The organism is Enterococcus sp. DIV0187 (genome assembly GCF_051713785.1).
Taxonomy (GTDB): Bacteria; Bacillota; Bacilli; order Lactobacillales; family Enterococcaceae; genus Enterococcus_A; species Enterococcus_A avium.
The window spans coordinates 230,387-288,057 of record NZ_JBIOQO010000001.1; the positions used below are offsets into that span (position 1 = coordinate 230,387).

At 38.3% G+C, this 57,671-nt stretch carries 60 protein-coding genes (2 of these 60 running past the window's edge); 52 read left to right on the forward strand and 8 right to left on the reverse strand.

The window, feature by feature from the left end; translation table 11 throughout:
- The 11 genes from IGI52_RS01165 to IGI52_RS01215 all read left to right on the forward strand — a co-directional run.
- On the forward strand, window positions 1–262 hold the end of the coding sequence (locus tag IGI52_RS01165; protein ID WP_016180674.1) for an ABC transporter ATP-binding protein. Its footprint begins 527 nt before the window's first position; 262 of the gene's 789 nt are visible here — the last part of the coding sequence; its start codon lies off the left edge, out of view; the stop codon is at window positions 260–262.
- A gap of 2 nt (window positions 263–264) precedes the next feature.
- The gene (locus tag IGI52_RS01170) at window positions 265–1,248 is read left to right on the forward strand and encodes a FecCD family ABC transporter permease (protein ID WP_137440041.1); all 984 of its coding nucleotides are present in this window, start codon (window positions 265–267) and stop codon (window positions 1,246–1,248) included.
- A gap of 3 nt (window positions 1,249–1,251) precedes the next feature.
- On the forward strand, window positions 1,252–2,241 hold the full coding sequence (locus tag IGI52_RS01175) for a FecCD family ABC transporter permease (RefSeq protein WP_438780173.1): 990 nt from the start codon (window positions 1,252–1,254) through the stop codon (window positions 2,239–2,241).
- Window positions 2,242–2,252: 11 nt separating this feature from the next.
- Window positions 2,253–3,248, forward strand: a complete 996-nt coding sequence (locus IGI52_RS01180) for a GDSL-type esterase/lipase family protein (protein ID WP_438780174.1) — start codon at window positions 2,253–2,255, stop codon at window positions 3,246–3,248.
- A gap of 58 nt (window positions 3,249–3,306) precedes the next feature.
- Window positions 3,307–3,846 (forward strand): 5-formyltetrahydrofolate cyclo-ligase, encoded by a 540-nt coding sequence (locus IGI52_RS01185; RefSeq protein WP_438780175.1) that lies wholly within the window; start codon window positions 3,307–3,309, stop codon window positions 3,844–3,846.
- 35 nt (window positions 3,847–3,881) lie between these two features.
- On the forward strand, window positions 3,882–4,550 hold the full coding sequence (locus IGI52_RS01190; RefSeq protein ID WP_016180679.1) for a rhomboid family intramembrane serine protease: 669 nt from the start codon (window positions 3,882–3,884) through the stop codon (window positions 4,548–4,550).
- A gap of 260 nt (window positions 4,551–4,810) precedes the next feature.
- On the forward strand, window positions 4,811–5,017 hold the full coding sequence (locus IGI52_RS01195; RefSeq protein ID WP_438780176.1) for a YqgQ family protein: 207 nt from the start codon (window positions 4,811–4,813) through the stop codon (window positions 5,015–5,017).
- 1 nt (window position 5,018) lies between these two features.
- Window positions 5,019–5,975 (forward strand): ROK family glucokinase, encoded by a 957-nt coding sequence (locus IGI52_RS01200; RefSeq protein ID WP_016180683.1) that lies wholly within the window; start codon window positions 5,019–5,021, stop codon window positions 5,973–5,975.
- 26 nt (window positions 5,976–6,001) lie between these two features.
- Complete coding sequence (locus tag IGI52_RS01205; protein WP_016180684.1) at window positions 6,002–6,403, forward strand: rhodanese-like domain-containing protein; 402 nt, start codon at window positions 6,002–6,004, stop codon at window positions 6,401–6,403.
- Window positions 6,404–6,707: 304 nt separating this feature from the next.
- Window positions 6,708–7,523 (forward strand): sugar-phosphatase, encoded by an 816-nt coding sequence (yidA, locus tag IGI52_RS01210; protein WP_016180685.1) that lies wholly within the window; start codon window positions 6,708–6,710, stop codon window positions 7,521–7,523.
- 105 nt (window positions 7,524–7,628) lie between these two features.
- Window positions 7,629–9,395, forward strand: coding sequence for an FAD/NAD(P)-binding protein (locus IGI52_RS01215; protein WP_438780177.1), 1,767 nt, complete (start codon window positions 7,629–7,631; stop codon window positions 9,393–9,395).
- 26 nt (window positions 9,396–9,421) lie between these two features.
- Here the strand turns inward: IGI52_RS01215 and IGI52_RS01220 are convergent, their stop codons facing one another.
- Window positions 9,422–9,589, reverse strand: coding sequence for a DUF3042 family protein (locus IGI52_RS01220; protein ID WP_088932938.1), 168 nt, complete (start codon window positions 9,587–9,589; stop codon window positions 9,422–9,424).
- A 150-nt stretch (window positions 9,590–9,739) separates the two neighbouring features.
- Between IGI52_RS01220 and galE the strand changes: the two genes are divergently transcribed.
- From galE to IGI52_RS01280, 12 genes are all read left to right on the forward strand, one after another.
- Window positions 9,740–10,729 carry a UDP-glucose 4-epimerase GalE gene (gene galE / locus IGI52_RS01225; protein ID WP_438780178.1) on the forward strand — a complete coding sequence of 330 codons (990 nt, stop codon included), beginning with the start codon at window positions 9,740–9,742 and terminating at the stop codon, window positions 10,727–10,729.
- An 11-nt stretch (window positions 10,730–10,740) separates the two neighbouring features.
- Complete coding sequence (gene galT, locus IGI52_RS01230) at window positions 10,741–12,222, forward strand: UDP-glucose--hexose-1-phosphate uridylyltransferase (protein WP_368756968.1); 1,482 nt, start codon at window positions 10,741–10,743, stop codon at window positions 12,220–12,222.
- A gap of 12 nt (window positions 12,223–12,234) precedes the next feature.
- Entirely contained in the window at window positions 12,235–13,218 is a 984-nt protein-coding gene (locus IGI52_RS01235) for a LacI family DNA-binding transcriptional regulator (protein ID WP_438780179.1), read from the forward strand.
- Window positions 13,219–13,420: 202 nt separating this feature from the next.
- Entirely contained in the window at window positions 13,421–14,128 is a 708-nt protein-coding gene (tsaB, locus tag IGI52_RS01240) for a tRNA (adenosine(37)-N6)-threonylcarbamoyltransferase complex dimerization subunit type 1 TsaB (protein WP_438780180.1), read from the forward strand.
- Window positions 14,112–14,660, forward strand: a complete 549-nt coding sequence (gene rimI, locus IGI52_RS01245; protein ID WP_438780181.1) for a ribosomal protein S18-alanine N-acetyltransferase — start codon at window positions 14,112–14,114, stop codon at window positions 14,658–14,660. The genes tsaB and rimI (IGI52_RS01245) overlap by 17 nt, the downstream gene beginning before the upstream one ends.
- Complete coding sequence (gene rimI / locus IGI52_RS01250; RefSeq protein ID WP_102872642.1) at window positions 14,661–15,086, forward strand: ribosomal protein S18-alanine N-acetyltransferase; 426 nt, start codon at window positions 14,661–14,663, stop codon at window positions 15,084–15,086.
- The gene (tsaD, locus tag IGI52_RS01255; RefSeq protein ID WP_438780182.1) at window positions 15,079–16,101 is read left to right on the forward strand and encodes a tRNA (adenosine(37)-N6)-threonylcarbamoyltransferase complex transferase subunit TsaD; all 1,023 of its coding nucleotides are present in this window, start codon (window positions 15,079–15,081) and stop codon (window positions 16,099–16,101) included. The genes rimI (IGI52_RS01250) and tsaD overlap by 8 nt, the downstream gene beginning before the upstream one ends.
- A gap of 34 nt (window positions 16,102–16,135) precedes the next feature.
- Window positions 16,136–16,339, forward strand: coding sequence for a DUF3788 family protein (locus tag IGI52_RS01260; protein WP_438780183.1), 204 nt, complete (start codon window positions 16,136–16,138; stop codon window positions 16,337–16,339).
- Between the two features lie 10 nt (window positions 16,340–16,349).
- Entirely contained in the window at window positions 16,350–16,580 is a 231-nt protein-coding gene (locus IGI52_RS01265; RefSeq protein WP_438782206.1) for a DUF3788 family protein, read from the forward strand.
- 402 nt (window positions 16,581–16,982) lie between these two features.
- Window positions 16,983–17,996 (forward strand): ornithine carbamoyltransferase, encoded by a 1,014-nt coding sequence (gene argF / locus IGI52_RS01270; protein ID WP_102872645.1) that lies wholly within the window; start codon window positions 16,983–16,985, stop codon window positions 17,994–17,996.
- A gap of 352 nt (window positions 17,997–18,348) precedes the next feature.
- Complete coding sequence (gene argS, locus IGI52_RS01275) at window positions 18,349–20,040, forward strand: arginine--tRNA ligase (RefSeq protein ID WP_311894734.1); 1,692 nt, start codon at window positions 18,349–18,351, stop codon at window positions 20,038–20,040.
- A 143-nt stretch (window positions 20,041–20,183) separates the two neighbouring features.
- Complete coding sequence (locus IGI52_RS01280; protein WP_438780184.1) at window positions 20,184–21,242, forward strand: BMP family lipoprotein; 1,059 nt, start codon at window positions 20,184–20,186, stop codon at window positions 21,240–21,242.
- Window positions 21,243–21,418: 176 nt separating this feature from the next.
- Here the strand turns inward: IGI52_RS01280 and IGI52_RS01285 are convergent, their stop codons facing one another.
- Window positions 21,419–21,898: an arginine repressor gene (locus IGI52_RS01285; RefSeq protein WP_438780185.1), complete on the reverse strand. Its 480-nt coding sequence runs from the start codon at window positions 21,896–21,898 to the stop codon at window positions 21,419–21,421.
- 374 nt (window positions 21,899–22,272) lie between these two features.
- Here IGI52_RS01285 and rpsB point away from each other — a divergent pair, with 374 nt between their 5' ends.
- The 24 genes from rpsB to IGI52_RS01405 all read left to right on the forward strand — a co-directional run bounded on the left by rpsB (window position 22,273) and on the right by IGI52_RS01405 (window position 48,471).
- Window positions 22,273–23,070: a 30S ribosomal protein S2 gene (gene rpsB, locus IGI52_RS01290; RefSeq protein ID WP_102872648.1), complete on the forward strand. Its 798-nt coding sequence runs from the start codon at window positions 22,273–22,275 to the stop codon at window positions 23,068–23,070.
- Window positions 23,071–23,149: 79 nt separating this feature from the next.
- Complete coding sequence (tsf, locus tag IGI52_RS01295; protein WP_016180701.1) at window positions 23,150–24,034, forward strand: translation elongation factor Ts; 885 nt, start codon at window positions 23,150–23,152, stop codon at window positions 24,032–24,034.
- A gap of 128 nt (window positions 24,035–24,162) precedes the next feature.
- Window positions 24,163–24,885 (forward strand): UMP kinase, encoded by a 723-nt coding sequence (gene pyrH, locus IGI52_RS01300; protein ID WP_048721031.1) that lies wholly within the window; start codon window positions 24,163–24,165, stop codon window positions 24,883–24,885.
- Between the two features lies 1 nt (window position 24,886).
- A complete protein-coding gene (gene frr / locus IGI52_RS01305) occupies window positions 24,887–25,444 on the forward strand; it encodes a ribosome recycling factor (RefSeq protein ID WP_102872649.1) in 558 nt (185 codons plus the stop codon).
- A 176-nt stretch (window positions 25,445–25,620) separates the two neighbouring features.
- On the forward strand, window positions 25,621–26,421 hold the full coding sequence (locus tag IGI52_RS01310; RefSeq protein ID WP_311862344.1) for an isoprenyl transferase: 801 nt from the start codon (window positions 25,621–25,623) through the stop codon (window positions 26,419–26,421).
- Between the two features lie 81 nt (window positions 26,422–26,502).
- Window positions 26,503–27,297, forward strand: a complete 795-nt coding sequence (locus IGI52_RS01315) for a phosphatidate cytidylyltransferase (RefSeq protein ID WP_438780186.1) — start codon at window positions 26,503–26,505, stop codon at window positions 27,295–27,297.
- Between the two features lie 299 nt (window positions 27,298–27,596).
- The gene (rseP, locus tag IGI52_RS01320; protein ID WP_438780187.1) at window positions 27,597–28,865 is read left to right on the forward strand and encodes an RIP metalloprotease RseP; all 1,269 of its coding nucleotides are present in this window, start codon (window positions 27,597–27,599) and stop codon (window positions 28,863–28,865) included.
- Between the two features lie 99 nt (window positions 28,866–28,964).
- The gene (locus IGI52_RS01325; protein WP_438780188.1) at window positions 28,965–33,308 is read left to right on the forward strand and encodes a PolC-type DNA polymerase III; all 4,344 of its coding nucleotides are present in this window, start codon (window positions 28,965–28,967) and stop codon (window positions 33,306–33,308) included.
- Window positions 33,309–33,475: 167 nt separating this feature from the next.
- Entirely contained in the window at window positions 33,476–33,949 is a 474-nt protein-coding gene (rimP, locus tag IGI52_RS01330; RefSeq protein ID WP_016180708.1) for a ribosome maturation factor RimP, read from the forward strand.
- A gap of 157 nt (window positions 33,950–34,106) precedes the next feature.
- The gene (gene nusA, locus IGI52_RS01335) at window positions 34,107–35,324 is read left to right on the forward strand and encodes a transcription termination factor NusA (protein ID WP_016180709.1); all 1,218 of its coding nucleotides are present in this window, start codon (window positions 34,107–34,109) and stop codon (window positions 35,322–35,324) included.
- 19 nt (window positions 35,325–35,343) lie between these two features.
- Window positions 35,344–35,640 (forward strand): RNase P modulator RnpM, encoded by a 297-nt coding sequence (gene rnpM, locus IGI52_RS01340; RefSeq protein WP_311862336.1) that lies wholly within the window; start codon window positions 35,344–35,346, stop codon window positions 35,638–35,640.
- Window positions 35,633–35,935, forward strand: a complete 303-nt coding sequence (locus IGI52_RS01345; protein WP_034876266.1) for a L7Ae/L30e/S12e/Gadd45 family ribosomal protein — start codon at window positions 35,633–35,635, stop codon at window positions 35,933–35,935. The genes rnpM and IGI52_RS01345 overlap by 8 nt, the downstream gene beginning before the upstream one ends.
- Window positions 35,936–35,947: 12 nt before the next feature.
- Window positions 35,948–38,704 (forward strand): translation initiation factor IF-2, encoded by a 2,757-nt coding sequence (gene infB, locus IGI52_RS01350; RefSeq protein ID WP_438780189.1) that lies wholly within the window; start codon window positions 35,948–35,950, stop codon window positions 38,702–38,704.
- A 119-nt stretch (window positions 38,705–38,823) separates the two neighbouring features.
- Entirely contained in the window at window positions 38,824–39,171 is a 348-nt protein-coding gene (gene rbfA, locus IGI52_RS01355; protein ID WP_016180713.1) for a 30S ribosome-binding factor RbfA, read from the forward strand.
- A gap of 122 nt (window positions 39,172–39,293) precedes the next feature.
- A complete protein-coding gene (locus IGI52_RS01360) occupies window positions 39,294–39,584 on the forward strand; it encodes a hypothetical protein (protein ID WP_438780190.1) in 291 nt (96 codons plus the stop codon).
- Window positions 39,585–39,588: 4 nt separating this feature from the next.
- The gene (locus IGI52_RS01365) at window positions 39,589–41,670 is read left to right on the forward strand and encodes a cation:proton antiporter (protein WP_438780191.1); all 2,082 of its coding nucleotides are present in this window, start codon (window positions 39,589–39,591) and stop codon (window positions 41,668–41,670) included.
- A gap of 135 nt (window positions 41,671–41,805) precedes the next feature.
- Window positions 41,806–42,747, forward strand: a complete 942-nt coding sequence (gene truB, locus IGI52_RS01370; protein ID WP_438782207.1) for a tRNA pseudouridine(55) synthase TruB — start codon at window positions 41,806–41,808, stop codon at window positions 42,745–42,747.
- A 344-nt stretch (window positions 42,748–43,091) separates the two neighbouring features.
- On the forward strand, window positions 43,092–44,036 hold the full coding sequence (ribF, locus tag IGI52_RS01375; RefSeq protein WP_102872657.1) for a riboflavin biosynthesis protein RibF: 945 nt from the start codon (window positions 43,092–43,094) through the stop codon (window positions 44,034–44,036).
- 152 nt (window positions 44,037–44,188) lie between these two features.
- Window positions 44,189–44,587, forward strand: a complete 399-nt coding sequence (locus IGI52_RS01380) for a GNAT family N-acetyltransferase (RefSeq protein ID WP_438780192.1) — start codon at window positions 44,189–44,191, stop codon at window positions 44,585–44,587.
- 70 nt (window positions 44,588–44,657) lie between these two features.
- Entirely contained in the window at window positions 44,658–45,380 is a 723-nt protein-coding gene (locus IGI52_RS01385) for an ABC transporter ATP-binding protein (protein WP_438780193.1), read from the forward strand.
- Window positions 45,373–46,113, forward strand: coding sequence for an ABC transporter permease (locus IGI52_RS01390; RefSeq protein ID WP_438780194.1), 741 nt, complete (start codon window positions 45,373–45,375; stop codon window positions 46,111–46,113). The genes IGI52_RS01385 and IGI52_RS01390 overlap by 8 nt, the downstream gene beginning before the upstream one ends.
- Before the next feature lie 22 nt (window positions 46,114–46,135).
- A complete protein-coding gene (locus IGI52_RS01395; protein ID WP_102872659.1) occupies window positions 46,136–46,978 on the forward strand; it encodes a MerR family transcriptional regulator in 843 nt (280 codons plus the stop codon).
- 291 nt (window positions 46,979–47,269) lie between these two features.
- Window positions 47,270–47,455, forward strand: coding sequence for a DUF6440 family protein (locus IGI52_RS01400; RefSeq protein ID WP_438780195.1), 186 nt, complete (start codon window positions 47,270–47,272; stop codon window positions 47,453–47,455).
- A 107-nt stretch (window positions 47,456–47,562) separates the two neighbouring features.
- Window positions 47,563–48,471, forward strand: a complete 909-nt coding sequence (locus IGI52_RS01405) for a helix-turn-helix domain-containing protein (protein ID WP_438780196.1) — start codon at window positions 47,563–47,565, stop codon at window positions 48,469–48,471.
- A gap of 41 nt (window positions 48,472–48,512) precedes the next feature.
- Here IGI52_RS01405 and IGI52_RS01410 read toward each other — a convergent pair whose 3' ends face one another.
- Window positions 48,513–48,896: a hypothetical protein gene (locus IGI52_RS01410; protein WP_127978820.1), complete on the reverse strand. Its 384-nt coding sequence runs from the start codon at window positions 48,894–48,896 to the stop codon at window positions 48,513–48,515.
- Between the two features lie 343 nt (window positions 48,897–49,239).
- On the opposite strand from IGI52_RS01410, the gene IGI52_RS01415 reads away from it, so the two are divergent.
- Window positions 49,240–50,406, forward strand: coding sequence for a pyridoxal phosphate-dependent aminotransferase (locus IGI52_RS01415; protein WP_438780197.1), 1,167 nt, complete (start codon window positions 49,240–49,242; stop codon window positions 50,404–50,406).
- A gap of 54 nt (window positions 50,407–50,460) precedes the next feature.
- Here IGI52_RS01415 and IGI52_RS01420 read toward each other — a convergent pair whose 3' ends face one another.
- On the reverse strand, window positions 50,461–50,661 hold the full coding sequence (locus tag IGI52_RS01420; protein ID WP_270267839.1) for a hypothetical protein: 201 nt from the start codon (window positions 50,659–50,661) through the stop codon (window positions 50,461–50,463).
- A 246-nt stretch (window positions 50,662–50,907) separates the two neighbouring features.
- On the opposite strand from IGI52_RS01420, the gene IGI52_RS01425 reads away from it, so the two are divergent.
- Window positions 50,908–51,780, forward strand: a complete 873-nt coding sequence (locus tag IGI52_RS01425) for a phosphate ABC transporter substrate-binding protein PstS family protein (RefSeq protein ID WP_034876272.1) — start codon at window positions 50,908–50,910, stop codon at window positions 51,778–51,780.
- 76 nt (window positions 51,781–51,856) lie between these two features.
- Here the strand turns inward: IGI52_RS01425 and IGI52_RS01430 are convergent, their stop codons facing one another.
- Together IGI52_RS01430 and IGI52_RS01435 are read right to left on the reverse strand one after the other, a co-directional pair.
- Window positions 51,857–53,593: an ATP-binding protein gene (locus tag IGI52_RS01430; RefSeq protein WP_438780198.1), complete on the reverse strand. Its 1,737-nt coding sequence runs from the start codon at window positions 53,591–53,593 to the stop codon at window positions 51,857–51,859.
- Window positions 53,590–54,285, reverse strand: coding sequence for a response regulator transcription factor (locus tag IGI52_RS01435; RefSeq protein ID WP_016180729.1), 696 nt, complete (start codon window positions 54,283–54,285; stop codon window positions 53,590–53,592). Before IGI52_RS01435 ends, IGI52_RS01430 begins: the two co-directional genes overlap by 4 nt.
- Before the next feature lie 118 nt (window positions 54,286–54,403).
- Here IGI52_RS01435 and IGI52_RS01440 point away from each other — a divergent pair, with 118 nt between their 5' ends.
- The 3 genes from IGI52_RS01440 to ffh are packed head-to-tail and all read left to right on the forward strand — an operon-like array spanning window position 54,404 to window position 56,634.
- On the forward strand, window positions 54,404–54,865 hold the full coding sequence (locus IGI52_RS01440; protein ID WP_438780199.1) for a DUF523 domain-containing protein: 462 nt from the start codon (window positions 54,404–54,406) through the stop codon (window positions 54,863–54,865).
- Window positions 54,865–55,203, forward strand: a complete 339-nt coding sequence (locus tag IGI52_RS01445; RefSeq protein WP_016180731.1) for a putative DNA-binding protein — start codon at window positions 54,865–54,867, stop codon at window positions 55,201–55,203. Before IGI52_RS01440 ends, IGI52_RS01445 begins: the two co-directional genes overlap by 1 nt.
- 15 nt (window positions 55,204–55,218) lie before the next feature.
- Window positions 55,219–56,634 (forward strand): signal recognition particle protein, encoded by a 1,416-nt coding sequence (gene ffh, locus IGI52_RS01450; RefSeq protein ID WP_144324996.1) that lies wholly within the window; start codon window positions 55,219–55,221, stop codon window positions 56,632–56,634.
- 109 nt (window positions 56,635–56,743) lie between these two features.
- Here ffh and IGI52_RS01455 read toward each other — a convergent pair whose 3' ends face one another.
- Both IGI52_RS01455 and IGI52_RS01460 read right to left on the reverse strand, forming a co-directional pair.
- A complete protein-coding gene (locus tag IGI52_RS01455) occupies window positions 56,744–57,364 on the reverse strand; it encodes a VanZ family protein (protein ID WP_438780200.1) in 621 nt (206 codons plus the stop codon).
- Window positions 57,365–57,369: 5 nt separating this feature from the next.
- Window positions 57,370–57,671: the end of an ABC transporter permease gene (locus tag IGI52_RS01460; protein WP_438780201.1), read on the reverse strand. 910 nt of this gene lie beyond the right edge of the window; 302 of the gene's 1,212 nt are visible here — the last part of the coding sequence; its start codon lies beyond the right edge, outside the window — the gene reads right to left on this strand; it ends in the stop codon at window positions 57,370–57,372.

Below are 57,671 nucleotides of genomic sequence, written 5' to 3' on the forward strand. Positions count from 1 at the left end.
AGAAATATTGGAGTTGTTACAAGGAATCAATCGTCAGGGAAAAACAATCTTAATGACAATTCATGATTTGAATCATGCTTCGCGTTTCTCCGATTACTTGTTAGGAATGAAAAATGGTGAGTTGATTTTTCAAGGTACACCAAAGGAGATTTTTACTGCAGAAAAATTATTGAATCTTTTTGACATTCAAGCAACCTTTGCAACGATGCCTAATAGCGATAAACCGTTAGTTCTTGCTTATGATTTAGTAAAGGAGCACTAGAAATGGCAAAACGAAAATACTTTTTTCCGATTGTTTTTCTGTTACTATTAGTAGCTATGTTTTTTTCCTTGCGCTATGGAGCGGTTACAAGCAAGTGGTCAGATGTCACTCAGGCTTTACTGCACTTTGATTCGAATAATCAGGAGGAACAATTGATTCGATATCTGCGTCTGCCGCGTATGTTAGGAGCTATTTCGGTTGGAGCGGCCTTTGCTATTTCTGGAGCATTGATCCAAGGAATCACTTCAAATCCAATCGCTGACTCTGGGTTATTAGGAATCAATTCAGGAGCAGGTCTAGGTCTTGCCTTGGTTTTTGCTTTCAATACAAATCCTTCACCAACTATGGGAGTGCTAGGTTCATTTATCGGAGCCTCGGTCTCGCTGTTTTTGATTTATCTAGTTTCAACTAAAATCTCATTTGGATTATCTCCAGTCCGAATTATTTTATTGGGTGCTGCTTTGAGTTCCTTTTTTACAGCTATAAGCCAAAGTATCAGTTTGCTTTTTGATCTGAATCAAGATATGACTTTTTGGTTTGTGGGAGGAACGTCTAATCTTACTTGGAATCAATTACAGGTGATCACTCCAGTAATTATAGTAGGTGTTATTGGTACATGTTTAATCAGCCCACAAATTACGTTACTGAGTTTAGGAGATGAAACAGCAATTTCGTTGGGGAAAAATCCCATTCGGATTCGACAACTAAGCATGTTACTTGTTTTACTATTAGCAGGGAGTTCTGTAGCTTTAGTTGGAACAATCAGTTTTATTGGGTTGATCGTTCCTCATATCGTTCGTTTTTTTGTTGGACATGATTATCGTTATGTCATTCCTGCTTCCGGCTTATTTGGTGCCCTATTTTTCGTTATAGCTGATATTGCTTCCCGTTTAATCGCACCACCTTTAGAAACACCGGCTGGAGTAATTATTACGATTATTGGAGTACCGTTTTTACTTTTACAAATTAGGAAGGGAAGCTTATAGCTTATGAAGAAAAAAATTAGTTGGCTGATAGTGCTTCTTTTACTGATTATTGGGATGATACTCAGTCTTACGGTAGGGACGATTCCATTAACAATATCCGAACTGTTGCAAGTTTTTCATCGAACTGCTACGACTGCACAACAATTGATTGTTTTTGATTTTAGATTTCCTCGAATGCTAGTGTCGATATTAGCAGGTATGGGTTTAGCAGTATCGGGTTATTTATTTCAAACAATCACACACAATGATTTGGCTGACCCAGGAACTTTGGGAATTAATGCTGGTGCGGGTTTAACAGTTCTCATTTATTTAGGCTTTTTTGCTTCAGGGGAAACCAGCTGGTTATTACCACTGATTGCTTGTGCTGGTAGTTTTGCAGCGACAGGATTGGTTTATTATTTTGGGCGTCAATCAAAGCGTATTACTCCCAATCGACTGCTTTTAGCGGGTGTTGCAGTAAATGCTGGTATTTCGGCCTTAACATTGATAGGCACTATACGAGTTTCTAAAGATAATTATCAATTCGTAACAGCTTGGCTGGCAGGAACGATTTGGGGAACGACTTGGCGGCATGTTTTACTTCTGATTCCTTGGATCATTTTTATAGTGCCTTTGCTATTATTAAAGGGACGTTCTTTGGAGGTTTTGGAGTTAGGAGATGAGATAGCCGTTGGACTGGGAGTGAAATTGAAACGAACACAGTTGTTCTTTTTAATTTGTGCAGTTTGTTTAGCAGCTGTTAGTGTTTCGATTGCTGGCAGTATCAGTTTTATTGGATTAATCGCCTCTCATATTGCTCAACAGTCCGTTAAACGAAAAAATAATCAAACGTTGCTGATGACTGCTATGATTGGTGGTATTTTGTTACTATTTAGCGATGTTTTGGCTAGGATTATTCTCCCAGATGGTGAAATGGCGGCGGGAATTATTGTGTCTTTGATTGGCGCTCCATACTTCATTTTAAAGCTTCTAAAAAAAAGTAATGAAAGATGAGGAGAGATTGGATGGTTTGGACTACGATATGGAGTCATGCACAACGAGGAATCGCTCAGCACAGTATAGCAGAAGGAGTGATCAATCTAACGTTGAAGCAAATTGCTCCAGTTAATAAAATTCGTTTGGTATTTGCAAATGAATATGGTCAGCAAACACAGAAGGTTCAACATTTAACAGTAAAATCGGATAAATGTTGTCAGTTTATTTCTGACTTTTCGCTTGCTCCAAATGAACTTTTCAAGACAAAATCTATTTTGATTGATCCTAGAGCGAGAACATGGCAGCTCACTTTTCATATTACTTCAATTGAAAGCGGCTTTGCCTATAATGATGCTGATTTTCTGCCAGAATCGAAAAAAATCGATTTTTGTTCAGGATTATTAGCGATTGAAGCAGAGCTCGATGGAAAATGTATTATTGCTTTGGGGGATTCCTTAACTGAAGGCGCTACTTGGACAACGCCATTGCAAAGAAACCTGCGGAAGCAAAATACTTATTTAGTTAATCAAGGGATAAATGGTAGCTGCTTATTGAAGCCAAGCAGTGATAACGCGAACACTGAGAAACAAAATCTTTTTTATGGTTTTGGTGGATTACGTCGATTGGAAGAGTGTTTGCTTAGCCATAGCAATGTTAGCAAAGTTCTTTTATCTCTTGGTGTGAATGACCTAATCAACGGTGAACTTACACTGGAGACTTTCAAAACAGGAATCAGAGAAATGATTCATCTTTGCAACGTCAGTGGGGTAGACTACCAATTGTGTACATTAACACCGTGTTTGGGCTATCCTGGAATGAATCAAACAAAAGAGAACCTGCGTAAAGAAATAAATCAGTGGTTGCTCGATAATTATCGACAAGTTTGGGATTTTTCTAAGATTGTGGGGGAAGCTTCTGGACATTTACATTCATTATTTGACAGCGGTGATCATTTGCACTTCAATGCAGTCGCTGGATTAGCTATCGCGCGTCAAATTTCTAGTGATTTTGTTAAAGGGGAGTAATCCTCTTTTTATTTTGGTTCGATTTTGTTAGTATTTTTAGATAAGAAGGTGAATATGTATGGAGAAAGAGAAACTCAGAAAACGTGCGATTGCTCGTTTGCAAAAATTGGCTGATAGCAAAGAGCGAATGAATCAAGTTGAATGCGTTCTTGAGAAATTATTTCAAAGTAATGCTTGGAAAGAAGCTACTAGCATTGGTGTTACAAAGTCAACTCAGTTTGAGTTTCCAACTTCATCGGTGATTCAACGTGCTTTTGAGACGGGAAAAAAAGTCGCTGTTCCTAAGTCGCTGCCTAAAGGAGAGATGATTTTCCATTGGGTAGACACGGATACGGTATTTTACACAACAAGATTTGGCGTGCCTGAACCTGAAACGGAAGACATTGCAAGATTTAATGAGTTAGATTTATTGATTGTTCCAGGATTAGCATTTAATCGTGCAGGATATCGTGTCGGTTTTGGTGGTGGCTACTATGATCGCTATTTGGCAAATTACAAAGGAAAAACCTGCAGTCTGGTTTTTGTTGAACAATTAATTGAAGATTGGCAGGTAGAAGAGTTTGATCAACCGATCCAGCAACTGTTTCTTCCAATGTAACTATGAAAAAAAAGAGAAATGAGAGAGGTAGATATATGAGAAAAGATAGACCATATGTGATGTATACGTTTTTTGCGATTAATACGATCGTATTTCTGATGCAGTATTTACTACCGGGACTATCGATCGAGAATCAATTAGGAATGTTTGCACCATCAATCATTTGGCAGCAACAATATTGGCGTTTTATCACGCCTATGTTTATTCATTTTGGGTTGATGCATTTTGCCTTGAATGGCGTGGTTCTGTATTATATGGGACAACAATGTGAAGCTATTTTTGGTCATTGGCGTTTTGCAATAATTTACTTATTAAGCGGCATCATGGGAAATTTTGCTAGTTTTGCATTCAATCAGCCTACGACATTATCCGGCGGGGCAAGTACAGCAATTTTTGGGTTGTTCGGAGCCTTTTTAGTAGTCGGGTTGCATTATCGTGATAATGGAGCGATTCAGGCCTTGACACGCCAATTTGCCCTTTTCATTTTGATGAATCTTGCTTTTGGTCTGTTTGATTCAACGATTGATATCTGGGGGCACTTAGGCGGTATTATCGGTGGGGCGTTATCTGGTTGGGCACTAGCAGTTCCATATTCACAGGATCGTTTTTCAACTCGTGGACGAGTTACCTCCATTTTATTTTTCATTTTTGCGGTGGTCATTTTTGTATTTTTTGGATTAAGAAAATTTAGTATGTATCAATAAATGCGGACGAATGTAGTTCGCTTTTTTTAATGGACGTTATGAAGAAAAGCTTGTCTACAATTAAAGAACAATTTTTTTGCATGGTGTTTTTTTAAAGTTTGCACAGGTCTGGTGAAATCCTCATGACTGATTTGCGACTATTAAGAGAATGCTATAAAATGAATGGTGGGCTAGATGACTTATTAAAAAATAAGCTAGGAAATAGAAATTAGGCTATAAAAAGAGCTCTTTTTTCTGTATAATACTAGGGATGTGTTTTTATGGAAAGTTTATATGATGTGCAGCAACTGCTAAAACAATTTGGTATTTATGTTTACGTTGGTAAACGAATTTACGATATCGAATTGATGCAAATCGAATTGAAAAATTTGTATGAGAGTCGTGTAATTGATCGGGACACTTATTTGCGGGCTTGGGGCATTTTAAAACGGGAACATCACATTGAAGAAAGTCGAGAAGGTGACTAGAGTGGATAAAAAATTATTAGGTATTGACTTAGGCGGAACAACAGTAAAATTTGCGATTTTGACAGAAGCCGGGGAGATACAGCAAAAATGGAGTATTGAAACAAATATTTTAGATGATGGTTCACATATCGTTCCAGATATTATTGATTCTATTAATCATCATTTATCATTATATGGTATGACACCAGAACAGTTTATCGGAATTGGCATGGGAACTCCCGGCAGTGTCGATATCGAGGCGGGAACAGTAATTGGCGCCTACAATTTGAACTGGACGACTTTGCAACATGTTAAAAGTGAGATCGAAAAAGGAACAAAAATCAAATTTAGTATCGATAACGATGCCAATGTCGCTGCTTTAGGCGAACGCTGGAAGGGTGCTGGCGACAACGAACCAGATGTGGTCTTTATGACACTAGGAACTGGCGTTGGCGGCGGTATCGTGATGAACGGTCAGCTACTTCACGGAATTGCTGGCTGTGCTGGTGAGATCGGACATGTTACCGTTGATCCTAATGGTTTTGAATGTACCTGCGGTAAGCGTGGCTGTTTAGAAACAGTTGCAAGTGCGACGGGTGTTGTGCGCGTTGCTCGTCAATTGGCTGAGGAATATGCAGGCGGCTCACAATTAAAAGCGCGTTTGGATAACGGTGAAGATATCACAAGTAAAGATGTTTTTGAATTGGCCGAAAAAGAAAATGATGATCTTGCCTTAATGGTAGTTGATAAAGTAACTTTCTATTTAGGATTAGCTTGTGGAAATCTTGGGAATACGTTAAATCCTTCAACAATTATCATTGGTGGCGGTGTTTCTGCTGCGGGAGAATTTCTCCGCAGCCGTATTGAGAACTATTTCAAAGAATTTACATTCCCACAAGTACGAGAAAGTACTACAATCAAATTAGCAGAATTAGGAAATGAAGCTGGTGTTATTGGGGCGGCTTCATTAGCAAAATAGAGAAAAGGTAAGAGGGGAATCAAGGTATGTCAATTTGGTGGAAGATAAATATTGTATTAATTTCGGTGATTGTTTTATTTGGTCTATATGAATTATTTGTTCGGATCATGATGAGACGTTCTGCGAAAATTATTTCGCAAGAAGAGTTTCAAGCAGGAATGCGGAAAGCTCAAGTCATCGATGTTCGTGAACGCGATGAGTTCAACGCAAAGCATATTTTGGGAGCTCGTAGTTTTCCGTTTAGCATGTTAAAAGAAACCTTTAGTTCTTTGCGGAAAGATCAACCAATTTATATTTATGATCATAATAAGGCAGTCAGCGCTCGTGCAGCCAATCTGCTTCGTAAAAAAGGGTACAAGGATTTATATATTCTTAAAGGCGGCATGCAGGAATGGACTGGAAAAGTTAAACAGAAAAAGAATGATTAATAAAAAAGCGGCTGGATAAATATCTGGCCGTTTTTTTGTGTGTGAGAATAGAAATGATTAATTAACATAGTTATATCCATTCAGATTATGAATAAGGGCGACAAAACTTGCAATGTCTCTTTAACAAAATTGACTGAAAAGCGAATTACGCTTATTATGAAGGCTGGAACTTTTTACGTTGTCTGTTAAAATCAAAACACTGTTGAGTCACTTGAGTTTATAAGTGAAAGAAATATGTCCACAGTTAGACAGCCTAAACAAGTTAATTTACAGCAATAAATTTAGAAGTAGTTAGGAGAAATATATGAGTATCAAATTAGTTGCCATTGATTTGGACGGCACATTATTAAACGATCATCATGAAATCAATCAGCCTGTAGTTGACGCTATCAAGAAGGCGCGCGAAGCGGGTGTCTATGTAGTTTTGTCCACTGGGCGGCCATTATCAGGAACAAGAGCGCAATTAGATGTTTTGGGACTAAACAATATAGATGATTATATTATTACTTATAACGGTGCTTTAGTTCTGAATACAAATACTTGGGATATCGTAGCTGAACATGGCTTGACTCGCGAAAATTATTTGGAGATTGATCATTTAGCACGCTTGCTGAACGTTCACTTACATTTAGCAGATAAGAAGGAGATGTACACATCTAATCGTGACATTAGTCCTTACACGATTTTAGAATCCTATTTGGTAAATATGCCTTTACATTATCGAACACCGGAAGAAATTGCTGCAGAAAATGTATTGCCGATTAAGATGATGATGATTGACGATCCCGAGGTTTTAAACAAAGCTTTCAAAAAAATCCCAGCTGACTACTTTGAAAGATACACACTTGTTCGCAGTACGCCATATTTTCTTGAAGTATTGAATCCTAATGCTAGTAAGGGGATAGCGCTGAAAGAGTTGAGTGAACATTTGGGAATCAAGCAATCTGAAGTGATGGCCATTGGTGATGCAGAAAATGATCTTTCAATGATTGAATTTGCTGGAACTGGAATAGCGATGGGCAATGCCAGTGAAACGATTAAAGCAGCTGCAGATTATACTGTTGCAACCAATCTAGAAGACGGTGTAAAAGAAGCTTTTGATCGCTGGGTGTTAAAATAGTTCTACAAGCTTTTGATGAAATATTCGTCAGAAGCTTTTTTTTATTGCTTATTCCTCAAATTTTCTCTACTCTTAAAGAAATGAATGAAAAAATGGGGAATATGTATGAAAAAAATTGCAGTTATTGGAGCAGGCCCATATGGATTGATTGCTTTGGATCGCTTAATCAAACAAGCTCCTCAAAATGAAAAGATTGAACTTTTACTTTTTGATCCAGATGGACCGGGAGGTAATATTTGGCGTGAAAATCAAAGCGATCAGGTTATCATGAACACTGTAATGCAACATGTGACTCTATTTTCTGAAGATGAAGGACCGAATTTAGCAGAATGGAATCAAGACGAAGCATTAAAGTATTTAACTGATTTTGATCTAGAAAAAACGTTTCTCTCAGAGACCAAATTAGGTGAAAACGATTATTGTCAGCGCCGCTATTACGGTGTCTATCAATGCTGGTTTTTCGATGAATTAAAAAAAGGATTGCCAGAAAACATCACTGTCGAATTAATGAAAGAAAAAGTAGTAGATCTGACTATAGAAGAAAATAATATAGTGCTTGAGGCTTCCCATATCTATCAAGTGACCGATGTGATTTTAGCAACAGGACATTCACGAAACTATCTGAGTGAAAAAGAAGCAGAAAATCAAAGCTATGCAAAAGAAAATAATCTTTTTTATCAAGGACCGGGAAATCCTTCTGATACTCAGCTGGATCATTTAGTAGAAGGCGATGTAATTCTTAGAGGATTGGGGTTGAGCTTTTTTGATTATATAGCATTGTTCGTTGCTAAATGGAGTGGCCGCTTCATTGATAAAAAGGGTTGCTTGGAGTATGAAGCTTCTGGCAGGGAACGGCATTTGATAGTCGGTTCGGGCAGAGGATTACCCTACCATGCTCGACCTAATAATCAGAAGAAAGCCGGAGAGGACGCGCAGCCAAAGATTCTGACCCAAGCTTTTATGGAGCGGTTTTCTGGCAGTGCGCAAGAATTGTTTGATTTATTAAAAAAGGAAGCTGAGTTAGTTTTCTATCAAAAGAAATTGACTGAGTCCGAAGTAGCTTTAGAGATTTTTTTAGAAGAATATCGCGATGGCGATCGGGAAACCGTTTTGCAAAAATACCGAATTTCTACTGAAGACCGCTTAAATTGGGAGACGCTTTTCGATCCCGCAAAAAATGTTTTGCCAAGAGAGTTTCCTGAATTTATTCAAAACTATTTAAAAAACGATATTAACGAGGCAGAATTAGGAAATTTGACCGGTGCTTTGGCTGCAGCAATTGATACCTATAAAGAAATCCAGAACCCCTTTAACTATATGTTGGATCATGATAAATTTTCGCCGAAGGAATATTTTGAAGATTTTTTTGGAAGCTTCAATCGTAACTATAGTTTTCTGACGATTGGTGCACCAGTGATTCGACAAAAGCAGTTGTTAGCCTTGGTCAAGGCTGGCTTTATTGAGTTTCTTGCACCTGAAATGACTGTTGAAAGAAAAGATGGTACCTTCTTAGCTTTTAGCAAAAAGGCACCCGAACAGTCATATAGCTGTAAAAACTTAATTGAAGCTCGTTTGCCAGCAACTAGTTTCGAACGCACAACGAATACCTTGTTGATTCAGATGCGTAAAAAAGGTTATATAACTCCGCATCAAGTAGAAATTGAAGGGAAAGAATATCCTACTGGAGCATTGCAAGTCAGTCGTAAAACACATCAGGTGATTGACCAAGAGGGAAATATATTATCGAACATATTCTGCTATGGGATTCCACTTGAAGGCTTGGATTGGTTAAATGCTACTTCACCACGTCCGAAAAGTGATGATCGGGTATTTTATTTAGCAAATCAAATTGTTAATGCACTTTATCAATAAAAAAAGAAAGCCGCGGCTTTCTTTTTTTATCGTGCAATTCGTTTTCTACGAGCTTTTTTACGATTTTCATCGATTTTTGATTCTTTTTCTTCAATTGGGTCGATGACTTTCTTTTTTACGCCCATTACTACACCAGCAACTACTGCTGCAGCAGTTAAAGTACCAGTAACGAATCCTGAAGCAAATTTACGCATCGTTTCATCACTCCTTCTCTTTATATCTTCATTATGAAGCAAAAACGTAAAAATAGAAAGTTTAACGAACGGAAAATTCACTTGCTTTTATTTAGTAAACAAACTATAATTTGTTTACTAAATAAAATAGAAAAGACGGGAGTCGATTAAATGGCAATTTTAGTTCTAGGCGGGGCAGGATATATTGGATCACATACGGTTGATAAATTAATTTCAAAAAATTACGATGTCGTCGTAGTTGATAATTTATTGACGGGTCATCGTGAAGCCGTAGATCCAGAAGCGAAATTTTATGAAGGGGATTGTCGCGATAAGGCATTTATGCGGGATGTCTTCAAGAAAGAATCGATCGAAGGAGTTGTGCATTTTGCAGCCAGCTCATTAGTTGGTGAATCGGTTGAAAAACCGTTAAAATATTTCAACAATAATGTTGTTGGAATGGAAAGCCTATTAGAAGTCATGGAAGAGTTTGACGTGAAGAACATTGTCTTTTCTTCTACTGCGGCTACATATGGTGAGCCAGGAGTTTCACCAATTACGGAAAAGGTTCAAACAAATCCAACCAATCCATATGGTGAAAGTAAATTAATGATGGAAAAAATGATGAAGTGGTGCGATAACGCCTATGGTATGCGATACGTTGCGTTGCGTTATTTTAATGTTGCTGGCGCAAAAGCGGATGCGACGATCGGCGAAGACCATGATCCTGAGACCCATTTAGTTCCGATTATTTTACAAGTAGCACTAGGTCAAAGAGATCATCTAACCATTTTTGGTGATGACTATGATACACCAGATGGTACATGCATTCGTGATTACGTTCAAGTAGAGGATTTAGCTGCTGCGCATATCCTTGCTCTAGAGTATTTGAAAGCTGGAAATCCAAGTAATTTCTTCAATCTTGGTTCAAACAATGGGTACTCAGTCAAAGAAATGCTGGACGCGGCACGTGAAGTTACAGGAAAAGAAATCGCTGCAAAAATTGGTCCGCGCCGCGCTGGTGACCCAAGCCGTTTGGTAGCCTCCAGTGATAAAGTGAAAGCGACGTTAGGCTGGGAACCAGAATATACGGATATTAAGACAATTATCAAAACAGCGTGGAACTGGCACGTAAGCCATCCGCATGGATATGAGGATTAGGAGGAAGTAGCGTGTCAGTCAGTCAAACGGTAAAAGATTTTGTTACTTTAGCTATTCAATCAGGCGGTTGGATGGAGATGGATCGTTTATATTTAGAAAATCGGGTTATCGCGATGATTGGGGAGAACTCCTTATCAAAAGCCGAAAATCGCATGGTATCAGAGAGTGCAGTTGAATTAGTCGATCAACTTTTAGTTCAAGCAGAAAAGAATCAAGTAATTAAGGATTTACAGGCTGAAAGAGATATGTTAGAAGCTCAATTGATGGATTTGATGACTCCACCACCCTCTGTTGTAAATGCTTATTTCGCTCAGTACTATTCAAAGGATCCTGTCCAAGCGACAGATTATTTCTTCAAGTTAAGCAAAGACAATGATTATATCAAAACTCGAGAAATTGCTCGTAATATTATTTTTCCTGCTAAAACAGAATACGGTGAGTTGGAAATTACAATTAATTTATCAAAACCAGAAAAGGATCCGAAGCAAATTGCCGCAGAAAGACAACTGAAGCAAGTCAATTATCCAGATTGCATGTTGTGTATGGAAAACGAAGGATACAAAGGACGAATGAATTATCCTGCACGGACCAATCATCGTATTATTCGAATGAATCTTGATGGCGAAAGCTGGGGCTTCCAATATTCACCGTACGCTTATTACAATGAGCACTGTATTATTTTATCGGAAGAACATCGCCCAATGAAGATAACAAAAGCAACTTTTCGACGTCTGTTAAAAATCATAGAAGTCCTGCCGCATTATTTTGTTGGCTCAAATGCGGACTTGCCAATTGTTGGTGGGTCTATTCTTTCTCATGATCATTACCAAGGTGGGCGACATACTTTTCCGATGGCTGTGGCCGAGATTGAACGAAATTTTGAGCTGAAAGATTTTCCAAATGTTAAAGCCGGTATTGTTAAGTGGCCAATGTCTGTGATTCGTTTACAAGGAAAAAATCAAGAAGATTTGATTGAAGCATCACAATTAATTTTTGAAAAATGGCAAAATTATTCGGACGAGGCATTGCAAATCGTAGCTCAAACTGCAGATGGCACACCTCATCATACAATTACGCCAATTGCTCGCCGAAAAGACGATTTATTTGAAATGGATCTAGTTTTACGAGATAACAATGTCTCTGAAGAGTTTCCTGATGGTATTTTTCACCCTCATCCGGATGTTCAACATATTAAGAAGGAAAATATTGGACTGATTGAAGTGATGGGATTGGCTGTTTTACCTCCACGTCTAGAATCAGAGTTAAAAGAAGTTGAAAAATACTTATTAGCTGAAAAAAATGATATTGCTGATTATCACCTAAAATGGGCAGAGGAATTAAAAGCCGATGCTCAAATTACACAAGAAAATGTAACTCAAGTTGTTCAAAAAGCAGTAGGAGCAGTTTTTGCTCGCGTTTTGGAAGATGCAGGAGTTTTTAAACGGGATGTCGAAGGGCAAGAAGGATTTACACGCTTTATTAAAACTTTGTAGAAAGGGGCAGCGATGGCAACTATTCGAGATATTGCAAAATTAGCAGGTGTTTCACCTGCCACAGTTTCTCGTGTGCTGAATTACGATCAAGAATTATCCGTCGCCCAAGAAACAAAGCAGCGCATTTTTGAAGTGGCGGAGGAATTAAATTACACGAAACATAAGCGTGCTAACAAGGCGGTGAAATCTGTGATCCGTCTTGTACAATGGTACAACGAAGCGGAGGAATTAGCAGATTTATATTATTTATCAATTCGTTTAGGGATTGAGAAAAAAGCTGAAGAGTTAAACATCCAAATTCGCCGAGAAACCCTAAATGATTTGTCAGATACTCAAGTCAGCGGAACAATCGCATTAGGTAAATTCGATGCTGAACAAATACGACAGTTAAGAAAAGTTGATGATAATTTATTATTTGTTGATTTTGACGGGATGAATATGGGCTTAAATTCAATAGTCGTGGATTTTGATCAAAGTCTGAATTTGGTGATTGACTACTTTATTCAACAGGGTCATCAAAAAATTGGGATACTTTCTGGCAAAGAGACAACTAAACACAACTTGCAGCCAATCGAAGATCCACGATTGCATGCATTTAAAACGAAGCTGGAACAAATCAATCTCTATCGACCGGAATTCACTTTGACGGCTGCTTTTTCAATGGAAGCTGGAAAAACAGCGATGACAAAATTTTTAGTGGAAACGAAAGAGTATCCAAATGCATTGTTCGCCTCCAGTGATGCATTGGCTGTGGGGGCGATGCAAGCGATTCAAGAAGCAGGATTGAAAATTCCCGAAGATATTTCTGTGATTGGCTTCAATGACGTCAGTGTGGCGAAATATGTATCTCCATCTTTATCAACTGTTAAAGTTGAAACTGAATGGATGGGTGAACTAGCTGTCTCAACAATTTTGGAGTTAGCAAAAGAAGTTTCTCCAATACCGCGAAAAATTACGTTGGGAACTAAATTGATTCAACGAGATTCTACAAAATAATTTTCAATAATTGTGAAATTTTCATGGAAAAAATTCAATTAGCAACCGAATGATCATTTTCCTATCAAATATGATAGTGGATGATTGTTCGGCTTTTTTTCTGTCAATTTAAGGAAAGCAGAAATCTTTGAACAGTTAGTAGGAAAGCAAATATAGTTTGTGTTAAAATATTGCTATCTTAAATGCGAGGAAATGAAATTTCATGAAATTATTAGCGATGGATACATCCAATCAAACATTAGCTGTGGCAGTTTTAGAAAATGAAAAGCTGTTAGCTCACTTTCAATTAAATCGAAAAATGAATCATAGTTTGACCTTAATGCCGGCGATCGAGTCGGTGATGCAGGCAAGCGGATTAGAGCCTGCTGATTTGGACCGGATTGTCGTAGCCAAGGGTCCAGGATCGTACACGGGTATCCGAATCGCTGTAACAACCGCGAAAACTTTAGCAGAAACACTGAAAATTGAATTGACCACAGTTTCTAGTTTGGCGGTGATTGCTGGAAACATACATACAGATAAATTAATTATCCCAATGATGGATGCTCGTCGTAACAATGTCTACGCGAGTGCATATCGCTGGGAAGATCATAGACTAGTTAATATTTTAGCTGATCAGCATATCGCGCTAATTGATTTGTTGGAGCAGATTAAAGAACCAGCGTATTTTGTTGGTGAGGCCTATAAGTTTAATGAGCAAATCATGTCTGCGATACCAACCGCGGAAGTTTCTGAAGCGGATGAGTTGAACTTGCCTAATGGTATTGTTTTAGGAAATCTAGGTTTTCTTGCGCAACCTATTGAAAATGTTCATGGATTGGTACCAGAATATTTGAAGCGAGTGGAGGCAGAAGAAAAATGGTTGGAGAATCATCAGCCAGAGGACGAAAACTATGTTGAAAAAATTTAGCGGATTAGTAAGAACGATCCTTTATGGGAAACAATACCCTTTCAATGCTAAAAGCGTGATTTTAGGCGATGAAGAATTTTTATTGAGAGAAATCATTGACCAAGATATCAAAGAATTGATTGCTCTAGAGCGTGATGTTTATTTTGGTGAAACCCCTTGGACTAAAAGTGCATTTCTTTCAGAAGTTCATTCGCCGATCCCTCATTTGTATATCTGCATGGTAACGAGACAATCAACTATTGCGGGGTTTATTGGTAGTCGTTTGATTGGTAACGATACCCACATTACCAATATAGCAGTAGCAACTGCATTTCAAAATCGTGGGATTGGTAAGCTATTGATTGACGAAGTCGAAAATTTCGCTATAATGAACGATTGTGAAACACTCTCCTTAGAAGTACGTCTCAGTAATACCGATGCTCAGCGTTTATATCGGCGATTGGGATTTTCTGCACGGAATATTAGAAAAAATTATTACACTGAGAATAACGAGGATGCTTTGGACATGATTAAACGTTTGGAAGTGGGATAGTTGGAAGAGTTAGCAAGAAGATTTTGGGAGATCAGCCAAACTGCGTATGCTTTTGACTCTCCGTGGACGATCAGTCAATTTGTCAGCGATATGAGACAACCTCATAGCCATTATTTCTCAGAAGAAACAGAGATTATCGCTTTTCTGGGATTTCATCAAGTATGTGATGAAATCGAAATTACGAATATCGCTTCTGAAATAAAGGGTCAAGGACATGGCAAAAAGCTAATGAAACGCTTGATTCGTTATGCAGAGTCACAGAAAATAGCGAGTATTTTTCTAGAAGTACGTGCTTCGAATCAAGAGGCGCGTCTTTTTTATGAGAAGTTCGGCTTTCAAGAAATTGGAATTCGAAAAAAATATTATCAGCACCCTCAAGAAGATGCGGTACTGATGTCTTTGAAAGTAGGAAATGCAGATGAATGAAAAAGAACTTATTTTGGCAATCGAAAGCAGCTGTGATGAAACGAGTGTGGCAGTAATCGAAAATGGCGAAAAAATTCTATCCAATATTGTTGCTTCGCAAATTAAAAGTCATAAACGTTTTGGCGGGGTTGTTCCAGAAGTGGCTAGCCGCCATCATGTGGAACAAATTACTATTTGTATCGAAGAAGCATTGATTGAAGCAAATGTAACAGCAAAAGATCTCAGTGCTGTAGCAGTTACCTATGGACCAGGGCTTGTGGGAGCTCTATTGATTGGTTTGAGTGCAGCCAAAGCTTTTGCCTGGGCCAATGGACTTCCATTATTACCAATCAACCATATGGCAGGACATATTTATGCAGCGCGTCTGGTTGAACCATTAGAGTTTCCCTTGATGGCTTTGTTAGTTAGTGGCGGACATACTGAATTGGTTTATATGGAAAAAGATGGCTCGTTTGAGATTATCGGTGAGACTCGTGATGATGCAGCTGGTGAAGCCTATGATAAAGTTGGGCGTGTATTGGGATTAAGTTATCCCAGTGGTAAAGAAATCGATGAATTGGCACACCAAGGAGAAGATACGTATGATTTTCCTCGTGCCATGATCAAAGAAGATAATTTTGATTTTAGTTTTAGTGGGTTGAAGAGTGCTTTTATAAACTTGACTCATAACGCTGAACAACGCGGAGAAAAATTAGATAAGAAAAATTTAGCAGCAAGCTTTCAAGCAAGTGTCGTTGAGGTTTTAGTGAAAAAGACAATTAAGGCGTGCAAAACGTATCCAGTTAAACAATTGATCGTTGCTGGCGGTGTTGCGGCTAATAAAGGGCTACGGGAGAAAATGTCCTTTGCAATTAGCGAGGAATTACCTACCATGAAACTGATTGTACCGCCACTACGCTTATGCGGCGATAATGCAGCAATGATTGGAGCCGCGGCTCATATTGAGCTGCAAAAACATCATTTTGCAGAAATGAACTTAAATGCTAATCCAAGTTTAGCATTCCAACACATCTAACGCCTTGCTATAATGAGGTCAAGGAGGCGATTAGATGAAAAATTCTTGGCAAGAGCAATTTCCAATCGATCTACAGCCAACCATGGAACAGATGAAAGAATATGTAACTGACACTTATTTTGAAAAATTATTGGATTATTTGACAGTAAAATATCATCCTAAATTTTCCATCGAATATTCGAAGGAGAAAGGGTCGTTTTGGAGGCTGGCATGTAAAAGCGAAAAAGTACGGCGGTAATATAGGCACGATTTATTTTCTAGATGACAACGCTAGAATGATGGTTGTTGTATCTGATCTCTATCAGGAAGAATTAGCAGAGAACATTGCTTCAATGTCACAATCAGTTCAGCAAACGTTTAAAGAGGACAAACCAGTTATGGGCGGTCACTGGTTTGTTGTTGAACTTACTTCCGAGCAAGCATTTACTGATCTTAAATATCTAATTACATTGCGTATTCGAAAATTGCAAAAAAAGTAGTCACTTAAGCAGCTGTTTTTCAGCTGTTTTTTTGGGAAAAGAGAATAAGAATGTTCTCTTTTGGTTATGTTGGTTCTAGGCTTTAAAATTTCTTGTTTACTTTAGGCTTATCTGTCGAACTAATTGATGCTTTCATTGCAGTGAAACCTTTGATTTCTAGATGACATACGGTCTTCAACTTGAAAGCGAGCTTGTCGCGCAAGAGTATTCATCTGTAAGCTGAATCTCATCAAAACTCGTTAAACGAACAAATAGATGGCTTCCTTGAAATTCTTCTAAGGAAGCTTTTTATATAAATATTTCAAAATTGAGGTTGATACTTTCATTTTATTCAGTTATTATGAATAAAAATGAAATAATTTTGGATGTAACGAATGAATATTCAAAAATGGAGGCGTTATGATGATGAATATCTTTCAAGGGAAAAGTTTTTTAAAGGAAATGGATTTTACTAAAGATGAGTTGCTTTATTTGATTGATTTTGCAGCACATTTAAAAGAATTAAAGAAACAAAATATTCCGCATAAATATTTAGCGGGGAAAAATATTGCGTTACTTTTTGAAAAGACCTCTACGCGTACGAGGGCGGCTTTTACGACAGCCGCTAATGATTTAGGTGCTCATCCCGAATATTTAGGTAAAAATGATATTCAATTGGGAAAGAAAGAGTCTGTAGAGGATACAGCAAAAGTGTTAGGCAGTATGTTTGATGGTATTGAATATCGTGGATTTTCACAAACGGCAGTTGAAGCTTTGGCAGAACATTCTGGGGTACCCGTTTGGAATGGCCTCACTGACGCATGGCACCCAACTCAAATGTTGGCAGATTTTTTAACGATCAAGGAGCACTTTGGAAAGTTGGAGGATCTGACTTTGGCTTATGTGGGTGATGGACGAAACAATGTAGCAAACTCACTGCTAATTACCAGTGCCATTTTGGGCGTAAATATCTCAATCGTAACTCCAGAAAAACTATCTCCAGAACAAAATTTGATTACGATCGCTGAAAAATACGCTGAAGAATCCGAGTCAAAGGTTTTAGTGACAGATGACATTGACAAGGGAGTAGCGCAGGCTGATATTATTTATACCGATGTATGGGTATCGATGGGCGAAGAGGCGGCTTTCAAAGAGCGAATTGATTTATTGTTACCTTATCAGGTCAATCAAACACTAATGGAAAAAACTCAGAAAGCGGAAACGATTTTCTTACATTGCTTACCAGCATTTCATGATCTTGAAACAAAAGTTGCCGAAGAAATCAAAGAAAAATATAATTTAGCTGAAATGGAAGTGACAGATGATGTTTTTCGTGCCGAGAATGCATTACAATTCCAACAAGCTGAAAACCGTATGCATACGATCAAGGCGGTGATGGCAGCAACATTAGGAAATTTGTTCATTCCGAAAGCATAAAGTATTTTTCCCGACTAGTCAGATGAAGTTTTTTCTGTTAATATAAATGCCAGATAATTATTTCATCGATGAAAAAGAGAAGTCTATTGTGCAGTTTTTTAGCGAGTTCGGGCAGGTGGGAGCCGAATAAACAAAAATAGAGGGCGCACTTTTGAGATGAAGCGGCAGCTACCGTTATAGCCTAAGCTGGTCATTTATGACAATAAGAGTGGTACCGCGGGAATTCTCGTCTCTGATGTATTTATACATCAGAGATTTTTTTGTTTTATTTTGACTCTTCAATTCATCAACGAAGCGTTGAGGACTGGTCACTTTTTTATCTTTAGAAAAGTATTTATAAGGAGGAATTTGGATGAATAATAAAGATATCGTTGCACAAGCTGTTTTTGAAGCAGTTAAGGAAAACCTAACATTGCCAGAAGTTGAACGTTTACTAGAAAATCCTAAATCAGTTGATCATGGGGATGTTGCTTTTCCCACATTTGCTTTAGCAAAAGTTTTTCGTAAAGCGCCACAGCAAATTGCTGCAGAATTAGTAGAACAAATCAATCCAGAAGCGTTTGAAAAAATTGAAGTGGTCGGCCCATATTTAAACTTCTTTATGAAAAAAGAAGTTATTTCAAGTATGGTCTTAAAACAAATTCTGAAGGAAGAAAATCATTTTGGTGATAGTAATATTGGAAATGAAGGCAATGTGACGATTGATATGTCTTCACCAAATATTGCAAAACCTATTTCAATGGGGCATTTACGCTCGACCGTTATTGGGAATTCTATCAGCTTGATTCTAAGCAAAATTGGTTATAATCCAATCAAAATCAATCACCTAGGAGACTGGGGAACCCAATTCGGGAAACTGATTGTTGCTTATAAAAAATGGGGATCAGAAGAGAAGGTTAAAGCTGAACCAATCAATGAACTACTACGTCTATATGTAGAATTTCATGAAAAAGCCGAAGATGAACCGGAGTTGAACGATGAAGCGCGAGCTTGGTTCAAAAAACTGGAAGAAAATGATCAAGAGGCTTTGGACTTATGGAAGTGGTTCCGTAGTGAATCATTAAAAGAGTTCAATAAAATTTACGGTATGCTGGAAGTAGAATTTGATTCCTATAATGGCGAAGCTTTTTATAATGATAAGATGGATGAAGTTGTCACAATGTTGGAAGAAAAACATTTATTACAAACCAACGAGGGAGCCGAAATCGTCGATCTTGAAAAATACGATTTGAATCCCGCATTGATTAAAAAATCCGACGGGGCAACCTTATACATTACACGTGATTTAGCAGCGGCACTTTATCGCAAGCGTGAGTATAATTTTGTTAAATCACTATATGTTGTTGGAAATGAACAGAGTGGGCACTTCAAACAATTGAAAGCTGTTTTGAAGGAAATGGATTTTGATTGGTCAGACGAAATGGTTCATATCCCATTTGGCTTGATTACAAAAGATGGGAAGAAATTGTCTACTCGTAAAGGGAAAATCGTTTTGTTAGAAGAAGTTCTAAATGAAGCAAAAGATTCCGCACTTGCACAAATCCAAGAAAAAAATCCCGATTTGCCAAATAAAGAAGAAGTAGCTCATCAAGTGGGCGTTGGTGCGGTAGTCTTCCATGATTTAAAAAATGATCGTTTAAATAACTTCGATTTTAGTTTAGAAGAAGTAGTACGCTTTGAAGGAGAAACAGGCCCCTACGTTCAATATACTCATGCACGTGCTATGACTGTTTTGGAAAAAGGAAATTTTGCTGTTGATTCAGAAGCAATGTATGCTTTAAACGATTCTGACAGTTGGGAAATCATTAAGTTATTGCAAAGCTATCCAGAAGTAGTGATGCAAGCGGCTGATCAATATGAACCATCTGTGATTGCAAAGCATTCGATTAAACTGGCTCAAGCGTTCAATAAATATTATGCTCATACGAAAATTTTAGTTGAAGATGAACAAAAAGAAGCTCGCTTGGCATTGGTTTATGCTGTAACAATAATTTTGAAAGAGGATCTGCGTTTGTTAGGAGTTCACGCACCTAATAAAATGTAGTGTCATAGAATTTGGAAAAGAAGTTGTGAGGATAACCTTGCAACTTCTTTTTGTATTTCAATTTTTTTTGCTGAAACAACACAAACTGTGGTATACTTTGACAAAATAAAAAAGGTGTCAAGACACCTAGGAAGGCGCGTTGCATGAAAAAATTTCTTTTTGGATTAGGTTGTCTCGGAATGGTAGGATTATTAGCAGCTTGCGGTCGAGGTCAAGCTGAAAATAAGTCGGAAAAAGAAGAACCTGATCAGAAGATAGCTTTGATCTTAGGTTTTGGTGGCGTAGATGATCATTCTTTTAATCAGGCTGGTTGGGAAGGCCTTGAAAAATGGGGAGAAGAAAAGGATTTAAAAGCCAAGAAGGATTTCACTTATCTTGAAACGAACGATCCGCAGGAAAACAGTACGAATATTAGTCAGGCAGTTGAAAATGGCTTTACGACAATTATTAGTCTAAGTTATTTACAAGCGGATGCGATTAAAGAAGCGGCTGAACAAAATCCAAAATTAAATTTTGCATTGATTGATGGTGAGATTTCAAATGAAAAGAACATTGTTTCTGCAACATTTAAGGATCAGGAAAGTGCTTATTTAGCTGGATTAGCAGCTGCTTACAGCACTAAAAAGAATCATGTTGGTTTTATTGGTGGAATGGAAGGTCCAGTAATCCAACGGTTTCAGAGCGGGTTTGAGGAGGGAGTCAAAGCCGGGGCTAAGAATCTAGGAAAAAAGATTTCAATTGACGCACAATACGCAGCTTCTTATGACGCTCCAGATAGAGGTAAAGCTATTGCTGCTTCTATGTATAAAGAAGGAGCAGATATTATATATCAAGCTGCAGGAAGCACTGGAGCTGGCGTTTTTCAAGAAGCGAAAGCTCGAAATGAAAACGATAAAACTCAGAAGGTTTGGGTCATTGGAGTAGATCGAGATCAAACAGATGAGGGTGATTACCATATGACTGAAGATAAAATTGGAAATTTTACCTTAACTTCAACTAAAAAGAATGTTGGAGCAGCAGTTAGAAAAATTGCAGCAGCCTCGTATGAAAAAGATTTTCCTGGTGGTGAGCATTTAGAGTTTGGATTAAAGGAAGGCGGAGTAAACCTAACCAAGGGCCAGTTATCTAAAGAAGCCTACGAAGCTGTAACAACGGCTAAAAAACAAATTATAGATGGAAAAATCAAAGTACCTGAAAATTAGTGAAACGCGCTCCTATGAATTAGGGGCGCGTTGTTTTGGAACTGTAAGGAAAGTATAAAATTGAATAAATCGCTTTACAGCAGATACATGCATGTCTGAAATCCTCAGCTTTTTCTTATTGCTCAAAAGCTGAGGGATTTCGCGCAGCCTTTTATAGATATAGAGCTTCCTTACTTTTAAGAGAAAATTGACCGCTGTGAAGGATCTTGCAGAAAAGCAGTGACTTGTTGTGCGTCTGCAGGTGTCCTTGAGATAATAATAATAGTATCAAAACTTGCCATTGTTGCAACAATCAATTCACTCGAAAGATCATCTAGGACAGCAGCCAATAAATGCGCATTATCAGGAAGTGTACTGACGATAGTCATAAATTGAACAGTATCAACCTTGACGATAACATTGTTTGTCATACGTATAAGTCGCTTAATATCATCATCCTCAGTCGGTTCTTGCTGATCTTGGAACAATTCAAAACGTGGCTTGCCGGATTCATCAATTGTTTTTACGATTTTTAGGTCACGAATATCACGTGAAATCGTAGCTTGAGTCGCCGAGACTTGATATTGTTGTAAATAATCCATCAATTCATTTTGATTTCGGATTGCATTTTCTGAAATGATTTTTTTAATTAGTTCGTGTCGATCTTTTTTTCGCATAAAAAAACTCCTTGCCTGTGTAATAGTAGAGCGGTTAAACTCTAAAAAATGATTTAAGGGATAAAGTGAATATCATTCACTTATTTTGGGATTCTTTTTCTGGGATAGGAACGGTATAAATGATAATTATGCACTCAGTATAGCAGAAAAAGATTTTTTAAACAGTATTCCTAACTAAATAATAATTAACAGAAAGCTAAATAAAAAAGATTGATTTATTAAAAAGAGTCTTGTATAATTACTAATTGTGTGTAGGCGACTATATACAAAAAAATCCACATTCTGACTTGATTTATAAGGCGGTGCTGCTTGTCAGTTCCTTATAAAGAAGAGAGCAGGAGAGGAAAACAAAAACCAAATTGGAGGAAACACAAATGTCAGTATTGTCTATGAAACAATTACTAGAAGCCGGCGTACACTTTGGTCACCAAACTCGTCGCTGGAACCCAAAAATGAAGAAATACATCTTCACAGAAAGAAACGGAATCTACATCATTGACTTACAAAAAACAGTTAAATTAGTAGATGCTGCTTACGATTACATGAAAGATATTGCTGAAGATGGCGGCGTTGCATTGTTCGTAGGTACTAAAAAACAAGCACAAGAAGCAATCAAAGAAGAAGCAGTTCGCGCTGGACAATTCTATGTTAACCACCGTTGGTTAGGTGGAACTTTAACTAACTGGGATACAATTCAAAAACGTATCGCTCGTTTGAAACAAATCAACGCTATGGAACAAGACGGTACTTTTGAAGTATTGCCTAAAAAAGAAGTTGTTGGTTTGAACAAAGAACGTGAACGTTTAGAAAAATTCTTAGGCGGTATCGCTGATATGCCTCGCATCCCTGATGTTATGTATATCGTTGACCCTCGTAAAGAACGTATCGCTGTTCAAGAAGCTCAAAAATTAAACATTCCAATCGTTGCTATGGTTGATACAAATTGCGACCCAGATGAAATTGACGTAGTTATCCCTTCAAACGATGATGCTATTCGCGCCGTGAAATTAATCACTGCTAAAATGGCTGATGCTTTCATCGAAGGAAACCAAGGGGAAGATCAAGTAGCAGAAGAAGACTTCGTTGCTGAAGATGGCGGACAAGCAACTTCAATCGAAGAAATCGTTGATGTAGTGGAAGGCGACAATGCTTCTACTGAATCAGCTGAATAATTTCGTAGCATATGCTGCTTCAAAGTAAATATTTTCCTTTGAAGCAGCTTTTTTAGAAAATCTAAGGAGGCCCTTAAAAATGGCAGACGTAACAGCTAAAATGGTAAAAGAACTACGCGATATGACTGGCGTAGGAATGATGGATGCAAAACGCGCATTAGTAGAAGTAGAAGGCGATATTGAAAAAGCTGTGGATCTTTTACGCGAAAAAGGTATGGCTAAAGCAGCTAAGAAAAATGACCGTATTGCTGCTGAAGGTTTAGCTTCAGTTGCGATTCATGGAAACACTGCAGCAATCGTGGAAGTGAATTCTGAAACGGACTTCGTTTCTAAAAACGAAATGTTCCAAGACTTAGTGAAAGAAATTGCATCTTTAGTTGCTGAACATAAACCTGCTGACATGGAAGCAGCAATGAAATTAACAAACGCTAAAGGTGAAACTTTAGAAGCAGCTTTGATCGAAGCAACACAAGTTATTGGTGAAAAAATCAACTTCCGTCGTTTTGAAGTTGTTGAAAAAGAAGACAATGCAGCATTTGGCGGATATCTGCACATGGGCGGACGTATCGCTGTTTTAGCTCTATTGAACGGCACAACTGACGAGTCAGTTGCAAAAGATGTTGCTATGCATGTGGCAGCAATCAACCCTCGTTACGTAAATGAAAGTCAAATTCCAGAATCAGAATTAGAACATGAAAAAGCTGTTCTTACTGAGCAAGCATTAAACGAAGGTAAACCAGCTAATATTGTTGAGAAAATGGTGGTTGGTCGTTTGAATAAATTTAAAGCAGAAATCGCTTTGGTTGACCAACCATTCGTTAAAGATCCAGACATGACTGTTGAAAAATATGTATCTTCTAAAGGTGCGACAGTTGCAAGCTTCGTTCGTTTTGAAGTAGGCGAAGGGATCGAAAAACGCGAAGACAACTTTGTAGAAGAAGTTATGAGTCAAATTAAAAAATAATTCTGTTTTTAAACAGTTGGGAACGCACGACAAATGTGCGCTCCCTTTTTTTAAGCAAATTCAAATTTGGCTGGCTTCAAAGACAGAGTATGCTAAAATATCATTAGAGTGACAGTGGAGGTATTGTGATGAATGAACCAAAGTATAAACGTGTAGTATTGAAACTCAGCGGAGAAGCATTGGCAGGTGATGAAAAATTCGGTATCAAACCGCCGGTGATCCAAGAAATCGTGGAGGAAATAAAAGAAGTTCACGATCTAGGGATTGAAATGGCAATTATTGTTGGCGGTGGAAACATTTGGCGTGGACAAATTGGTGCTGAAATGGGGATGGAACGTGCACAAGCGGATTATATGGGCATGTTGGCAACAGTAATGAATGCTTTAGCGTTGCAAGATGCGTTGGAAAATATCGACGTACCCACTCGTGTTCAAACATCAATTGAAATGCGTCAAATTGCTGAACCTTATATTCGGCGTAAAGCAGAGCGTCATCTTGAAAAGGGACGTATTGTCATTTTTGCTGGTGGTACAGGAAATCCTTATTTTTCAACTGATACGACAGCGGCATTAAGAGCAGCAGAGGTAAATGCTGATGTGATCTTGATGGCTAAGAATAACGTCGACGGTGTTTATTCAGCTGATCCAAAACTTGATGAAAATGCAGTGAAATATGAAGAACTAACTCATTTAGATGTCATCGCTAAAGGATTGCAAGTGATGGATTCAACGGCGAGCTCATTAAGTATGGACAATGATATTCCACTTGTTGTCTTTAATTTAAATGAACCAGGAAATATCAAACGTGTTGTACTCGGTGAAAACATCGGGACGACGGTAAGGGGGAAATAACATGGCAGATGCAGTAATGAATGAAGCAAGAGACAAAATGAAGAAGGCCCAAGAAGCGTTGCAACGTCAACTAGGTCAAATTCGTGCAGGACGTGCGAATGCGAGTTTACTTGACCGCATCACAGTTGATTATTATGGGGTGCCCACACCTGTTAATCAGATGGCATCAATTACGATTCCTGAAGCCCGTGTGTTAATGGTTACACCATTTGATAAAAATATGATCAATGACGTAGAAAAAGCTATTTTGGCTAGTGATATTGGGTTGAATCCGGCTAACGACGGGAATGTGATTCGTTTAGTAATCCCTCAATTAACAGAAGAACGCCGAAAAGAACTAGCTAAAGAAGTAAAGAAAGAATCAGAAGGTGCAAAAATTGCTGTCCGTAACATTCGTCGTGATGCAATGGACGAGTACAAAAAACAACAAAAAAATGGCGATTTGACAGAAGACGATTTGCGTAATGCCGAAAAAGATATTCAAACATTGACAGATGATAATATCAAAGCGATTGATTCCATCGTTGCTGAAAAAGAAAAAGAATTACTAGAAGTTTAATTCAAAAAAAGCCTGAAGAATCGTTCTTCAGGCTTTTTTGTTGCTAAGAAAAATCATTGAAAAAGGCTAAAGGTATTTATTTTTCGTAGGAATAACTGCATTTTATTGTTATAATGGCAGATGACTTTTTAAAAGTATTTTTAAGTTGTTGACTTAATAAAGGAGGGAAAAACATGGTGTTACGATTTTTTCCACAAAAGCAAAAATATACACCAGAAGAATCGTCCTTTTCTTTCGATCCTAATAATGCAATTCCGAAACACATTGCAATCATTATGGATGGAAATGGCCGGTGGGCACAAAATCGTCGTTTGCCAAGGATCGCTGGGCACAAAGAGGGCATGGAAACAGTAAAAAAAATTACGAAGCATGCCAATCGACTTGGGGTAAAAGTGTTAACGCTGTATGCTTTCTCAACTGAGAATTGGAAACGTCCAGAAGAGGAAGTAAATTTTTTAATGCAGCTGCCAGTAGATTTTTTTGATACTTTTGTTCCAGAATTAATTGAAGAAAATGTACAGGTTCACGTGATGGGATATGAGGAGTATTTGCCTGCCCACACACAAGACGCAGTGAAACGGGCGATTGAGCAAACAGCACAAAATGATGGGTTGGTTTTAAACTTTGCTCTTAATTATGGTAGTCGCGCTGAGATCATTACGGCGATCCAACAAATCGCTGAAGAAGTTAAAAATGAAGAACTTGCAGTTCAAGAGATTAACGATGATATTGTTGGAGATCACTTGATGACAGGATTTCTACCTAAAGAACTTCGAGACCCTGAGCTAGTCGTACGTACGAGTGGTGAAGAACGGATTAGTAATTTCTTACTTTGGCAATTGGCCTATAGCGAATTATATTTTACGAAAGCCTTATGGCCAGATTTTGACGGGGATCATTTAGAAGCGGCGATTGCTTCCTTCCAACAAAGAAATCGGCGTTTTGGTGGATTGAATAAGGATACAAGTTCCACCTAAGTTTTGGGTCATCAGTAAAATAGTTGATACTTTAACTTAATTATAGAATGAATACTTTGAGTTTAACAAGGAGGATAAGAAATGAGACAACGAGTCATTACCGCAGTTGTCGCCCTAGCGATTTTTATTCCAATTCTGTATGTCGGAGGTATTGCAGTCGAATTAGCGGCAGCAGTTTTGGCAGGAATAGGAGTGTATGAGCTTTTTCGCATGAAAGGACTTGCAATTTTGAGCTTTGAAGGAGTTCTTGCAATTTTGGGAGCAATCTTTTTGGTCTTACCAGCGGAGCGTTGGCTGCCATTTTTAAGTGGCAACAATAGTAATTTTCTTTTATTTTATTTAACAGTAATGATTATTTTAGGTTTTTCAGTTGTTTCTAAAAATACTTACACTATAGATGAAGCTGGTTTTCCCGTCGTAGCAAGTCTATATGTCGGTGTTGGGTTTCAAAATTTAGTTACAGCACGAGCAGAGGGATTATCTATTTTACTTTTTGCGTTCTTTGTTGTTTGGGCAACAGATATCGGTGCATATATGGTGGGACGCCAATTTGGCAAACATAAATTATGGCCAGAAATTTCTCCCAATAAAACGATTGAAGGCGCTCTAGGAGGAATTGCTAGTGCGGTTGCAGTAGCTGTAGTGTTTTTCTTAGTGCAACCAGAGATTTTTCAGCATAATTTATTGACAATGATTCTCTTCACAATAGTATTTTCAGTTGTTGGACAATTTGGAGATTTAGTGGAATCAGCAATCAAGCGTCACTATGATGTAAAAGACTCAGGGACTATTTTACCTGGTCATGGTGGAATCTTGGATCGTTTCGACAGTATGCTGTTTGTTTTTCCCATGATGCATTTACTAGGAGTATTTTAAAAAGAGTGGCAACACTCTTTTTTTTTTGAGTAAATTTAAATACCTGCGACAAACAAAAATTTTTCTGAGAAAATTTATTATAAAACTATTTTCAAGCAGCGTCTCTTTCTGATTTACAATTAATAGCTTTGCTTGAACTGAAAACTAGTAAAATATATTGTTTTGTTGCAGCAACTCAAAGAAACTATTTTTTACCGAAGTTCTTTTTTTAAATTTTCTATGAATTGATCAGTTAATGAATATCTTATTGTCAGATTGTGATAAACTGTCTCTAAGAAACTAATGAAGGTAGGAAAATTATGCGTACGATTATTACGTTTTTAATCGTTTTTGGTGTTCTAGTGATCGTTCATGAATTCGGGCATTTTTTCTTTGCGAAACGCTCAGGGATTCTAGTCCGAGAATTTTCGATCGGAATGGGGCCAAAATTGATTGCTCACATGGGCAAGGATGGAACAACTTATACACTACGTCTATTGCCAATTGGCGGATATGTAAGAATGGCTGGTCTTGAAGATGAAGAAACTGAATTAAGTCCGGGAATGCCATTATCGGTTGAATTGACTCCTAAAAATGAAGTGCAGCGAATTAACGTCAGCAAGAAAGTTCAATTGCCTAACAGTATCCCGATGGAACTGATTTCAGCTGATCTTGTTGATGATTTAGTAATTAAAGGATATGTAAATGGTGATGAAAGTCAAGAGATGACTTACAAGGTTCAACATGATGCGACTGTGATTGAAGAGAACGGCACAGAAGTTCGAATTGCACCACGAGACGTTCAGTTTCAATCAGCGAAGCTGGGTTCACGTATTTTGACCAATTTCGCTGGACCGATGAATAACTTTATTTTAACCGTGGTATTATTTATTGCGCTAGCGTTTTTGCAAGGTGGTGTAGCGGTTTATAACACTAATCAAATTGGTGAGGTTCAGGAAAATAGTCCAGCTGCTACGGCTGGCTTAGAGGATAATGATACGATTTTGGCGGTTGACGGGAAGAAGATTTCTTCATGGGATGATCTAACAAACACAGTTACAAAAAAACCGGGGAAAGAATTAACTGTGTTGATTGAGCAAGATGGCAAAGAAAAGACTGTTCAAATGACACCTAAGACAGTAAAAAGCAATGGTGAAAAGGTCGGGCAAATTGGCGTCGGACCTTATATGAAAACGGGCTTTGGCGATAAAGTCATTGGAGGATTGACTCAATCATGGGACATGGTCAAGAGAATCTTTAGTGCTTTAGGGTCTTTGTTCACAGGATTTAGTTTAGATAAACTAGGTGGTCCAGTAATGATGTACCAGATGTCGGCAGAAGCCTCTCGAGCAGGGATCAAAACGGTTATTTATTTGATGGCTTTATTATCGGTTAACTTGGGAATTGTCAATCTGTTACCTATACCAGCCTTTGATGGCGGAAAAATTCTTCTAAATCTAATTGAGGGGATACGCGGCAAACCACTTGATCCAGATAAGGAAGGCATGATTACTATGATCGGTTTTGGTTTTATTATGCTTCTGATGATTCTGGTTACGTGGAACGATATTCAGCGTTTCTTCTTTTAAAATGAAAGGATCGAAATTTTTTCGGTCCTTTTTCTAATGCAATCATAAAAAAAAACAGGTATACTGAAACATACTTGAAAAAGTGAAGGAGATGTCATTTTGTCTAAGAATCGTGAACTATTTGAAAATTTATTACGACAAATTGAATTGGCCGAGACGGAACAACAACATCCGATGATCCAGGGATCAGAGATCAAAGAAGTGATTGTTCATGAGAAATCACGTGTGTGGGAATTTTTTATTCAAACACCACAAATTTTGCCAGCAAAATTATTTTATGCATTCCATCAAAAGCTGCAAATAGCATTTCAATCAATCGCGTCAGTGAAATTACATATTATTCCAGAAGACAATCAGTTTGAGGAAGAGCTTCTGCAAAACTATTGGCAAATGGCTTTAACTGAACAGGATTGCGATACACCGTTAGTTAAGCAGGTTTTGAGTAAACCCTTGCCTTTGATTCAAGGAAAACGAATTGTTTTGCTAATTGATAATGAAACAGTCATTCCATTTTTGAAACAGCAGTATTTACCATTGATTGAAGAAAATTTAGTTTCTTATGGATTTCCACATTTGCGAATCGATCCTGAAGTTGATAAGGAACAGGCAGATAAAAAATTACAGGAATTTGAAATACGAAAACAAGAGCAGGCGCAAGCAATGCAAGAACAAGCTGCTGCTAGCTTAGCTCAATATGAATCGAAGAAAAAAGAGCAGAAAGAAAGTGCTGCTCATTTTGATGGACCTATCCAAATGGGTCGGAATATTCCAGCAGATGAAGCCATTACTCCGATGGGAAATATCATTGAAGAGGAACGACGTATTACGATTGAAGGGTTTATCTTTGATAAAGAAGTCCGCGAGTTACGTTCTAAACGAAAGATTCTGATCTTAAAGATGACTGATTATACCTCCTCATTTGTAGTAAAGAAATTTTCTAACGGCGAAAAAGATGAAGCAATTTTTGAAGCTATCGCAAATAAAAGCTGGATTCGTGTAAGAGGAAGTGTTCAGGAAGATACCTTTATGCGTGACCTTGTCATGAATGCTCAAGACATTCAAGAGGTTAAGCACCCAGAGCGTCAGGATACTGCGACAGAAAAACGTTCTGAGCTGCATTTGCATACGAATATGAGTACGATGGATGCTATCAACAGTGCTAGTGACTTAGTCGCTCAAGCTGGAAAATGGGGACATAAAGCTATTGCTATAACAGATCATGGGGGTGCGCAATCATTTCCCGAAGCTCATGCGGCAGGGAAAAAGGCTGGTGTGAAGATTCTTTATGGCGTAGAAGCAAATGTTGTTTCTGACGGGGTACCAATTGCTTACAATGATGCGCATGAATCACTAACAGACGCTACTTATGTTGTGTTTGACGTGGAAACAACTGGGCTATCTGCGGTATACGACACAATCATTGAATTGGCCGCGGTTAAGATGCATAAAGGAAACGTGATTGATACGTTTGAAGAATTCATTGATCCAGGTCACCCATTATCAGAAACAACGATCAATTTAACTGGAATCACCGACGAAATGGTGCGTGGATCAAAACCAGAAAAAGAAGTTATGGAGCTGTTTGAAAAATTTTGCGAAGGAGCGATTTTAGTCGCCCATAATGCAACATTCGATATTGGCTTTATTAATACAACATATGTCCGACATGATATGCCCGAAACTCCAAATCCGGTAATTGATACATTGGAATTGGCACGTTTCTTATACCCTGAGTTTAAGCGATTTGGTTTAGGTGTCTTAACTAAGAAATTCGGTGTTAATCTGGAACAACATCACCGAGCAGTATATGATGCAGAAGCAACTGGCCATTTAGCTTGGATTTTTGTTAAAGAGGCAATCGAAAAACACGGGATGAATTACCATGATCAGCTGAACGATCACGTTGGTGAAGGGGATTCGTATAAACGAGCGCGCCCATTCCATGCAACGATTTTGGCGAAGAATCAGGCAGGTTTAAAAGATCTATTCAAACTAATTTCTATGTCTAATGTGGAATACTTTGAACGAGTTCCTCGAATTCCGCGTTCACAATTAAATAAATTGCGAGAAAATCTTTTGATAGGTTCGGCTTGTTCACAAGGTGAAATCTTTGAAGCGATGATGCAAAAAGGGGTAGAAGAAGCTAAAAATCGTGCCGCCTTTTATGATTATATTGAAGTGATGCCTAAGGCTGTTTATGCCCCTTTGATTGAACAAGAGCTAGTGAAGAATGAGGCGGATTTAGAAGATATTTTACGTAATCTAATTCAAATTGGTAAAGATTTAAATAAAACAGTTGTTGCTACAGGAGATGTTCATTATTTAAATAAGGAAGATGCAATCTATCGGAAAATTTTGATCAGTTCAATGGGTGGGGCTAATCCGTTGAACCGTCACAGTCTACCAGATGTTCACTTCCGTACGACAGATGAAATGCTACAAGCATTCAGTTTCTTAGGTCCAGAACTAGCAAAAGAAGTTGTTGTTGATGGTCCTGATAAAATTGTTGAGAGCTGTGAAGAAATCATTCCGGTCAAGGATGACTTGTATACTCCTAAAATTCCTGGCTCTGAAGAAGAGATCAAGGATCTAAGTTATAATCGGGCACGGGAGCTTTATGGCGATCCATTACCAGATATTATTGAGAAACGTTTAGAAAAAGAACTTACTTCGATCATCGGGAATGGCTTCTCGGTTATCTATTTGATTGCTCAAAAGTTGGTGCATAAAAGTAATGCTGATGGTTATTTGGTTGGTTCGCGTGGGTCTGTAGGTTCAAGCTTTGTGGCTACAATGACAGGGATTACCGAAGTGAATCCATTGCCGCCGCACTATTATTGTCCTGAATGTCAGTATTCTGAGTTTTTTGAAGATGGTTCCTATGGTTCGGGCTTTGATATGCCGGAGAAAGCTTGTCCAAAATGTGGCGCTCGATTGAATAAAGATGGACATGATATTCCATTCGAAACTTTCCTAGGATTCCATGGTGATAAAGTACCCGATATTGATTTGAATTTTTCGGGTGATTATCAGGCTGAGGCTCATAATTATACGAAGGTTCTGTTTGGCGAGGACTATGTTTATCGTGCTGGTACGATCGGTACAGTGGCGGATAAGACGGCGTACGGATTCGTCAAGGGTTATGAACGAGATCATAATTTGCATTTTAGGAATGCTGAAGTCGATCGTCTTGCCAAAGGTGCTACTGGGGTTAAGCGAACAACAGGACAGCATCCAGGTGGGATCATCGTAATTCCAGACTATATGGATGTTTATGATTTTACACCGATTCAGTATCCAGCAGACGATCAAAATTCTGAATGGAAAACAACGCATTTTGATTTTCACTCGATTCATGATAATGTTTTAAAACTCGATATTCTGGGACACGATGACCCAACAGTGATTCGAATGTTGCAAGAATTATCTGGAGTCGATCCTAAAACGATTCCGACGGATGATCCAGAAGTTATGAAGATTTTTGCTGGGCCACAGGTTTTAGGTGTGGAAGCTGATCAAATTTATTCGAAGACTGGTACGTTGGGAATTCCTGAGTTTGGAACACGATTTGTTCGCGGGATGTTGGAAGAAACGAGCCCGACGACTTTTGCCGAATTATTGCAAATCTCTGGGTTGTCTCATGGTACTGACGTTTGGCTAGGAAATGCGGAAGAATTGATCAGCCGCGGGGAAGCAAACTTAGCTGAGGTTATCGGTTGTCGGGATGATATCATGGTATATTTAATTCATGCAGGATTAGATAGCGGAATGGCCTTCAAGATTATGGAAACTGTGCGTAAAGGCCAGTGGAATAAAATTGATGATGGGTTACGTGAAACGTATTTAACTGCAATGAAAGAAAACAACGTTCCAGATTGGTATATTGATTCTTGTTCGAAAATCAAGTACATGTTCCCAAAAGCCCATGCGGCAGCTTATGTGTTGATGGCATTACGGGTAGCGTACTTTAAAGTGTATTTCCCAATTCTTTATTATTGTGCCTATTTCTCTGTTCGTGCGGATGATTTTGATTTGGTTGCGATGGCTAAAGGAAAAGATGCGGTGAAGGCCGCAATGAAGGCAATCACAGATAAAGGTATGGACGCATCCACGAAGGAAAAAAATCAGCTGACTGTTTTGGAATTGTGTAATGAAATGTTGGAGCGAGATTTTCATTTTGGCATGATCGATTTATACAAGTCAGATGCTCAAGATTTTGTGATTGACGGGGACACATTGATTGCGCCATTTCGTGCCGTACCTGGACTTGGTTTGAACGTGGCCAAACAAATTGTTGAAGCACGTAAAGACGGTATTTTCTTATCGAAGGAAGATTTGGCCTCACGTGGTAAAGTTTCGAAGACCTTGATTGAGTATATGGATACTCATGGTGTTTTGAAAGATTTGCCAGATGAAAACCAACTGTCACTCTTTGATATGTAAAGAAAAGGATAAGTTCAATATAAAAAATGAAAGAAAATTCTCTCATGAAAATGACACGGTTGAATTTTCAATAGAATTGTGCTAGTATAACAATGTAATCATAGACTGATGGTGAGTGAGCGGAATTTTCGCTCACTCTTTTTAATGGATTAAAGGAGGCTGACAGTTTGAGCAGTGTAGTCGAAACAGTGACTGACTTAGTAACACCGATCTTGGATGAACAAAATTTTGAGTTAGTCGAGGTTGAATTTGTCAAGGAAGGGAAAAGTTGGTTTTTAAGAGTATTTATTGATAAAGAAGGCGGTATCGACATTGAAGAATGTGCTTTTGTTAGCGAAAAGCTTAGTGAAAAGCTGGATTCGATTGATCCTGATCCAATTCCACAAGCATATTTCCTTGAGGTTTCTTCACCAGGAGCCGAACGCCCATTGAAAAAAGAAGAGGATTACCAAAAAGCGATGGGAGAATACATTAATATTTCACTTTATCAAAATATTGATGGAGAAAAACAATATCAAGGATTTTTAAAAGAATTGACTGATGATGAACTGACATTAACTGTCAAAATTAAAACGCGTACGAAAGATATGGTCTTTGATCGTAAAAATATTGCAAAGGCGCGTTTTGCGATCGAGTTTTAGTAAATGAAACGTTTCATTAACAGGAACTAGAATGTCAATTCCGCTTTTCACAACGATTCAGTTTTACCGCTTTAGTGGAATGATACATGCGATGAAGATCAAACCTATTTTTCTTTGAAGAATAGATTCGTTAATATGAATTAGGAGGAAAGTTAAAATGAGTAAAGAAATGCTGAATGCGTTGGATACTCTAGAAGCAGAAAAAGGTATTTCGAAAGAAATCGTAATTGATGCATTGGAAGCGGCATTAGTATCTGCTTACAAACGTCATTACGGACAATCTCAAAATGTTGAAGTGGAATTCAATGAAAAGAAAGGTGATATTCATGTTTATGCCGTGAAAGAAGTAACGGAAGAAGTCATGGATTCACAATTGGAAGTGTCATTGAAAGATGCGATGGAAATCAATCCAGCGTATGAAATTGGTGATACGATCCGTTTTGAAGTAACACCAAAGGATTTTGGTCGAATTGCTGCTCAGACGGCAAAACAAGTAATTTTACAACGTGTCCGTGAAGCAGAACGCAGTATTATCTATAACGAATACAGCGCCTATGAAAAAGATATTATGCAAGGTGTAGTAGAACGTCAAGATAATCGCTACATCTATGTAAACTTAGGGAAGATTGAAGCCGTTCTATCAAAACAAGACCAAATGCCAAATGAGCATTATAAACCTCATGATCGTATTAAAGTGTATGTTTCACGAGTAGAAAATACGTCAAAAGGCCCGCAAGTATTTGTAAGTCGTAGTCACCCTGATTTGTTGCGCCGCTTATTTGAACAGGAAATTCCAGAAGTCTATGATGGAATTGTAGAGATTGTCAGCATTGCTCGTGAGGCTGGTGATCGTGCAAAAGTTGCTGTTCGTTCAACAGATCCTAACATTGATCCAGTTGGAACCTGTGTGGGACCAAAAGGACAACGTGTACAAGCAATTGTAAATGAATTAAAAGGTGAGAACATGGACATTGTTGAGTGGGATGAAGATCCAGCAGTATTTATCGCAAACTCCTTAAATCCTGCGCAAGTAGAAGATGTTATCTTTGATATCGACAATCCAAAAGTTTGCACCGTAGTAGTTCCGGATTATCAGTTGTCGTTAGCTATCGGTAAGCGTGGGCAAAACGCTCGTTTAGCGGCTAAATTAACGGCTCACAAGATTGATATTAAATCAGAGTCTGATATGGAAGAATTTTATGCGAACTATGATGAATCAGAAGTAGAAGAAATCGTAACTGAGATTGAAGAAATCACTTCAGAAGTAGAAGCGATTGAAACTGAAGTTGAAGATATTGAATCAGAAGCGGAAGTTACAGTTGATAATATGATTGAAGACGAAGAAAACATTGCTTCTGATCAAACGGACCAATAATTCATTAGGAGGACAGCAAATGAAAAAAAGAAAAGTTCCTTTGCGAAAATCGGTCGTTTCCGGTGAAATGTTCCCAAAGAAAGAATTGATTCGAATCGCTAAATCCAAAGAAGGAGAAGTTTCCATTGATCCTTCAGGTAAGAAACCAGGACGAGGTGCTTATGTTGCGCTAGAACCAGCTGAAGTCGAGGAAGCATGGAAAAAACATATCTTGGACCGTACGCTTGGCACCGATTTAAGTGATGATTTTTATCAAGAACTACTTGATTATGTGAAACACCAAAAAGCCAGAAAAGAGCTCTTCGGCAATGAATAAACAGAAGGCCTTGAACATGTTAGGCCTTGCAATGCGTGCAGGCAAACTGATCACAGGAGAAGAAATGACGATTAATGAGATTCGCAAAAGGAAAGTAAATCTCGTTATTGTCACCATTGATGCGAGTGAAAACACTCAAAAGAAAGTATCAGATAAAAGTAAGTATTATCAAACGACATGTTTTGTCGAATTTACTCAAGGGGAGATTTTAGGCGCGATTGGCAAACCTAGAAAAGTAATCGGGGTTTTAGACCAAGGATTCGCCGACAAAATTATGACGTTAATAACAGGTTAGGAAGGTGATTGCATGGGAAATAAAAGAGTATACGAATTTGCAAAAGAAGTGAATCAATCAAGTAAGGATGTTGTAGAAAAAGCACAAACTTTGGGGATTGATGTGAAAAATCATATGGGTTCATTATCCGGGGATGATGAATCAAAATTGAAACAAGCTTTTTCTAGCAAACCGAAACAAAATACTCAGGCAAAACCATCAGCTAACCAGCACGAAAAACCAAAATTCCATGGAAAGAGCTCGAAGAACAACCCAAATTTCCAGAATAGAAAAGGAAATAAAGAATTGACACAAAACAATAGACAGAACAACTCAGCGAACGCAAACCGTTCAAACCAAGGACACCAACGTCCAGCACAAGGCAACGCAAACAATGCACAACGCCAAAACCAAGGGCAACGTCCAGCACAAGGCAACGCAAACAATGCACAACGTCAAAACCAAGGGCAACGTCCATCACAAAGCAATACAAACAATGCACAGCGTCAAAACCAAGGGCAACGTCCATCACAAGGCAACGCAAATAATGCGCAACGCCAAAACCAAGGACAACGTTCATCACAAAGCAATACAAACAATGCACAGCGTCAAAACCAAGGGCAACGTCCATCACAAAGCAATACAAACAATGCGCAGCGTCAAAATCAAGGACAGCGCCCAACACAAGGCAACGCAAATAATGCGCAACGCCAAAACCAAGGGCAACGTCCATCACAAGGCAACGCAAACAATGCACAACGCCAAAACCAAGGACAACGTTCAGCACAAAATAGTCAAGGAGCGCGACCAAATCAAAATGGCTCAAATCAGGGCCAACGTTCGAACCAAGGTGGATCAACGCAAGGCGGCAACCAAAATCGCAACAAAAACAATTATGGCAACCAAAACCGTAACAATAATTTTGGTGGCAATCAAAATCGCAATAAAAACAAATTCAATAAAAAAGGTAAAAAAGGCAGACAGCAACAAAGTAATAAGCCTGCTGTTCCCCCACGTAAATTCCGTGAATTGCCAGAAGTATTAGAATATACAGAAGGCATGAACGTAGCAGACATCGCGAAGAAGATTCATCGCGAACCAGCTGAGATCATCAAAAAATTATTTATGATGGGGGTTATGGTTAATCAAAATCAACCATTAGATAAAGATACAATTGAACTGTTAGCTACGGATTATGGAATTGAACCACAAGAAAAAGTAACTATTGATATAGCTGATATTGATCGATTCTTCGATGCAGAAGATGTAAACGAAGAAAATTTAGTTTCTCGTCCACCAGTCGTAACTATTATGGGGCACGTTGACCATGGTAAAACGACGTTACTAGATACCTTGCGTCATTCTCGCGTAACAAGCGGAGAAGCAGGTGGAATCACACAGCATATTGGTGCATATCAAATTGATATTGACGGCAAACCGATTACTTTCTTGGATACACCAGGGCATGCTGCCTTTACAAGTATGCGTGCGCGTGGAGCAAGTATCACAGACATTACTATTTTAGTCGTAGCAGCTGATGATGGTGTAATGCCGCAAACAATCGAAGCAATCAACCATGCCAAAGCAGCGAAAGTACCAATTATTGTAGCAGTTAATAAGGTTGATAAACCTGGTGCCAATCCACAACATGTAATGCAAGAATTAAGTGAGTATGAACTGATTCCTGAAGCATGGGGCGGTGATACAATTTTTGTTGAAATTTCAGCAAAATTCAATCAAAACATCGACGAACTATTAGAAATGATTCTATTGGTTGCTGAGGTAGAAGACTTGAAAGCTGATCCAACGCAACACGGAATCGGAACAGTTATCGAAGCTCGCTTAGATAAAGGAAAAGGACCTGTAGCAACATTATTGGTTCAACAAGGTACGATGAGAGTCGGCGACCCAATCGTTGTTGGGAACACATATGGTCGTGTTCGTGTTATGACGAATGATATTGGCCGCCGTGAAAAATCTGCTGGACCAGCGACACCAGTAGAAATTACTGGGTTGAATGATGTACCTCAAGCTGGGGATCGTTTTGCGATCTTTGAAGATGAAAAAACAGCTCGTGCAGCCGGTGAAGAACGGGCAAAACGTGCGTTGCTTGAACATCGCAGTGCAAGTGCTCGTGTAACATTGGACAACCTATTTGAATCTCTTAAAGAGGGCGAATTGAAGGAAGTCAATGTAATCATCAAAGCCGATGTGCAAGGATCTGCTGAAGCATTAGCAGCTTCATTGAAAAAAATTGATGTTGAAGGTGTGCGTGTGAAGATCGTTCACTCAGCTGTAGGTGCTATCAATGAAAGTGATGTTACTCTAGCAGCAGCAAGTAATGCGATCATTATCGGGTTTAATGTTCGTCCTACACCACAAGCAAAACAGCAAGCTTCAACCGAAGAAGTAGACATTCGTCTACACCGAATTATCTATAAAGCAATCGAAGAAATCGAAACAGCGATGAAAGGTATGCTTGATCCTGAATACGAAGAAAAGATTACTGGTCAAATGACTGTACGCGAAACGTATAAAGTTTCTAAGGTTGGTACAATCGCTGGATGTTACGTTAACGAAGGATCTATCCAACGTGATAGCGGTGTGCGTATTATTCGTGATGGAATCGTAATTCTCGAGGGCAAACTTGCCAGCTTGAAACGTTTCAAAGATGATGTGAAAGAAGTTAAAATGGGTTATGAATGTGGTGCTATGATCGAAAACTTTAATGATATTAAAGTTGATGATGTGATCGAAGGATTCATTATGGAAGAAATCAAGCCTAAATAGTATTACAATTCCACTTCCTACTGATAAATGTAGGAAGTGGAACAGTATCTGCTGAAATTTCATCCATTATTCGTGACTATTAAAATTTTAGTTAGTGGAAATAGAAGGAGGCAGTCGTTATGCCAAATTATCGTGACCGTCGTCTGGCTCAAGAAATTTTGAAGGAAGTCAATGACATCTTACGAAAAAAAGTTCGTGATCCACGAGTTCAAGACGTGAACATTACGGATGTTCACGTGACTGGAGACTTGCAACAAGCGACGATTTATTACAGTTTGTTATCTGATAAAGCATCAGATAAAGAAAAGGCACAAGAAGGTTTGAACAAAGCACGGGGATTGGTTCGGCGCGAACTAGGCCATGCTTTGTCAATCTACAAGACACCAGAATTGTTTTTTGAATTGGATGAATCAGTTGAATATGGCTCTAAGATTGATCAAATGATCCGCGACTTAAATAAAGAATAAATTTGTTAGAACCTGAGATTTTTTTCAGGTTCTTTTTTGCATTATTGAGTAAATCCTGTTAAAGTGTATGCAGTTTGTAAATAATCCTTTTGCTGGATATTTTCAAGGAGGCAGAGTCTAGAATGACCACGGAATTTGAAGAACGGATGAAGGAACTCCATAAGGAATTTGAAAACTTAAGTCCAGAAGAACGCAAAGCCGTTAAACAAAAAATAAAAAGAATTAATGTTTTAACCTCTCGTAAATTAGAGCGGATGAAACATGATTTGTTGCGTATGGAAACCAAGCGTGCGCAGCTTTCATTAGATGGCGAATCACAAGAAATGTCCGAATTGGAAGATCGGATTATTAATAAGAAAAGAGAGTTCTTAAAATTATTATTTAAGGCAAAAGAAAATTGTTCCAAGAGGTGAGTGAATGGGCCTAATTGAGATTATCATCATTTTAGCCATTGCCATTACCTTGTCGAATGTTTTAGTAAAAGTTTTCCCGTCTTTCCCGATTTTTATGATCCAGATTATCCTCGGCATTATCCTCGGACTTACCGAAGTTGGTAGCTCGATCAATTTCGAACCAGAGGTATTTCTCGTAATGATTATTGCCCCGCTTTTGTTTCGTGAAGGGGAAACTGCTGATATCCCTTCAATTTTGAAGCATTTTGGCTTAATATTGCTGCTGGCTTTTGGCGGCGTCATCTTTACATTATTTGGATTGGGATTTGTTCTGCATAGTATTTTGCCAGCGATTCCATTGGCTGCTTGTTTGGCTTTTGGGGCTTCCTTGGGACCAACCGATGCAGTAGCAGTTAGTTCGTTAGCAAAGCGCTTAAATATTCCTGAATCGGTCATGCACGTTTTAGAAGGGGAAGGATTAATCAACGATGCAACAGGTGTTACAGCCTTTCAGTTTGCCGTAGCCGCATTGCTAACCGGACAATTTTCGGCAGCTGATGCTTCGATATCCTTGCTCGAATCAAGCGTTGTAGGTGTACTGGTTGGTCTAGTGATCATTTGGGTCAAAAATGAAGTCATAAAAATTATTGAGCGAATCTCTGCACAAGATGTGTCGGCGTATCTGCTGATTGAATTAATACTTCCATTCGTCGCTTATTTTATTGCTGAATTGTTTCATGCGTCAGGAATTATCGCAGCGGTTGTGACGGGTGTATTGCAGGCCACTGGCTTCCGTCGTGTAAATCTATTTGAGGCACAGCTTTCCAATGTAACTGAAAGCTCGTGGAGTACGATTAGCTTTATGTTGAATGCATTGGTTTTCATTTTTTTGGGAATTGAACTTTCTCAAGTTTTTTCTCCTGTGTGGAATAGTCGAAATTATTCCAATGTGCATTTGTTAGGGATTGTATTATTATTGACAGCCTTACTATTTGTTTTACGCTTTTTATTCGTTAGCGGTTATTACATTGTGACTCAAGGCTGGAAGAAAAATCATGAACAGCTGAGAGACCGCTTGCTGTTAACCTTTGGTGGTGTCAAAGGAACAGTTAGTATCGCAACTATTTTTATTTTGCCAACAACAATCAATGGATTGGAGTTTCCTGAGAGATCTTTACTGCTGTTTATCACCGCCTGTGTGACCTTTCTAACATTGATTATCGGAATGATTTTATTACCAATCTTATCTGAAGGTGAAGTGGTACCGCCAACTGATCCTAAACGAATGTTAATTTTACGGGAAGTAATTAGCGAGCTTTACGAAGATTTGGATAATAAAAAATTGAATGAAAAAGAACGCTTTGCACTGCTTGCGGTGATCGCAAATTATCAAGGAAGAATCCAAACGCTCTTCAATAATTCGATGCCGGAAAGTGCGCAACAAGAATTTCAAGAAATCCAAGCGTTGATTATTTCAGTTGAACGAGATGGATTAGATGAAAGTTTTAGAAGACATCAGATCAATTCAGGTGCGTATCGGTTGTATTCTCGTTTCATTTCAAATGTGTCTGAGTCAGTGACAAAACAGATGCTGTCATTGCTTAGCTTTTGGTTAATTTTTGTACGGCGGATTATTCGTATTGTCATGCATCCAAAAATGTTTTGGGAACGTCGGCAAAAGCGTAAAGAGACGGTTGATAACGAAGATATTTCAACTCTTAGAAAAATCTTTATTCGCAATAGTGAAGCTATTTTGGATAGTTTGGAAAATCTACGGGATGTTTATGATGAAGACTTGATTGATTTCTTTGTGGATGAACGAAAAAATTTGATGAATCAGGTCAGTGGACATGGTTTATTTGGTACTTATTTGATTCAGCAAGATCCACTTTATGCGAAAGAATTGATACGCGGATTTTATTTAGAGAGAAAGATTATTGATAAATATGAAGTAAGCGAAGATATCACCAATTTTTCAGCAAATAGTTATCGTGATCAAGTTAATCAATTAGAGTCTTACGCGATGCAACAGCGATCAGAACCAAGTATCTCATTTGTGATCAGTCGACAACGACAAAAGAAAAAAGCAAAAGAAAAGAAATATTAACCGTCAACTTGGCGGTTTTTTCTTTGGCATTAATAAAAGATCAGGTAAATATCTTCAGAGAGTTGGCTGGTTATTTCTTAGTTTAGCTATGCTATAATGGGAGCGTTGATTATAAATAGAAATGAGGAAACAGCGATGGACGGTATCTTGCCGTTATGGAAAGAGCGCGGCATGACAAGTCATGACTGTGTCTTTAAATTACGAAAAATTTTACAAACAAAAAAGGTTGGTCATGGGGGAACTTTAGATCCTGACGTCGATGGTGTATTACCTATCTGCATTGGTAAGGGAACTAAGGTGATCGAATATTTACAAGATAGTGGGAAAATTTATGAAGGTGAGATTACGTTGGGCTTTTCTACAACTACAGAAGATCGCAGTGGTGAAATAGTAGAGAAAAAAGCAGTAGACCGCCCTTTAACTGAAGCTGAAATTGATCGAGTAATGGCTGCATTTATCGGGAAAATCAAGCAGATACCGCCAATGTATTCAGCAGTTAAAGTCAACGGGAAAAGATTGTATGAGTATGCGCGTGCTGGTGAAACGGTAGATCGCCCTGAACGGGAAGCGGAGATTGAGAGTTTTAAACGTACGACTGCTCCGATTTATAATGAAGAAGCAAAAACTCAGAGTTGGCGATTTCAAGTTACTTGCGGGAAAGGGACTTATGTTCGGACCTTGGCTGTTGATCTTGGGGCGAAGCTAGACTATCCTGCTCATATGTCCGATCTGACTCGTTTATCCAGCGGCGGTTTTTCAGTGGGACAGGCAGTCACATTGTCGCAAGTTAGCGAATTGATGGAAAAAGGTCAGATCAATCAAGCATTGCAACCGATTGAAGAGGCAATGAAGGAATTTCCGCGAATTGACTTAACAGATGCTGATTGGCAAAAGGTGAAAAATGGACAAGTTCTATCTATGAAATCTTTTGGAATCAAAAAGATGCCAGCTGATCTGATCGCATTTTTTTATCAAGGACAACTAGTTAGTCTTTACGGACAACACTCAGAAAAAAACTGGCTTTTGAAACCAAGCAAAGTAATTCGAAACGAGATTGCTCAAGTTCCTCACGCTTAGTAGCTGAAGAAAAATAAATACATTACTATGAATTAGGATGTCAGTCCAACTTTTGGCAGTGATTAAAGAGGAAAAGCCCAATCTGATTACGATTAGGAAAAATGTATGTATAGTTGGATGATATACGGCATGAAAATCAGACTTATTTTTCTTCAAGAAAAATAAATACAATAATATGAATTAGGATGTCAGTCCAACTTTTGGCAGTGATTAAAGAGGAAAAACCCAATCTGATTATGACTAGGAAAAATGTATGTATAGTTGGATGATATACGGCATGAAAATCAGACTTATTTTTCTTCAAGAAAAATAAATACAATAATATGAATTAGGAGGCACACTAAATGGAAATTGTTAAATTACGGCATCCATATAAATCAGAGGAAATTCCTGCTGGGGATTGTGTGTTGGTGTTAGGATTTTTTGATGGTGTTCATCGCGGTCATCAAGAAGTCATCAATACTGGTAAAAAAATTGCGAAAGAAAAAAATTTAAAATTAGCTGTGATGACATTCAATCAGCATCCAGCGATTGTTTTTCAGCAAGTACAAAGCAAGCCGATTCAATATCTTTCGACTTTGAAGCAGAAAGAAGAACGGATGTCCGAGCTAGGTGTTGATTTGTTATACGAGGTAGCCTTCACATCTTCGTTCGCTGCGTTAAGTCCTCAAGAGTTTGTCGATCAATACATCGTAGGGCTACATGCAAAAGTGGCAGTCTCAGGTTTTGATTACAATTTTGGAAAAGACCAAACGGCTGATGCTGAAAACTTACCTAACTATGCGAAAGAGCGCTTTGAGGTAGTAATTGTTGCTAAAAAAACAGAAGAACACGAGACTGAAAAAATTAGTTCTTCGCGAATTCGCCGGTTATTGTCTGAGGGTCGTCTAGACGAGGCCAATCATTTACTTGGCTATATTTATGAGATTAGCGGAACGGTGATTCATGGCGAAGCACGGGGGCGAAAACTTGGTTATCCGACAGCAAACATCCAAGTACCCGATGATATGAAATTGCCAAAAGAAGGCGTTTATGTCAATGAAATTCAAATTGGCGATCAATGGTATCCAGCGATGGGCTCGATAGGTCATAATGATACTTTTGGAACCAATCGTATGTTGACAGTTGAGATCAATATTTTAGACTTTAATGAAGAAATTTATGGTGAAAAAGTTAAGGTACGTTGGTATCATATGTTGCGGGGACAAGTAGCTTTTGAATCCGTTGAAGGATTGATTCAGCAGCTTGAGATAGACGAAAAGGCTACCAGAGAATATTTTAAGGGTTAAGTAAGTAGGACATTCAAAAATGAGTGTCCTTTTTTTGTCCCCACTATTTGTAGTTAACGTTTTTTTATTAGAGAATAGCAATCTATTAAATTGTGTAAATTCTAGTATTTTGATGGTTATTTGTTAGTATAAAATAAAAAGGAGTTTTTTTGATGGAAAATTCTTGGTATATTCGCCCTTATCAAGAGGAGGATGCAGAGGATCTATTTAAAATGATGGAAAAGGAGTCTGATTGGACAGATTATTGTAATGGTGAGGGGAAGAAAAAATACGCGCGAGCTTTATTGACGTCAATAACTTATTTACTTTTTGAGAAAGAAAAGATTTGTGGGTATGTTCGTTGCAGAGACGATGATGGTTTTGGCGTATATGTTTATGATTTATTAGTAGATGCTGATTGTCGTGGAAAGAGCTATGGTCGCTTTTTAATGGAGCAAGCCTGCAAAGATTTCCCTGAACAAACGGTATATGTTATGAGCGATGTTGATCCCTATTACGAAAAGCAAGGTTATCAAAAAGAGGGAACGATTTTCATAGTGAGACCGCAATAAAAGTATGAAAAAGCTGTTGACTCTCCCTTAACAGGAGACAGTATTCTGTTAATGAAAGGAGAGGATCATCGTGAGTGTAGCTATTACAGCTGATCAATTAACTAAAGAAATCAAAGGTAGGAAAATCGTCAACCAACTCTCCTTCACCATCAATAAGGGTGAAGTTTTTGGTTTATTGGGACCAAATGGAGCGGGGAAAACAACTACTATTGAAACACTGTTGGGGATTAAACGACCTGATTATGGATCAGCAAAAATTTTAGGACTAGATCCACGTAAGCGAAGACGAGAAGTTTTCGAAAAAGTTGGAGTTCAGCTGCAATCTTCCAGCTATCAAAATAATATTCGCGTGAATGAGCTATGTCGAGAATTGGCTAGTTTATATCAAAAACCTAGAGATTACCGTGAGTTGTTGAGATTGTTTAAATTAGAGAAGTTTGAAAAGCAACCTGTTGAGAAGCTTTCAGGCGGAGAAAAACAAAAGCTTTCGATCGTGTTAGCCTTGATTCCTGATCCAGAGGTTATTTTCTTGGACGAGTTAACGACTGGATTAGATACGGAGGCACGCAGAACGGTTTGGCAGACTTTGCTAAAATTGAAAAAGACCAACTTAACGATCTTTTTGACGACGCATTATATGGAAGAGGCTGAAATTCTGTGTGATCGTATTTGCCTCATTAAGAATGGCAGTATTGTCGTTGAAGGAAGTATTCCAGAATTATTGGCGGAGAGTTCTCAGAGGAATTTAGAAGACGCATATCTTTGGTTTGTAGGGGAGGACGAAGATGAATAAGGTAATCAATTTGGCAAAGGTTGAAGGAAAATTAGCGATTCGTTCTATTGATGGGATTTTATTCGGGATTGGGATGCCTCTAGGTGTCTTGCTATTGACGACCATGATTGCTGGAAATAAGCAGGCGGGAAATACATCCTATACTTTTTTAGACAGCAGTTTTAGCTCGCTTTTAGTCGTTGGCATTTGCGCCACTGCATTTATGGGAATTCCATTGACAATTTGTGATTATCGCGACAAGAAAATATTGAAGCACTTTTTCGTGACACCCGCTTCACCTGGACATTTAATTGCAACTCAGGTGTTGGTAGCTATGACAACGGCGATTATTTCGGCAGGAATCGTTGCATTGGCAGCCATCGTCTTTCTTGATTATCGAATGCAAGGCAATTGGCTCTTATTGATTGCTAGTTATTTTTTAGTTATGATTGCTATGTACAGTTTGGGATTATTGATCGCAAGTCTATGTAAAAATATGAAGATCGCAAACCTTGTGTGCAGTCTGGTTTATTTTCCGATGCTCTTTTTATCTGGCGCAGTGATTCCTTTTGAAATTTTTCCAAGAGGGATGCAGAAAGTAGCCAGCGTGCTTCCTTTAACCCAAGGTGTTCAATTGTTAAAAAGCGTCAGTCTAAATCAGCCAGTTGGAAATCCACAATTTGTCATAATATTGTTGAGTGTAATTTCGATTGTGGGATTCGGTTTAGCAGCGAAATTCTTTCGCTGGGAATAGCCAGAAATTAGGGGGAAAAGAAGTGGATCACGAATGTGAAAAAGTTGAAGAAAAATTATACCGCATTGGTATGTTCTCTAAAATGAATCAGGTTACAATCAAAGCACTACGCTATTACGATGAAGTGGGGCTGCTTCGCCCCCGTTTTATCGATCCTGATAACGGCTACCGCTACTATAGTTCGAGTCAATTAGAACCGCTGCATCGTTTGCTCGCATTACGAAGAATTGGCTATAGTATAGAAGAAATTAAACGTGTACAAGATGGCGAAAGTGAGCAGCGGATATTACAAAGAAAAAAGCAGCAGCTGATGAAGGAAATTTCTGATCGAATGTCGATGCTTTCTCAGATTGAAGGGTATTTGCAGCAAGAGGATGATAATTATCATATGGTGATTAAACGATTACCAGAAGTCATCGTTGCATCAATGAGGAAAATTATTCCCAGCTTTGAAGCTCTTTCATCAATGATTCCTGAGATGGGCTCACAGATGGAGAAGGCTGGTTGTGTCTGTGCATTGCCTGAATACTGCTTCAATATTTATCATGATGCTGGATATAAAGAAGAGAACATTGATATTGAAGTCTGTGAATCCGTAGTTGAAATGAAAGAAGAAACGGATGAATTAAAATTTAAGAGGATGGATGAAGTGCCTCAAGCAGTCTGTACAATGCACAAAGGTCCTTATGAAAATATTCCTAGAGCATTCGCAGCAGCGATTAAATTTGTTGAGGATAATGATTATGAGATTATTGGTTCTATTCGAGAAAGTTATATCGATGGTATGTGGAATAAAGATAGTGAAGATGATTGGCTGACGGAAATTCAAATACCTGTAAAAAAATCTGAGAAATCGTTGCAATAATTTCTCTCAGATTATAGACTAAAAAGTTCTAAACTCATATTCTGAGTTTGGAACTTTTTTGATTGATTTCGTTGATTATGACAGTTTAAGGTTTAGCAAGAATGGTTCGTGAAGGTTAATTAATTCATTAATTAAAGCAAAAATAAGTTCATTTAACCATCTTTTATAGTGATTTTTTCACATTTTTTGATGAATAATGAATATTAGCAATTGTCCAGATAAATTGGTTGTGTTACGCTAAATTTAGTTTCATGAAAACGTTCTACAAAAAAACAGAAAGAAGGAATTGTAATGACAAAGGATCGGTTTGTAAGGGTTTATTCTCAAGGAAAATTGGATGCGATCATGGTTTTTGTTGATCGAAAGACGGGTGTGAATTATATGTTCAATAAAGTAGGCTACGCTGGGGGATTGACACCGTTGTTAGATAAAGATGGCAAACCAGTGATCACACCGATTGAAGAGTTAGATAAATAGCAGACAGCACTAGCGAACAAGCCTGCATCTAAAAGATATGCTACTATTTTCTTATAAAGATGATGGCGGCATGAAAATCAGATTTATTTAAATAAGGAGTGAGTTAGTTGCATGCTTGGGATGCTATTCAAAAGTCAGTGGATTATGTGGAAGAAAATATCAAGGAAGAGCTATCGATCGAAGAATTAGCAAAGGTATCTTATCTATCGGTATACTATTTTCAAAAATTATTTAACCGTTTGGTTGGAAAAACAGTTAATGAGTATATCAAAGCGAGAAGAGTAGCAAATGCTAAATCGTTGTTGAAGACCGATAAACGGATCGCTGACATAGCTTGTGAATTCGGTTTTAATAGTCATGAGACATTTACAAAAGCTTTCAAAGAAATATATGGTGTTACGCCGGAGACTTATCGTAAAAATGATCTATTATTGACGGATTTTTTAAAGCCGGATCTATCGATTTATTATACGGTGGTGGATGAAGGGGTGCCGTTAGTGGTGGACGATCTAGTTCTTGAAGTAAACAGGCGAGAACTGGCAAAAACCGAATACTATACTGGATTTTCCAGACAAGTCGAGTCGCGTGAAATGAACAAAGTAGGAGTCAATGTATTGATTGAGTTATGGGATGAATTTCATGAGAAACAAGAAGCGATTCCTAATTTAATTGAGAATGGGGTACAGATTGACTGCTTTACGAGTGATACCACTCCTGGAAAAGTCCAATATTTTGTAGGTGGATTATCGGATGCTCGAACCTTGACGAATTATAATCACTATCAAATGAACCCTGGAATCTACTATGTTTGCACGTTTGAAGCGGAAAACTTCAAGTATCTGGTAGAAGATGCATTGTACAAGGCAAACGACTATTTCTTTGGGACTTGGCTCAAAAGGCATGGAATAGAAATGGAGAATATGGCTCCTTTTCTAGTGCAAAAATATGTAAATGTAACAGATGAGCCAAAGATCGAAATATGGATTAAACCAACCAAAGACTTAGAAGTAAGTTGATACAAAAAAGCTTCGGATCATTCATACTGATCCGAAGCTTTTTAATTCTTCTTTTCTTTACTGATTGAAATCGACATTTCTTTGTGAAGGACATAGCCCCAAAAAATACCAGTTAATTGTGTCATCAAAAAGAGAACGATCAATGGGATTGCCGCTACAAAAGGCGAAGTGGAATGATATAGGCTGACTAAAGGACTCTTAAAAATAATTAATGAGCAGCTCAATATGATATTGACGAGATTACCAAAAACCAATAAGGATAACTGCTTAGTAATTTTTGCATAAAAGCCAATCAGTATGGTAAGGAGCAGGAATAGAAAAATCCCTATGATTGAATCAAACAAGTAATCAACTGCTAAAGATAGATGAACATAGGGAATTAAATAGAAAACAAAGGGTACACGCATGATTGTTTTCTTACTCATTGTAGGGATCACCTCGACAATCATTTATTGTATGGTTATTTTATGATTGTTAAATGGTCAATTCAACACAAAACAGTAAAATACTATGGATAATGAAAGTTCTTTTATACTGTTATCAATAAATCATAAGTTATTTAGAGCTAAATTTTTTTATTTTAAAATGGTTTTTACGATTCTAAAAAAGAAAGAGACATTAAATTAGTAAACTTCTAAAAAGGGAGTGTAAGTATTGAAATAAATCATGTAAGAATGACGATTCTTTTCAAATCACTAGCATGGAGCCGATATTTTTCCTTTACTATCTGAGCTTTTGTGATAATATGATTAGAAATGGAGGGGTTATATGAATAAATTGCAAGATCGATTTAACAAAAATGTCTATGAAATCGCCGTCTCATTGATTCGTCAATTTGATGAAAAAGTCTCTGGAATTCCTAATATGTTGAAGTTGACGTTAGGAGAGCCGGATTTTAATACCCCTGAACACGTGAAAGAAGCAGGGCAACAGGCGATTAAAGATAATTTTAGTCATTATACTGGCATGTCGGGTCTAATTGATGTTCGAGAAGCAGCGAGTCGATTTTTATCTGAAAAATATACGGTCAATTATCAACCTACAACTGAAGTTTTGGTGACAGTAGGGGCAACGGAAGCGTTGTCGGCAAGTTTATTATCAATTTTGGAGGCTGGTGATAAGGTATTGCTTCCGGCTCCGACTTATCCAGGCTATGAGCCATTAATCTTATTAGCAGGTGCTGAACCTGTTTATATTGATACGCGGGAAACAGGTTTTGTTTTAACGCCGGAACAAATCGATCAGGCAATGGAAGAACACGGTGATAAGGTGAAAGCAATCATCATTACATCGCCATCAAATCCTACAGGCGTTGCTTATAATGAAGCAGAAGTATCTGCTTTAAGTGAAACATTAAAAAAGTACCCAATTTTTGTGATCAGTGATGAAATTTATAGTGAATTAAATTATGAAACGAAGCATGTTTCATTTGGAAAATATTTACGCGAACAAACAATCGTCATCAATGGGTTATCAAAATCTCATGCGATGACAGGCTGGCGAATCGGATTTATTTTTGCTCCAGCAGAATTGGTAGAACAAATAATTAAAGTTCATCAGTATTTAGTTACAGCGGCTTCAACGATCTCGCAAAAGGCCGCGGTTCGGGCATTAGTTCAGGGGATTTCTGATGCAGAGGTCATGCGGGAAGAATACCGAGAACGTCGGGATTATGTCTATCAAGCAATGACGAAACTGGGATTTGAGGTAGCACGTCCGTCAGGAGCCTTCTACATTTTTGCGAAGATTCCAGCTGAATATGAGCAAGATTCAATGGCTTTTTGTATTGATTTAGCTGAAAAAAATCAATTAGCAATTATCCCAGGAATTGCCTTCGGACCTGAAGGTGAAGGTTATGTTCGGATTAGTTATGCTGCTTCAATGGAGAGTTTGGTTGAAGCCATGAACCGTTTGTCAACCTACCTAGGAAAATAAAAAGAAACGATCAAATCTTTTTAGGTTTGATCGTTTCTTTTTGCCGAATACTACTTACTTGTTTAGATAGTTGAATAGACCGCTGATCGTTTTGTCCTTCAAAGCAATCTCGTTGCTATCAACAGTCGCTTTTACAACATGATAAAAATCAGGCAGATCAGGCACCTCTTTTAGTTGTGCCGCAACAAAATCGTCGGTACCAGGATAAGTTATTTCTTTTTCTGAGTTGTTTATTGCATAAGTAATCACTAACATGTTGGTTCGCTTCTCTCGATTATACTTTTCATTACAAAAGTATTGTACACCAAAACTAATTAAAAGTAAGCATTTTTGTCTTTACTCAATATTTACAGTTCTTTACGAATCGTTTACATAGCTTCAATCAGATATTTACGTTCCATTGGTAAAGTAACGGTGTACTAAAAATAAGAGACACGGCAAAAGCATACTGTCGCTTCCCTTATAAAAACTGTTTACTATCTAAATTGAGGAGTGTACATGATGAAGAAAATTATTTTAGCATTAGCATTTTCAGGAATTCTCTTAGCAGGGTGCGGTACCGGAAACGCAACAAAGGATTCAGGATCAGCGAAAGAGGACACCGCAAAAATTACAGCAGTAGGTTCAACAGCTCTACAACCGCTAGTTGATGCGGCGCAAGAAAGCTACACACAGGATCATCCAAATGTCCAAATCTCTGTGCAAGGTGGCGGTAGCGGCACGGGCTTAAGTCAAGTTGAGAGCGGCTCGGTTGAAATTGGAAATTCCGATGTTTTTGCTGAAGAAAAAGATGGCGTAGATGCCAGCAAGTTAGTTGATCATAAAGTAGCAGTCGTTGGTTTTGTTCCAGTGGTTAATAAAGATGTTGGTGTAAAAGATATTACTAAACAACAACTAATCGATATTTTTACCGGAAAAATCAAAAACTGGAAAGAACTGGGAGGCAAGGATGAAGCTATTCAGGTGGTTAACCGTGCTTCTGGCAGTGGAACCCGTGCGACTTTTGAGAAATGGGGCTTAGATGGAAAAGAGCCAATTCAGTCACAAGAGCAAGATTCATCAGGAACAGTGAAAAAAATTGTAGCGGAGACTCCAGGATCAATTAGCTACCTTGCGTTATCGTATGTTGATGATAGTTTACAAGCGCTACAATTAGACGGCGTTACAGCAAACGATAAAAACATTACGACCAACAAATGGCCGATCTGGTCTTATGAACACATGTATACAAATGGCAAACCGGAAAAAGCGTTAGCCGATTTCTTAGAATACATGGTTAGCGATGATGTGCAAAATGGACCGGTGAAGGAATTAGGTTATCTGCCAATTACTTCAATGAAGGTTGAACGCGCTGCTGATGGAACAGTGAAATAATAACTAAAAAGAAAAAAGTCGAACCCCGCTAGTGTTTTCATCATGAAAACACTAGCGGGGTTACTTTATTTGTCAATTATTTGTTTGGCAATCTAATTGTAAAGGTGGAGCCTAAGCGAGGGTGACTTTCGACCTTGACTTCACCGCCGAGGATCTCGCTGTATTCTTTAACAATTGCAAGACCTAATCCGGTTCCGCCAGAATGACGAGCGCGGGCTTTGTCTACACGGTAAAAACGTTCAAAAATTCGTTTTTGATCTTCCTTTGAAATACCGATGCCATGATCTGTTACGGTTATTTCTAATTGATCGGTTAGATGATAGGCTATTTCAATTTGACTTTTTTCGGGAGAATATTGAATTGCATTTTCAAAAAGATTCTTTATGATCGGTTGAAAGAAAGTCAAACGTGTCTGGTAAAAACAATTTTCTATGCCCTCGATTGAAACAGTGATCTGTTTTTCCCTTAGTAGATGCTGATACAACTCAATTTGTTGGTGCAAAAAATAATTTAGCTCAATCGTTTGCCGATCTTCTGCTAGATCATCGCTATCCTTTGATAATTCGATGATATCCTGAATCAGTCGCTGCAATCGTTTGGCATCATTTTGCATGATTGTCAAAAATTCTGCGGTCAGCTCGGGATCATCTTTCGCTCCGTCCAAGAGTGTTTCGGCAAATCCCAACAATGAAGTTACCGGTGTTTTCAATTCGTGGGAGACGTTACCGACAAAATCCTTTTGAATTTTTTCTAAACGACGAACATGTGTCAAGTCGTAGACGGTTCCCATAATTTGATCGCCCTCGACTTCATTTTCAATATAGCGTAAACGAATATCCAAATTCATCGCGCTTGGTAGTTTAGTCGAGATTTCCTGATGGACTTGATTTTTATCGATTAATACCTGTTGGATCAATTGGATGAACTTATGATCCTCAATCACCTGCCAATAATATTGTTGACTAATCCCGCCGAATTGCAGTAGCTCTTCCATAGCCGGATTAATCATGATAAAGCGCCCATCAGTATCAATGATGAAGACACCAATCGTCAGTTCATGGAAAAGTGTGGAGAATTGTTCTTCTGTCGATGTGTAGGCAGCATAGGTTGCATTTAGCTGTTCACTAATCTGATTCACAGTAACGTAGAGCTCCTGCCATTGCGGCGAATCCTGCATCACGTAATTGCTTTTCTCTGGTTCTTTCAACATCCGCTGTAAAACTGGGAGAACGGTTTCGATTGGTCGATTCCGTTGATAGGTCAAGTAGCAAATAATTAAATAGATAAATGTATAAAATAGCAGTAAGATAACAAAAATCGTTCGCTGGAAGTTACGTGTTTTCGGCTGAAAGGCGGAGGTTCTTTTTGCTACTCTTAAAATACCAACTGTTTTATCGCCAGACCTAATGGGTTGAGCAGTATAGAGCAATTCAGTTTTTAAGGTAGCACTGTATCGAACGGAAGAACCAACAATATTACTGTTTAAAACAATTTTTACTTCTGGTCGATTTTCCCGGCTACCAGAAAGCTGCGGTTCGGAGCTGTCAAAAATAATTTTCCCCTTAGCATCTAACAGAGTGATCCGATCATTGGCCTCTTTAGAAAAACTCTCTATCGCCTTTTTATTCTCGTTAGAATCAAGTTGAGCAAGATCCAATCGATGGATCATTAGTTCACCATTACTACTCAAAAACTCCTCTTGCTGCTCTAACAATTCTTTTGTATAAAAATGGTTGGCTAATTTCCAGCTGCCGAGAAAGAGCAAACAAATAAGCAATAAAGGGACAAGATAATCTAAGTGTTTGCGTTTCATTGTGCTGGCACCTGAAACTTATAGCCAAAGCCGCGAACGGTTTGTAGATATTGTGGATGTTTAGGATCTATCTCGATTTTTTCCCGCAGGTGTGATACATGAACGTCGACAATTCTACTTTGACCAGAAAAATCATATTGCCAGATGCGATCAAGTAAGGTATCGCGATCAATCACACGTTCTTTACGTTTCATGAAATAGACTAGAAGTTCAAACTCTTTTGGTGTCAGTTCAATTTTTTTGTCTCGTACTGTGACCTGATAATTTGATAAATCCGCTTTAATATCGCCAGCAGTTAAAAACTCATGTTCAACAGGTTCTTGGCGCGGCTCTACACGACGAAAGATTGCCTTCATGCGGGCTAGGACTTCTCTTGGAGAAAAGGGCTTGGTCAGATAGTCATCAGCGCCGATCTCTAAGCCTAGGATGCGATCAATGGCATCATCCTTAGCGGTCAACATTAAAATCGGGGTATCGACTTTTTCCTGACGCAGTTTTTTTGCAATCTCCAGACCGTCCATTGACGGCAGCATTACATCCAAAATAATGAAATCAAATTTTTCATTTAAGGCTAATTCGTAGCCTTCTTTTCCATCTTCAGCAGTGGTGACAGTGTAGCCCTCTTTTTCTAAATTAAAGCTCAATAACTTTACGATTGAAATCTCATCGTCTACAACTAATACACGTTTCATATGTGTCTCCTTTTTTATAAGAACATTTGTGAAAGACTATTTCCATACCTGAATAAATGGTATAATGGGAAGGCAGTTTTGTCACCTATTTTCTATTAATTTGTTGGGAGAAATAACAATGCTAGGGATCAGTGCTTGTTTGGGCGGCGTAGCTTGTCGTTATGATGGTGGATCAAATGAAGTTACAGAGCTGAAAAAGCTAGTTGAGAAGAATCAGGCAATCATGATTTGTCCAGAGGTTTTAGGCGGTTTACCGACACCTAGACATCCTGCTGAGATACAGGGCGGTGATGGTTTCGCTGTGTGGGAAGGCCTAGCAAAAGTTCTAGATAAAGAGGGCAATGATTTGACAGAGGAATTTAAACAAGGAGCAATCAAGGCCTTTGAAGAAATACAAAAGCTAAAGATTACGGGCCTAGTTTTAAAGGAGAGAAGCCCATCTTGTGGCAGCAGCTTGATCTATGATGGCAGCTTTTCTGGAACTCGGATCAAAGGAATGGGTGTGGCAACCGCGTATTTTATCCGACAAGGCTTACCTGTTTATTCTGAAGAAAACTGGCAAGAAATGAGGATAACGTAATGGAGATCGAAAAAACGAATCGCATGAATGCGTTGTTTGAATTTTACGCGACGCTATTAACTGAGAAGCAAATGAATTATATGGAGTTGTATTACGCCGATGATTTTTCTCTAGGAGAGATTGCCGAGGAATATCAGGTGAGTCGTCAGGCGGTTTATGATAATATCAAAAGAACAGAAAAAATCTTAGAGGATTACGAGCGCAAGCTCCATTTGTTTTCTGATTACATCGTAAGAGAAGAACAACTGGATAAGTTGGCGTTATATGTGACGGAGCATTATCCCAAGGATGAGTTTTTAGCCGAAACAATTACCGGCTTACAAGATTTAGATGAATAGAAAGGAAAATAAGCAATGGCATTTGAAAATTTGACGCAGCGTCTGCAGGCTGCGATGGGGAAACTACGTAAAAAAGGAAAGGTTACAGAAGCTGACGTTACTGAAATGATGCGAGAAATTCGTCTTGCTTTATTAGAGGCCGATGTTAACTTACAGGTTGTAAAGCAATTCACCAAAGAAGTGCGCACACGTGCTTTGGGCGTAGAAGTTTTAGAGAGCTTAACTCCCGCACAACAAATCGTGAAGATTGTTGATGAAGAATTAACCAAAACATTGGGATCAGAAGCGGTTGGAATTGAGAAATCACCAAAAATTCCGACAGTAATCATGATGGCAGGTTTGCAAGGGGCAGGTAAAACAACCTTTGCTGGAAAGCTTGCCAACCAATTGATTAAAAATGAAAAAGCGCGTCCTCTAATGATCGCAGGAGACATTTACCGTCCAGCGGCTATCGACCAATTAAAAGTATTAGGCCAACAATTAGACGTACCAGTCTTTGATATGGGTACTGATGTCAGTCCTGTTGAAATCGTCCGTCAAGGGATGGAAAAGGCCCGCGAAAATAAAAATGATTATGTTCTAATTGATACGGCTGGTCGTCTACATATTGATGAAGCATTAATGGATGAGTTGAAACAAATCAAAGAAATCGCTCAACCAAATGAAATTCTATTAGTCGTTGATGCAATGACTGGGCAAGATGCGGTTAACGTGGCGCAAAGCTTCAATGAACAATTAGGAATCACTGGGGTCGTTATCACCAAATTAGATGGAGACACTCGTGGTGGTGCGGCACTGTCGATCCGTGCTGTGACGGGAGCACCGATCAAGTTCATCGGTTCAGGTGAAAAACTAACGGACTTAGAAGTCTTCCATCCGGATCGGATGTCTAGCCGAATCCTAGGTATGGGTGACATGCTGACTTTGATCGAAAAAGCCCAGCAGGATTACGATGAAAAGAAAGCTGAAGAACTTGCTCGCAAGATGAAGGAAAACAGCTTTGATTTCAATGATTTTATTGAGCAGCTAGACCAAGTGATGGGCATGGGACCAATCGAAGATTTACTGAAGATGATTCCAGGGATGAGTCAAATGCCAGGGATAGAAAATGTCAAAGTTGATCCAAAGGATGTTGAACGTAAAAAAGCGATGGTTTACTCTATGACCCCTGCTGAACGTGAAAACCCAGACTTATTAAATCCTAGCCGTCGTCGGCGGATCGCTGCTGGTTCAGGAAACTCAGTTGTCGAAGTCAATCGCATGATTAAGCAATTCAAAGAATCTCGGAAAATGATGCAGCAAATGAGTAAAGGCAGCATGCCTGCTGGGATGGATCAAATGTTTGGCAATGGTATCAAAGGCAAAATGGGTAAGATGGCGATGAACCGGATGGTCAAGAAAAACAAGAAGAGAAAAAAGAAGCGTAAATAATAGAAGAAATTTGTTAGAAATACGATGTAAAACAGCGTCTATCTCGTTTTTGAGATAGACGCTATTTTGTGGATTTTATTCCATAATAGAGAAAATCAATTTTTCTGAGTTAAAAATAAGCTAGCTCTAAAAAGAAACGCCAATGATACAGGAAAAAGACGCCGGCAAGACTCAAAATGAGATAAATCTGTGGTTCTCTTTGCGAAAAAGACTGGATCTCTTTCGGAGTTTTATTGATTAATTTGCGATAAAGCAGCCAAATTAGGAAACCGACAAATGCACCTAACGTATTCATTAATAAATCATCAATATCAGTTGCTCGACGATTGAACAATTGGAGCAATTCGATCATCAATGAAAATTGGAAACCCAGCAAAACTGACACCACAGGTTTGCGACTCTGTTTCCAAACTAACGGCAATAAAAAGCCTAACGGTGTAAACATAATGATATTCAAAAGATTCAACAGACCAACGCCTGATTGAAAGGGAACCAGATTAATTTCCTCGGGGCGAATCAATTCTGGATAACTTAAAAGGTCTTCCAACGTACCGACACCGGTCACGTCAATCACCAGATAGAGATAAAATAAGAAAATAAAACGCCAAAGCATTGAGAAAACAGCAATTCTTTCTTGTTTTTTCCTTAGCGAAAAATATTGATAGATGAAACAAGGAAGAAAAACACAGCCAATACGATAAATTGGAAATAAAATGTCTAAAGCACTCAAAAGATTCACCTCGTTTGATGGGTTAATTTGTTAAAAAACCTAGATAAGTTCTTCGTTATATCAGCGAAGAATACGATTATGCCACAGATACAGGCGACAATTAGAGTGACCGAAAAAGTTGTTAAGACTGGTTTGACGATGGAAATATCTGTCTGTTCGTAAATTCTTTTGCTCAGAAAAAACATCCATGAATTGAAAAAGGTCATATTAAGAATGAACGAAGTAAAGACAGTCATGATCATCCATATTGGCCAGCGTGCTTTCTTGTATAGTAAATAGTTCGTATCATTTTCTAGTGAAAGAGTTT

Coding starts and splice junctions, on each gene's coding strand:
- IGI52_RS01170 (WP_137440041.1), top strand. CDS start 265: ATGGCAAAACGAAAATACTTTTTTCCGATTGTTTTTCTGTTACTATTA.
- IGI52_RS01175 (WP_438780173.1), top strand. CDS start 1,252: ATGAAGAAAAAAATTAGTTGGCTGATAGTGCTTCTTTTACTGATTATT.
- IGI52_RS01180 (WP_438780174.1), top strand. CDS start 2,253: ATGGTTTGGACTACGATATGGAGTCATGCACAACGAGGAATCGCTCAG.
- IGI52_RS01185 (WP_438780175.1), top strand. CDS start 3,307: ATGGAGAAAGAGAAACTCAGAAAACGTGCGATTGCTCGTTTGCAAAAA.
- IGI52_RS01190 (WP_016180679.1), top strand. CDS start 3,882: ATGAGAAAAGATAGACCATATGTGATGTATACGTTTTTTGCGATTAAT.
- IGI52_RS01195 (WP_438780176.1), top strand. CDS start 4,811: ATGGAAAGTTTATATGATGTGCAGCAACTGCTAAAACAATTTGGTATT.
- IGI52_RS01205 (WP_016180684.1), top strand. CDS start 6,002: ATGTCAATTTGGTGGAAGATAAATATTGTATTAATTTCGGTGATTGTT.
- yidA (WP_016180685.1), top strand. CDS start 6,708: ATGAGTATCAAATTAGTTGCCATTGATTTGGACGGCACATTATTAAAC.
- IGI52_RS01215 (WP_438780177.1), top strand. CDS start 7,629: ATGAAAAAAATTGCAGTTATTGGAGCAGGCCCATATGGATTGATTGCT.
- IGI52_RS01220 (WP_088932938.1), bottom strand. CDS start 9,589: ATGCGTAAATTTGCTTCAGGATTCGTTACTGGTACTTTAACTGCTGCA.
- galE (WP_438780178.1), top strand. CDS start 9,740: ATGGCAATTTTAGTTCTAGGCGGGGCAGGATATATTGGATCACATACG.
- IGI52_RS01235 (WP_438780179.1), top strand. CDS start 12,235: ATGGCAACTATTCGAGATATTGCAAAATTAGCAGGTGTTTCACCTGCC.
- tsaB (WP_438780180.1), top strand. CDS start 13,421: ATGAAATTATTAGCGATGGATACATCCAATCAAACATTAGCTGTGGCA.
- rimI (WP_438780181.1), top strand. CDS start 14,112: ATGTTGAAAAAATTTAGCGGATTAGTAAGAACGATCCTTTATGGGAAA.
- tsaD (WP_438780182.1), top strand. CDS start 15,079: ATGAATGAAAAAGAACTTATTTTGGCAATCGAAAGCAGCTGTGATGAA.
- IGI52_RS01260 (WP_438780183.1), top strand. CDS start 16,136: ATGAAAAATTCTTGGCAAGAGCAATTTCCAATCGATCTACAGCCAACC.
- argF (WP_102872645.1), top strand. CDS start 16,983: ATGATGAATATCTTTCAAGGGAAAAGTTTTTTAAAGGAAATGGATTTT.
- argS (WP_311894734.1), top strand. CDS start 18,349: ATGAATAATAAAGATATCGTTGCACAAGCTGTTTTTGAAGCAGTTAAG.
- IGI52_RS01280 (WP_438780184.1), top strand. CDS start 20,184: ATGAAAAAATTTCTTTTTGGATTAGGTTGTCTCGGAATGGTAGGATTA.
- IGI52_RS01285 (WP_438780185.1), bottom strand. CDS start 21,898: ATGCGAAAAAAAGATCGACACGAACTAATTAAAAAAATCATTTCAGAA.
- rpsB (WP_102872648.1), top strand. CDS start 22,273: ATGTCAGTATTGTCTATGAAACAATTACTAGAAGCCGGCGTACACTTT.
- tsf (WP_016180701.1), top strand. CDS start 23,150: ATGGCAGACGTAACAGCTAAAATGGTAAAAGAACTACGCGATATGACT.
- pyrH (WP_048721031.1), top strand. CDS start 24,163: ATGAATGAACCAAAGTATAAACGTGTAGTATTGAAACTCAGCGGAGAA.
- frr (WP_102872649.1), top strand. CDS start 24,887: ATGGCAGATGCAGTAATGAATGAAGCAAGAGACAAAATGAAGAAGGCC.
- IGI52_RS01315 (WP_438780186.1), top strand. CDS start 26,503: ATGAGACAACGAGTCATTACCGCAGTTGTCGCCCTAGCGATTTTTATT.
- rseP (WP_438780187.1), top strand. CDS start 27,597: ATGCGTACGATTATTACGTTTTTAATCGTTTTTGGTGTTCTAGTGATC.
- nusA (WP_016180709.1), top strand. CDS start 34,107: ATGAGTAAAGAAATGCTGAATGCGTTGGATACTCTAGAAGCAGAAAAA.
- rnpM (WP_311862336.1), top strand. CDS start 35,344: ATGAAAAAAAGAAAAGTTCCTTTGCGAAAATCGGTCGTTTCCGGTGAA.
- IGI52_RS01345 (WP_034876266.1), top strand. CDS start 35,633: ATGAATAAACAGAAGGCCTTGAACATGTTAGGCCTTGCAATGCGTGCA.
- infB (WP_438780189.1), top strand. CDS start 35,948: ATGGGAAATAAAAGAGTATACGAATTTGCAAAAGAAGTGAATCAATCA.
- rbfA (WP_016180713.1), top strand. CDS start 38,824: ATGCCAAATTATCGTGACCGTCGTCTGGCTCAAGAAATTTTGAAGGAA.
- IGI52_RS01360 (WP_438780190.1), top strand. CDS start 39,294: ATGACCACGGAATTTGAAGAACGGATGAAGGAACTCCATAAGGAATTT.
- IGI52_RS01365 (WP_438780191.1), top strand. CDS start 39,589: ATGGGCCTAATTGAGATTATCATCATTTTAGCCATTGCCATTACCTTG.
- truB (WP_438782207.1), top strand. CDS start 41,806: ATGGACGGTATCTTGCCGTTATGGAAAGAGCGCGGCATGACAAGTCAT.
- ribF (WP_102872657.1), top strand. CDS start 43,092: ATGGAAATTGTTAAATTACGGCATCCATATAAATCAGAGGAAATTCCT.
- IGI52_RS01380 (WP_438780192.1), top strand. CDS start 44,189: ATGGAAAATTCTTGGTATATTCGCCCTTATCAAGAGGAGGATGCAGAG.
- IGI52_RS01390 (WP_438780194.1), top strand. CDS start 45,373: ATGAATAAGGTAATCAATTTGGCAAAGGTTGAAGGAAAATTAGCGATT.
- IGI52_RS01400 (WP_438780195.1), top strand. CDS start 47,270: ATGACAAAGGATCGGTTTGTAAGGGTTTATTCTCAAGGAAAATTGGAT.
- IGI52_RS01410 (WP_127978820.1), bottom strand. CDS start 48,896: ATGAGTAAGAAAACAATCATGCGTGTACCCTTTGTTTTCTATTTAATT.
- IGI52_RS01415 (WP_438780197.1), top strand. CDS start 49,240: ATGAATAAATTGCAAGATCGATTTAACAAAAATGTCTATGAAATCGCC.
- IGI52_RS01420 (WP_270267839.1), bottom strand. CDS start 50,661: ATGTTAGTGATTACTTATGCAATAAACAACTCAGAAAAAGAAATAACT.
- IGI52_RS01425 (WP_034876272.1), top strand. CDS start 50,908: ATGAAGAAAATTATTTTAGCATTAGCATTTTCAGGAATTCTCTTAGCA.
- IGI52_RS01430 (WP_438780198.1), bottom strand. CDS start 53,593: ATGAAACGCAAACACTTAGATTATCTTGTCCCTTTATTGCTTATTTGT.
- IGI52_RS01435 (WP_016180729.1), bottom strand. CDS start 54,285: ATGAAACGTGTATTAGTTGTAGACGATGAGATTTCAATCGTAAAGTTA.
- IGI52_RS01440 (WP_438780199.1), top strand. CDS start 54,404: ATGCTAGGGATCAGTGCTTGTTTGGGCGGCGTAGCTTGTCGTTATGAT.
- IGI52_RS01445 (WP_016180731.1), top strand. CDS start 54,865: ATGGAGATCGAAAAAACGAATCGCATGAATGCGTTGTTTGAATTTTAC.
- ffh (WP_144324996.1), top strand. CDS start 55,219: ATGGCATTTGAAAATTTGACGCAGCGTCTGCAGGCTGCGATGGGGAAA.